Annotated in this window: 60 protein-coding genes and 1 tRNA gene (2 of these 61 cut by a window edge); 29 read left to right on the top strand and 32 right to left on the bottom strand. The window is 68.0% G+C overall.

The features are described 5' to 3' along the window. Window positions 1-741, top strand: the 3' portion of a protein-coding gene (locus QM693_RS23235) for a sulfotransferase family protein (protein ID WP_283353546.1). The gene continues 417 nt to the left of window position 1, outside the view; 741 of the gene's 1,158 nt are visible here — the last part of the coding sequence; the start codon falls outside the window, past its left edge; its stop codon occupies window positions 739-741. Here QM693_RS23235 and QM693_RS23230 read toward each other — a convergent pair. Next, entirely contained in the window at window positions 725-1,420 is a 696-nt protein-coding gene (locus tag QM693_RS23230; RefSeq protein WP_283353545.1) for an arsenate reductase/protein-tyrosine-phosphatase family protein, read from the bottom strand. The two genes, QM693_RS23235 and QM693_RS23230, sit on opposite strands and share 17 nt — an antisense overlap. 305 nt (window positions 1,421-1,725) lie before the next feature. Between QM693_RS23230 and QM693_RS23225 the strand changes: the two genes are divergently transcribed. Together QM693_RS23225 and QM693_RS23220 are read left to right on the top strand one after the other, a co-directional pair. Further along, window positions 1,726-2,334 (top strand): ClpP family protease, encoded by a 609-nt coding sequence (locus QM693_RS23225; RefSeq protein WP_005568279.1) that lies wholly within the window; start codon window positions 1,726-1,728, stop codon window positions 2,332-2,334. Between the two features lie 4 nt (window positions 2,335-2,338). Then, a complete protein-coding gene (locus QM693_RS23220) occupies window positions 2,339-2,923 on the top strand; it encodes an ATP-dependent Clp protease proteolytic subunit (protein ID WP_005264590.1) in 585 nt (194 codons plus the stop codon). Between the two features lie 9 nt (window positions 2,924-2,932). Here the strand turns inward: QM693_RS23220 and QM693_RS23215 are convergent, their stop codons facing one another. From QM693_RS23215 to QM693_RS23205, 3 genes are all read right to left on the bottom strand, one after another. Then, complete coding sequence (locus QM693_RS23215; protein ID WP_280783710.1) at window positions 2,933-3,280, bottom strand: helix-turn-helix domain-containing protein; 348 nt, start codon at window positions 3,278-3,280, stop codon at window positions 2,933-2,935. A 106-nt stretch (window positions 3,281-3,386) separates the two neighbouring features. Further along, a complete protein-coding gene (locus QM693_RS23210) occupies window positions 3,387-4,235 on the bottom strand; it encodes an alpha/beta fold hydrolase (RefSeq protein ID WP_280783641.1) in 849 nt (282 codons plus the stop codon). Beyond that, window positions 4,232-6,019 carry an N-acyl-D-amino-acid deacylase family protein gene (locus tag QM693_RS23205; RefSeq protein WP_283335883.1) on the bottom strand — a complete coding sequence of 596 codons (1,788 nt, stop codon included), beginning with the start codon at window positions 6,017-6,019 and terminating at the stop codon, window positions 4,232-4,234. The genes QM693_RS23210 and QM693_RS23205 overlap by 4 nt, the downstream gene beginning before the upstream one ends. Before the next feature lie 99 nt (window positions 6,020-6,118). Here QM693_RS23205 and QM693_RS23200 point away from each other — a divergent pair, with 99 nt between their 5' ends. Further along, window positions 6,119-6,727, top strand: a complete 609-nt coding sequence (locus QM693_RS23200) for a TetR/AcrR family transcriptional regulator (RefSeq protein WP_283335882.1) — start codon at window positions 6,119-6,121, stop codon at window positions 6,725-6,727. A 188-nt stretch (window positions 6,728-6,915) separates the two neighbouring features. On the opposite strand, the gene QM693_RS23195 is transcribed toward QM693_RS23200, so the two are convergent. Both QM693_RS23195 and QM693_RS23190 read right to left on the bottom strand, forming a co-directional pair. Further along, a complete protein-coding gene (locus QM693_RS23195) occupies window positions 6,916-7,434 on the bottom strand; it encodes an SRPBCC domain-containing protein (protein WP_283335881.1) in 519 nt (172 codons plus the stop codon). Then, entirely contained in the window at window positions 7,431-7,733 is a 303-nt protein-coding gene (locus QM693_RS23190) for an ArsR/SmtB family transcription factor (RefSeq protein WP_280783645.1), read from the bottom strand. Before QM693_RS23190 ends, QM693_RS23195 begins: the two co-directional genes overlap by 4 nt. Before the next feature lie 207 nt (window positions 7,734-7,940). Between QM693_RS23190 and QM693_RS23185 the strand changes: the two genes are divergently transcribed. Continuing rightward, window positions 7,941-9,554 (top strand): class I adenylate-forming enzyme family protein, encoded by a 1,614-nt coding sequence (locus tag QM693_RS23185; protein ID WP_283353544.1) that lies wholly within the window; start codon window positions 7,941-7,943, stop codon window positions 9,552-9,554. A gap of 53 nt (window positions 9,555-9,607) precedes the next feature. Further along, window positions 9,608-10,912, top strand: a complete 1,305-nt coding sequence (locus QM693_RS23180; protein WP_283335879.1) for an MFS transporter — start codon at window positions 9,608-9,610, stop codon at window positions 10,910-10,912. 48 nt (window positions 10,913-10,960) lie between these two features. Here QM693_RS23180 and QM693_RS23175 read toward each other — a convergent pair. Next, window positions 10,961-11,032 (bottom strand) — tRNA-Cys (locus tag QM693_RS23175). Window positions 11,033-11,125: 93 nt separating this feature from the next. Between QM693_RS23175 and QM693_RS23170 the strand changes: the two genes are divergently transcribed. Continuing rightward, window positions 11,126-12,376, top strand: coding sequence for a multidrug effflux MFS transporter (locus QM693_RS23170; protein ID WP_283335878.1), 1,251 nt, complete (start codon window positions 11,126-11,128; stop codon window positions 12,374-12,376). 54 nt (window positions 12,377-12,430) lie between these two features. After that, window positions 12,431-12,964 (top strand): MarR family winged helix-turn-helix transcriptional regulator, encoded by a 534-nt coding sequence (locus tag QM693_RS23165; RefSeq protein ID WP_009474224.1) that lies wholly within the window; start codon window positions 12,431-12,433, stop codon window positions 12,962-12,964. A gap of 57 nt (window positions 12,965-13,021) precedes the next feature. Here QM693_RS23165 and QM693_RS23160 read toward each other — a convergent pair whose 3' ends face one another. Genes QM693_RS23160 through QM693_RS23140 form a run of 5 tightly spaced genes read right to left on the bottom strand, consistent with a single transcriptional unit; the run spans window position 13,022 to window position 18,455 of the window. Beyond that, entirely contained in the window at window positions 13,022-13,798 is a 777-nt protein-coding gene (locus QM693_RS23160) for an enoyl-CoA hydratase (RefSeq protein ID WP_283353543.1), read from the bottom strand. Next, window positions 13,795-14,730 carry a 3-hydroxyisobutyrate dehydrogenase gene (gene mmsB / locus QM693_RS23155; RefSeq protein WP_274542891.1) on the bottom strand — a complete coding sequence of 312 codons (936 nt, stop codon included), beginning with the start codon at window positions 14,728-14,730 and terminating at the stop codon, window positions 13,795-13,797. The genes QM693_RS23160 and mmsB overlap by 4 nt, the downstream gene beginning before the upstream one ends. Next, window positions 14,727-15,785 (bottom strand): enoyl-CoA hydratase/isomerase family protein, encoded by a 1,059-nt coding sequence (locus tag QM693_RS23150; RefSeq protein WP_283353542.1) that lies wholly within the window; start codon window positions 15,783-15,785, stop codon window positions 14,727-14,729. Before QM693_RS23150 ends, mmsB begins: the two co-directional genes overlap by 4 nt. A 5-nt stretch (window positions 15,786-15,790) precedes the next feature. After that, window positions 15,791-16,942: an isobutyryl-CoA dehydrogenase gene (locus QM693_RS23145; RefSeq protein ID WP_283353541.1), complete on the bottom strand. Its 1,152-nt coding sequence runs from the start codon at window positions 16,940-16,942 to the stop codon at window positions 15,791-15,793. Window positions 16,943-16,952: 10 nt separating this feature from the next. Beyond that, the gene (locus QM693_RS23140) at window positions 16,953-18,455 is read right to left on the bottom strand and encodes a CoA-acylating methylmalonate-semialdehyde dehydrogenase (RefSeq protein ID WP_105424046.1); all 1,503 of its coding nucleotides are present in this window, start codon (window positions 18,453-18,455) and stop codon (window positions 16,953-16,955) included. A 99-nt stretch (window positions 18,456-18,554) separates the two neighbouring features. Between QM693_RS23140 and QM693_RS23135 the strand changes: the two genes are divergently transcribed. Then, window positions 18,555-19,142 (top strand): nucleotidyltransferase family protein, encoded by a 588-nt coding sequence (locus tag QM693_RS23135; RefSeq protein WP_283335874.1) that lies wholly within the window; start codon window positions 18,555-18,557, stop codon window positions 19,140-19,142. Between the two features lie 4 nt (window positions 19,143-19,146). On the opposite strand, the gene QM693_RS23130 is transcribed toward QM693_RS23135, so the two are convergent. The 8 genes from QM693_RS23130 to QM693_RS23095 all read right to left on the bottom strand — a co-directional run bounded on the left by QM693_RS23130 (window position 19,147) and on the right by QM693_RS23095 (window position 27,230). Further along, a complete protein-coding gene (locus QM693_RS23130) occupies window positions 19,147-19,638 on the bottom strand; it encodes a pyridoxamine 5'-phosphate oxidase family protein (protein ID WP_005252867.1) in 492 nt (163 codons plus the stop codon). 36 nt (window positions 19,639-19,674) lie between these two features. Further along, window positions 19,675-20,997 (bottom strand): HNH endonuclease, encoded by a 1,323-nt coding sequence (locus QM693_RS23125; protein WP_283353540.1) that lies wholly within the window; start codon window positions 20,995-20,997, stop codon window positions 19,675-19,677. 366 nt (window positions 20,998-21,363) lie between these two features. After that, on the bottom strand, window positions 21,364-22,077 hold the full coding sequence (locus QM693_RS23120; RefSeq protein ID WP_283335872.1) for a copper homeostasis protein CutC: 714 nt from the start codon (window positions 22,075-22,077) through the stop codon (window positions 21,364-21,366). Continuing rightward, a complete protein-coding gene (nagB, locus tag QM693_RS23115) occupies window positions 22,078-22,857 on the bottom strand; it encodes a glucosamine-6-phosphate deaminase (RefSeq protein WP_283335871.1) in 780 nt (259 codons plus the stop codon). It abuts the gene before it with no gap. Beyond that, window positions 22,845-24,029 (bottom strand): N-acetylglucosamine-6-phosphate deacetylase, encoded by a 1,185-nt coding sequence (locus tag QM693_RS23110; RefSeq protein ID WP_283335870.1) that lies wholly within the window; start codon window positions 24,027-24,029, stop codon window positions 22,845-22,847. Before QM693_RS23110 ends, nagB begins: the two co-directional genes overlap by 13 nt. After that, complete coding sequence (ptsP, locus tag QM693_RS23105; RefSeq protein ID WP_283353539.1) at window positions 24,026-25,705, bottom strand: phosphoenolpyruvate--protein phosphotransferase; 1,680 nt, start codon at window positions 25,703-25,705, stop codon at window positions 24,026-24,028. Before ptsP ends, QM693_RS23110 begins: the two co-directional genes overlap by 4 nt. Further along, on the bottom strand, window positions 25,705-25,980 hold the full coding sequence (locus QM693_RS23100) for an HPr family phosphocarrier protein (protein WP_005563035.1): 276 nt from the start codon (window positions 25,978-25,980) through the stop codon (window positions 25,705-25,707). Before QM693_RS23100 ends, ptsP begins: the two co-directional genes overlap by 1 nt. Beyond that, window positions 25,977-27,230, bottom strand: a complete 1,254-nt coding sequence (locus tag QM693_RS23095; protein WP_105422903.1) for a PTS transporter subunit EIIC — start codon at window positions 27,228-27,230, stop codon at window positions 25,977-25,979. Before QM693_RS23095 ends, QM693_RS23100 begins: the two co-directional genes overlap by 4 nt. A 249-nt stretch (window positions 27,231-27,479) precedes the next feature. Between QM693_RS23095 and QM693_RS23090 the strand changes: the two genes are divergently transcribed. The 4 genes from QM693_RS23090 (at window position 27,480) to QM693_RS23075 (ending at window position 29,054) form a co-directional block, all read left to right on the top strand. Next, window positions 27,480-27,710, top strand: a complete 231-nt coding sequence (locus QM693_RS23090; protein WP_005563039.1) for a PTS sugar transporter subunit IIB — start codon at window positions 27,480-27,482, stop codon at window positions 27,708-27,710. After that, window positions 27,707-28,171, top strand: a complete 465-nt coding sequence (locus QM693_RS23085) for a PTS sugar transporter subunit IIA (protein ID WP_105422901.1) — start codon at window positions 27,707-27,709, stop codon at window positions 28,169-28,171. Before QM693_RS23090 ends, QM693_RS23085 begins: the two co-directional genes overlap by 4 nt. Before the next feature lie 177 nt (window positions 28,172-28,348). Then, window positions 28,349-28,498: a hypothetical protein gene (locus tag QM693_RS23080; protein ID WP_167344014.1), complete on the top strand. Its 150-nt coding sequence runs from the start codon at window positions 28,349-28,351 to the stop codon at window positions 28,496-28,498. 31 nt (window positions 28,499-28,529) lie between these two features. Further along, entirely contained in the window at window positions 28,530-29,054 is a 525-nt protein-coding gene (locus QM693_RS23075) for a YceI family protein (RefSeq protein ID WP_283353538.1), read from the top strand. Window positions 29,055-29,090: 36 nt separating this feature from the next. On the opposite strand, the gene QM693_RS23070 is transcribed toward QM693_RS23075, so the two are convergent. The 6 genes from QM693_RS23070 to QM693_RS23045 all read right to left on the bottom strand — a co-directional run bounded on the left by QM693_RS23070 (window position 29,091) and on the right by QM693_RS23045 (window position 34,884). Beyond that, window positions 29,091-29,834 (bottom strand): GntR family transcriptional regulator, encoded by a 744-nt coding sequence (locus QM693_RS23070; RefSeq protein ID WP_005265200.1) that lies wholly within the window; start codon window positions 29,832-29,834, stop codon window positions 29,091-29,093. A gap of 113 nt (window positions 29,835-29,947) precedes the next feature. Further along, window positions 29,948-30,427 carry a DUF1990 domain-containing protein gene (locus QM693_RS23065; RefSeq protein WP_283335864.1) on the bottom strand — a complete coding sequence of 160 codons (480 nt, stop codon included), beginning with the start codon at window positions 30,425-30,427 and terminating at the stop codon, window positions 29,948-29,950. 69 nt (window positions 30,428-30,496) lie between these two features. Continuing rightward, entirely contained in the window at window positions 30,497-30,928 is a 432-nt protein-coding gene (locus QM693_RS23060; RefSeq protein ID WP_283353537.1) for a YkvA family protein, read from the bottom strand. Window positions 30,929-30,938: 10 nt separating this feature from the next. Further along, on the bottom strand, window positions 30,939-31,223 hold the full coding sequence (locus QM693_RS23055; RefSeq protein ID WP_283335861.1) for an AfsR/SARP family transcriptional regulator: 285 nt from the start codon (window positions 31,221-31,223) through the stop codon (window positions 30,939-30,941). 59 nt (window positions 31,224-31,282) lie between these two features. Further along, the gene (locus tag QM693_RS23050) at window positions 31,283-32,056 is read right to left on the bottom strand and encodes an SWIM zinc finger family protein (protein WP_105422892.1); all 774 of its coding nucleotides are present in this window, start codon (window positions 32,054-32,056) and stop codon (window positions 31,283-31,285) included. After that, on the bottom strand, window positions 32,053-34,884 hold the full coding sequence (locus QM693_RS23045) for a DEAD/DEAH box helicase (protein WP_283353536.1): 2,832 nt from the start codon (window positions 34,882-34,884) through the stop codon (window positions 32,053-32,055). The genes QM693_RS23050 and QM693_RS23045 overlap by 4 nt, the downstream gene beginning before the upstream one ends. A 362-nt stretch (window positions 34,885-35,246) precedes the next feature. Here QM693_RS23045 and QM693_RS23040 point away from each other — a divergent pair, with 362 nt between their 5' ends. The 3 genes from QM693_RS23040 to QM693_RS23030 all read left to right on the top strand — a co-directional run bounded on the left by QM693_RS23040 (window position 35,247) and on the right by QM693_RS23030 (window position 37,307). Beyond that, a complete protein-coding gene (locus tag QM693_RS23040) occupies window positions 35,247-36,149 on the top strand; it encodes an NADP-dependent oxidoreductase (protein ID WP_283353559.1) in 903 nt (300 codons plus the stop codon). A 71-nt stretch (window positions 36,150-36,220) separates the two neighbouring features. Then, window positions 36,221-36,538 carry a hypothetical protein gene (locus QM693_RS23035; protein WP_037240073.1) on the top strand — a complete coding sequence of 106 codons (318 nt, stop codon included), beginning with the start codon at window positions 36,221-36,223 and terminating at the stop codon, window positions 36,536-36,538. Between the two features lie 64 nt (window positions 36,539-36,602). Next, entirely contained in the window at window positions 36,603-37,307 is a 705-nt protein-coding gene (locus QM693_RS23030; RefSeq protein WP_283353535.1) for an HNH endonuclease family protein, read from the top strand. 20 nt (window positions 37,308-37,327) lie between these two features. Here QM693_RS23030 and QM693_RS23025 read toward each other — a convergent pair whose 3' ends face one another. Then, window positions 37,328-38,902 (bottom strand): molybdopterin-dependent oxidoreductase, encoded by a 1,575-nt coding sequence (locus tag QM693_RS23025; RefSeq protein ID WP_283353534.1) that lies wholly within the window; start codon window positions 38,900-38,902, stop codon window positions 37,328-37,330. Window positions 38,903-38,987: 85 nt separating this feature from the next. Here QM693_RS23025 and QM693_RS23020 point away from each other — a divergent pair, with 85 nt between their 5' ends. The 6 genes from QM693_RS23020 (at window position 38,988) to QM693_RS23000 (ending at window position 43,363) form a co-directional block, all read left to right on the top strand. Further along, window positions 38,988-39,803, top strand: a complete 816-nt coding sequence (locus QM693_RS23020; RefSeq protein ID WP_280783668.1) for a shikimate 5-dehydrogenase — start codon at window positions 38,988-38,990, stop codon at window positions 39,801-39,803. Beyond that, window positions 39,748-40,041, top strand: coding sequence for a DUF6328 family protein (locus tag QM693_RS37660; protein ID WP_349307517.1), 294 nt, complete (start codon window positions 39,748-39,750; stop codon window positions 40,039-40,041). Before QM693_RS23020 ends, QM693_RS37660 begins: the two co-directional genes overlap by 56 nt. Window positions 40,042-40,172: 131 nt before the next feature. After that, complete coding sequence (uraD, locus tag QM693_RS23015; RefSeq protein ID WP_280783670.1) at window positions 40,173-40,682, top strand: 2-oxo-4-hydroxy-4-carboxy-5-ureidoimidazoline decarboxylase; 510 nt, start codon at window positions 40,173-40,175, stop codon at window positions 40,680-40,682. Next, window positions 40,679-41,023, top strand: a complete 345-nt coding sequence (gene uraH / locus QM693_RS23010) for a hydroxyisourate hydrolase (protein ID WP_280783671.1) — start codon at window positions 40,679-40,681, stop codon at window positions 41,021-41,023. The genes uraD and uraH overlap by 4 nt, the downstream gene beginning before the upstream one ends. Before the next feature lie 2 nt (window positions 41,024-41,025). Continuing rightward, a complete protein-coding gene (gene pucL / locus QM693_RS23005; RefSeq protein ID WP_280783672.1) occupies window positions 41,026-41,919 on the top strand; it encodes a factor-independent urate hydroxylase in 894 nt (297 codons plus the stop codon). Between the two features lie 10 nt (window positions 41,920-41,929). After that, on the top strand, window positions 41,930-43,363 hold the full coding sequence (locus QM693_RS23000; RefSeq protein WP_283353533.1) for a nucleobase:cation symporter-2 family protein: 1,434 nt from the start codon (window positions 41,930-41,932) through the stop codon (window positions 43,361-43,363). Window positions 43,364-43,404: 41 nt separating this feature from the next. On the opposite strand, the gene QM693_RS22995 is transcribed toward QM693_RS23000, so the two are convergent. The 3 genes from QM693_RS22995 to QM693_RS22985 form a co-directional block, all read right to left on the bottom strand. Then, window positions 43,405-44,658 carry a cation:proton antiporter gene (locus QM693_RS22995; RefSeq protein WP_280783674.1) on the bottom strand — a complete coding sequence of 418 codons (1,254 nt, stop codon included), beginning with the start codon at window positions 44,656-44,658 and terminating at the stop codon, window positions 43,405-43,407. A 96-nt stretch (window positions 44,659-44,754) separates the two neighbouring features. Continuing rightward, on the bottom strand, window positions 44,755-45,264 hold the full coding sequence (locus tag QM693_RS22990; protein ID WP_283335846.1) for an O-acetyl-ADP-ribose deacetylase: 510 nt from the start codon (window positions 45,262-45,264) through the stop codon (window positions 44,755-44,757). Between the two features lie 7 nt (window positions 45,265-45,271). Next, on the bottom strand, window positions 45,272-46,462 hold the full coding sequence (locus QM693_RS22985) for a benzoate/H(+) symporter BenE family transporter (RefSeq protein WP_283335845.1): 1,191 nt from the start codon (window positions 46,460-46,462) through the stop codon (window positions 45,272-45,274). A 22-nt stretch (window positions 46,463-46,484) separates the two neighbouring features. Here QM693_RS22985 and QM693_RS22980 point away from each other — a divergent pair, with 22 nt between their 5' ends. Continuing rightward, a complete protein-coding gene (locus QM693_RS22980) occupies window positions 46,485-46,982 on the top strand; it encodes an acyl-CoA thioesterase (protein ID WP_283353532.1) in 498 nt (165 codons plus the stop codon). 22 nt (window positions 46,983-47,004) lie between these two features. On the opposite strand, the gene QM693_RS22975 is transcribed toward QM693_RS22980, so the two are convergent. Beyond that, entirely contained in the window at window positions 47,005-48,033 is a 1,029-nt protein-coding gene (locus QM693_RS22975; protein WP_283335843.1) for a phosphotransferase family protein, read from the bottom strand. A 115-nt stretch (window positions 48,034-48,148) separates the two neighbouring features. Here QM693_RS22975 and QM693_RS22970 point away from each other — a divergent pair, with 115 nt between their 5' ends. The 6 genes from QM693_RS22970 (at window position 48,149) to QM693_RS22945 (ending at window position 54,040) form a co-directional block, all read left to right on the top strand. Next, window positions 48,149-48,517 (top strand): DoxX family protein, encoded by a 369-nt coding sequence (locus tag QM693_RS22970; protein WP_283335842.1) that lies wholly within the window; start codon window positions 48,149-48,151, stop codon window positions 48,515-48,517. Window positions 48,518-48,759: 242 nt separating this feature from the next. After that, window positions 48,760-49,857, top strand: a complete 1,098-nt coding sequence (pdhA, locus tag QM693_RS22965) for a pyruvate dehydrogenase (acetyl-transferring) E1 component subunit alpha (RefSeq protein ID WP_283335841.1) — start codon at window positions 48,760-48,762, stop codon at window positions 49,855-49,857. Next, window positions 49,854-50,837: an alpha-ketoacid dehydrogenase subunit beta gene (locus tag QM693_RS22960; protein ID WP_283335839.1), complete on the top strand. Its 984-nt coding sequence runs from the start codon at window positions 49,854-49,856 to the stop codon at window positions 50,835-50,837. The genes pdhA and QM693_RS22960 overlap by 4 nt, the downstream gene beginning before the upstream one ends. A gap of 29 nt (window positions 50,838-50,866) precedes the next feature. Then, window positions 50,867-52,111 carry a dihydrolipoamide acetyltransferase family protein gene (locus QM693_RS22955; RefSeq protein WP_283353531.1) on the top strand — a complete coding sequence of 415 codons (1,245 nt, stop codon included), beginning with the start codon at window positions 50,867-50,869 and terminating at the stop codon, window positions 52,109-52,111. A 61-nt stretch (window positions 52,112-52,172) separates the two neighbouring features. Next, window positions 52,173-53,321 carry an MFS transporter gene (locus QM693_RS22950; protein ID WP_283353558.1) on the top strand — a complete coding sequence of 383 codons (1,149 nt, stop codon included), beginning with the start codon at window positions 52,173-52,175 and terminating at the stop codon, window positions 53,319-53,321. 86 nt (window positions 53,322-53,407) lie between these two features. After that, window positions 53,408-54,040, top strand: a complete 633-nt coding sequence (locus tag QM693_RS22945; RefSeq protein ID WP_283353530.1) for a hypothetical protein — start codon at window positions 53,408-53,410, stop codon at window positions 54,038-54,040. Between the two features lie 67 nt (window positions 54,041-54,107). Here the strand turns inward: QM693_RS22945 and QM693_RS22940 are convergent, their stop codons facing one another. Next, on the bottom strand, window positions 54,108-55,123 hold the 3' portion of the coding sequence (locus tag QM693_RS22940; protein WP_283353529.1) for an NAD(P)(+) transhydrogenase (Re/Si-specific) subunit beta. 409 nt of this gene lie beyond the right edge of the window; 1,016 of the gene's 1,425 nt are visible here — the last part of the coding sequence; the start codon falls outside the window, past its right edge; its stop codon occupies window positions 54,108-54,110.

Raw genomic sequence — 55,123 nt, 5'->3', positions numbered from 1 at the left:
AAGATCGAGGAGGGCTTCAGCCGTCACCACATCGAACGCCCCGAATTCATGGGCGTGCACTACATGTCGGCGAGCGAGGTCGAGGAGTGCTGGCAGCTGCTGCGGCAGACGTTCAAGTCGATCTCCTACGAGTGCCTGGCGTCTCTCCCGACGTACTCCCGCTGGCTGGAAGGCCAGGACTGGACCAACGCCTATCAGCGACACAAGAAGAACCTGCAGCTGATCGGGCTTCCCGACCGGGACCGCCGCTGGGTGCTGAAGAACCCCAGCCACCTGTTCGCGCTCGACGAGTTGCTCGCCGTCTATCCGGACGCCCTGATCATCCAGACCCACCGGCCGCCGCGCACGATCGTCCCGTCGGTGTGCAGCCTGGCGGAACAGGCGACGGAAGGGTGGTCGGAGAAGTTCCGGGGCAGCGTCATCGGTGAGAGCCAGCTCGAGCTGTGGGCCCGGGGGCTCGAGCAGTTCACCGCGGCGCGCACCCGGCACGACCCCGCTCAGTTCATCGACGTCGACTACCACGATTTCGTGGCCGATCCCCTCGGCACCGTCGAAGGGGTCTACACGCACTTCGGGCTCGATCTCAGCTCCTCGGCCCAGTCGGCGATGGAGGCGATGCACGCCGAAAGTCGCAGCGGCGACCGCCGCCCCTCGCACAAGTACACGCTCGAGGAATTCGGACTGACGGCCGAGCAGGTGGACGAGAGATTCGCCAACTATCAGTTCAGCGCGACCAGCTGACGGGATAGTCGAGGATCGACGACGCCGCCCGCGCCGCGATCAGCGGCCTGGGCGACAGCGGCAGGTGGACGACCGGGGACGGCAGCGGTACGGGCTCGGGTTCGGGCTCTGGTTCGGGCTCGGGTTCGGGCTCTGGTTCGGGTTCCCGCATCTTCGTGCCGCTGCCGAGGTCGAGTGCGTCGAGCAGCGGCATCAGTTCGGCGGCGATCCGATCTCCCACGTGCGTGAACGCCGCCTCGCCGAGGCCGACGGGGTCGCTGATGTTCGCGTCGTCGATGGGGCCGTACTCCCTTCGCGCGATGGCGAGTTCGGCGACGGTGCGGGCACCGGTGTCGGTGGCGATCCGGCGGGCCTCGCGAAGCGTGAACGTGCAGTGGCTCGTCCCGAGGAGCAGTTCCATCGAACGGTCCCGGATCTGCTCGGTCATCGCGAGGACGAGGTCGGCGCGTTTGATCATCTCGGGCCGAAGGCGGCGCGCTCGGAATCCGTCGGCGCTCGCGCCGAGGCCTTCGATGACGCGGGCGGCGACGGGTTCGATCGGAAAGCCCACGAGGGCTCGGACGCCGGCGCTCTCCGCGGTGAGGTGCGGCAGGTCGTGGGCAAGCGCGAACGCGTGCGTCAGCCGCTCTGCGATCGGCGAGCGGCAGACGTTCCCGCTGCAGATGAACAGAACGTGCATGAGGGCACCCTAACCAGCGACTTCGCCTTCGCGCGCGGGCAATTCCACTGTCCGAGCGGTCTGTTTCGAACGTTCACCTGCCCGTGGTGAGTCGTTCACCCCTCGGACTCCTCGCGGTCACGTCGAATCACGAACGCCCAGTTCACCGCGGTCGACACCGGAGTGTCGCCGCGTATGCGATCTGCGTCACTTCCCGGGGTGGGCGCCCCGCCGTCGCCGGGGGTTCGGAACCTCCCCGGCACGGGTCGTCTGCCCACAGCAGACAAGTGCCGGTCCGGCGCCGGCGCGGCGGTAGTAATGGAGGCATGACCACAGCCGCACTACCCGACCTGAACTACCGCGACCTGTTGGCGGACAGACTATTTCGTCAGCGCACGATCCTCCTCACCGGCGAGGTGGACGACGCCATGGCCGAGCGGGCCTGCTCCGAACTGGTGCTGCTCGCGGCCGCCGACCCCAAACGCGACATCGTGCTGTACATCAATTCCCCGGGCGGCTCCGTCTTCGCCGGCCTGGCCATCTACGACACGATGAAGCTCGTTCCCAACGACGTGGTGACCGTCGCCATGGGTTTCGCCGCCAGCATGGGCCAGGTACTGCTGTGCTCGGGCACCCACGGCAAACGGATCAGTCTGGCGCACAGCCGCATCATGATGCACCAGCCCTCGGCCGGCATCGGCGGCACCGCCGTCGACATCGCCATCCAGGCCGAGAGCCTCGAACGGATGAAACGACAGTCGCAGGAGATCCTCGCCGCCGAGACGGGGCATCCGGTCGAGCAGATCGCCGAGGACAGCGACCGGGACCGGTGGTTCACCGCCGACGAAGCCCGCGACTACGGGATCGTCGACCGCGTCGTGTCCTCGTTCGCCGAGATCGCCCCGCACACCACCGCCCCGAGAATTGGATTGTGAAGCCATGTCCCAATACACCATTCCCCACGTCATCGAGCGCACCCCGGCAGGCGAGCGGTCGTTCGACATCTTCAGCCGACTGCTGAACGAGCGGATCGTCTTCCTGGGCACCGAGATCGACGACGGAGTCGCCAATGTCGTGATGGCACAGCTACTCCACCTCCAGGCGGACAGTTCCGATCAGGAGATCGGTCTGTACATCAATTCGCCCGGCGGCTCCACGACCGCGATGCTCGCGATCTACGACACGATGCAGTTCCTCCGACCGACCATCGCCACGTACTGCATGGGTCAGGCCGCGTCCGCCGCCGCCGTGCTCCTGGCGGCCGGAACCAAGGGACACCGCCACGTCCTGGCCCATTCCCGGACGCTGCTGCACCAGCCGTCGACACAGGGCAACGGCACGATCTCCGACCTGGCGCTCCAGGCCGCGGAAATCATGCGGGTCCGTTCGCAGACCGAGGCGATCCTGAGCAAACACACCGGTCAGACCGTCGAACGCCTGCGGCGGGACACCGACCGGGACCGCATCTTCACAGCCGAGGAGGCCATCGAGTACGGCCTGGCCGACACGCTCGTCGCGGCCTGACAGAGGACGCTACGCGGCGAGCAGCGTGGGCACCTGCCGGTTCACGCTCCTGGTCGCCGGGTTCCGGTTCGCCGCGCCGAGCCGGCGCCCGGACCGGAACAGCAGGTGTTCCACCGGCAGACCGAGCGCGCCGCACACCGCGCGCAGCATTTCCGACGACGGCTCCTTCTTCCCGCGTTCGATCTCGGAGAGGTACTGCTTCGACATGCCGACGGCGGCGGCGACGTCCTCGAGGCTCCGATCCTGGTCCCGGCGGGCCTCGCGGAGCACTCGCCCGTACAGCTCACGCACCAGCGGCTCCTCCCGTGATTGCTCGGGAGCGGCTGTCACCAGCGTCAGTCTGCGCTGAGCTTCCATACCGTCGGAGTCTTCCAGACGACGCACCCGGACGGAGCGGCGTTCACCGACAGCGGACAGCCGATCAGTACCGCCCGGCGACGGGGCGCGGACGGACCGATCGGCGTCACGACTCATCGAGCAGGTGGTTGCCGAGTAGTTCGTCGACGCGCTCGGCCGCCTCGTCCGGAATCCAATGGCTCACGCCGCGGAACACCTCGTAGGTGTACGGGCCGTCGACGAAGCGTGCGGTCAGCTCGGGACCTACCGGCCCGATCGCCGTGTCGCCGTCGCTCCACACGAAGAGCGTGGGCACCCGGACCTTCCGGGAGGCCGAACGGGGTGCGGTGAACGGCATGGCCCGATACCAGTTCAGGGCGCCCCGGGCCCGCGTCCGGTCGCGCATGGGCTCCAGGTCGCGCTTCGCCCCGTCCGCAGACTGGCCGCTGGCGAGCAGTGCCCGGTAGCCGTAACCGTCCGGGGTGATCAGCCGCTCCGGAATCCACGGCAGCTGGAACGCGAACATGTACCAGGACTTCAGGATCTGGCGACTGGTGAGCATCGCCCGCACGAACGCCGCCGGATGCGGCACCGACAGCGCCGTGAGCGTGCGAACCCGGTCGGGCCGTTCCGCCGCGATACCCCAGGCCACCGCCGCGCCCCAGTCGTGCCCGACGACATGCGCCGGCCCGAGGCCCGCCTGGTCGATGAGCGCGACGACGTCCGCGACCAGTTCCGCGGTGCGGTACGCCCAGCGGGCGCGGGGCCGGGCCCCGGCCGAATAGCCGCGCTGGTCCGGCGCGAGGGTGCGAAATCCCCGCCGGTGCAGCAGCGGCGCCAGTTCGTCCCACGACCGCGAGTCCTGCGGAAATCCATGTAACAGCACCACCGGCGTGCCGTCGATCGGACCCTCGTCGCGAACGTCGAACACGAGCCCGTCCCGGGTGAACGTGCCGATCCGTTCCGTGCCGCTCATCGGACGGCCGGCTCACGCTCGCTGTGGTCTGCGGCCGACGCTCCGGCGCGGAGGAACCGTCCTGTCTTGGTGGCGCCGAACCCGCCGGTGAACTCCCCGTCGCGGTAGACGAGCCTGCCGTTGATCACCGTCGCGACCGCCGCGCCGTCACTGCGGTTCACCATCCGGCGCAGACCGCCGTACTCGGGGACCTCGGCCTCGAACAATCCGTCCACCGTCGCGTCGAGACCCGCCGGATCGATGACGACGAGGTCGGCGCGGTCCCCTTCGCGCAGGTGGCCGGCATCGATGCCGTACCAGTCGGCCAGCTCGCCCGTCAGCCGGTGGACGGCACGCTCGACGGACAGGAACGGTTTGCGGTCGGATTGCGCGTCCTTGACCTTCTTCAGCAACCGGATCGGATAGTTGTAGAACGCCATGTTGCGCAGGTGCGCACCTGCGTCGCCGAATCCCATCTGTACGCCGGAACTGGCCGCGAGCTTCTTCGCGAACTTGGGACGATGGTTGGCGATGGTGGTCCGCCACCGCAGATCGGTGCCGTACTTCACGACGAGATCGAGATACGCGTCGACCGGGTGGACGCCACGCAGGTCGCCCACCGCGCCGAACGTCTTGCCGATCAGCGCCTCGTCGGGGCACCCGACGATCACCGCGTCGTAGAAATTGCGGTGCCAGATGCGGGGGCTGAACTTGTTGTCGTAGTCCTTGCGGAACCGGCGTCGGTAGGACTCGTCCTGCAGCAGGGCGTTTCGCTCCACCTGGTCCTTGAGATGCAGTGCCGCCGCGCCGGCGCCGAACTCCTCGAACACCACGAGGTCGATGCCGTCCGCGTAGACGGTGAACGGCACCGGAAGGTGCTGCCACTTGAAGTCGGTCTTGGCGATGCGGTTCAGCAGGGGCGCCGCGGCGAGCATGAAGTACACGATCGGCGGGTAGGCCTTCGAGTCCGCGGCCGACAGCAGCGACGTCTTGAGGGGCTTGCGTCGTCCCAGACCCGAACTCTCCGCGAAGAATCCCGCGATGTTGGGGTGCAGGTTGATCGTCGGCGCGCTCTGCAGGATCTTGCCTCGCTCGCGCAGGATGCGGTTGAGGAAGCGGAACTCCTTCCACCGCGCATACGTGGACGGCAATGAGCGCGAACGGTATTCGTCGCCGTCGATCTTGTCGAGCGCATTTGTCATCGAGGACAGGCCGAGGAAGCCGGCGTCCACGGCCTCGGTGAGCATCGCGCCCATCCGCTCGAGTTCGCGGGCGCTCGGCTTGGTCCGCTTGTCGGTGCCCCGGCCGAGGCCGAGCACGTGGGTGCGGATGTCGGAGTGCCCGATGAAACCGGCGATATTGGGGCCGAGCGGCAGCGATTCGAGTGCCTCGACGTACTCCGCCGGGCTCTGCCAGATCTTGTTCTCGTCCAGGATCCTGAGCACGGAGTCGTGTGGCACGGCCTCGACCCGGCTGAACAGGTCGGCGCATTCACGCGGCGTCGAGTACACGGTGGACAGGGAGCAGTTTCCGAGGACGACGGTGGTCACGCCGTGTCGCACCGATTCCGGTAGTCCGGGGCTGACGAGCACCTCCGCGTCGTAGTGGGTGTGCACGTCCACGAACCCGGGGACTACCCATTTGCCTGCCGCATCGATGATCTCGGTGTCGGGCCCGACGGGCAGCGGACGGATCGATGCGCGGACGACGACACCGTCGCGGATGCCGAGATTGCGCCGCCGGGGCGCGGATCCGGTCCCGTCGAACCACAGCCCACCATTGACGACGACATCGAAATCCGACATTGTTGCGCTCCTCACACTCGGTATGTGTAACCCGAGGTTACGTATCCCGTTGAGTAAAAGTCAATGGACGGCTAGAGCGTTCCTCAATAGAGTGCAGGGGTGGCCGCCGCACCCCGCTCTCCCGAAGATCGGCGCGCGCAGATCCTCGACGTGGCCGTCCGGCTTCTCGAGACGGTGCCGTTCGACGACCTGTCGATGGACCAGGTGGCGGCCGAGGCGGGCGTCTCCCCGCCCCTGCTGTTCCACTACTTCAAGAACAAGCAGGGTTTTCGCAACGCCGTCCTCGAGACCTCGGCCTCCGAATTGCAACGCCGGATGACACCCGACGCGACGCTCCCCGTGTCCGGGCAGCTCCGAGCCGGCGTCGAAACGTTCGCGGACGCGGTGATCGAGCACCCCACCATCTACCTGGCGGTCATGCGGATGGCCGGTAGTGGCGACGAGCGGATGCGGCAGATCTACCGCGGCATGCGGCGCACGTTCACCCGCTGGATAGGCGCGTCGCTGGCCGAGTTCGGGGTGCCGACGACACCCGCGCTCGAGGCCGCGATCTCGGGCTGGCAGGCGTTCATGGAGGAGATCGTGCTGTCGTGGCTCGACGAGCCGACCATGGACCGCACGGACATGATCGATCTCTGCGAACGCGCTTTCTATCACCTGCTTCCGGCAGCAGGCGTCGACGTCGACGCACTGGACGTGACACGCTGATCCGGATCACACCCGGACAGCAACCCCGGGCTCGCCTCCCACGCCTTCGCGGCCGGGTTGGTCGACGCGTGCCAGGTGTTCGTCGCTCCCGTCGTCGTGAGAGGCGGCACCCGGTCTCTCCCGGAGCGCGTCCGGTGCAGGCTGGAACTGCTGGACGAGCGCCGTTTCGGCAGAGGGTCTACCGGACGTCATTGGCCGGCGCGCTGCGCCTCCAGGAATTTCCGTCCCGGCGTCGGGTCGACGCCGAAGCGCTCGGCGTAGCGCTCGTGAAGTTCCTCCCACCGGTCCCACGACCCGTGCGCCTCCGCCTCGGAGAGGTACCCGCCTGCGAGATGAGGCTCGAGCCGCGCGAAGTAGGTCTCCCAGCCGGCCGCGGTCTGCGCTGCGATCGCACGGTCGCCGAAGACATGGATGAAGATCAGCCGGCATCCGTCGCCCTCAGCGGTCAGATCGAAGCTGTACCGCTCACCGCCGAAGGTCCACGCCAGCCGATGGGGTTCATCGACCTCGGTCACCTCGCCGGTCGCGCCGTAGGCCTCGAAGGTCTCCCCTGTCGCCGGTGTCCACTCGGCGGCGGCGGGAAACCAGCGCTCGAGCTCTGCCGGCACGCTGACCGCCCGCCACACGCGTTCGATCGAGTGGGCGAGCGTGCGCTCGAAGCGCAGCGCCGGGCGGCCGTCGATCGTCTCCAGGGTTCCGTCGGTCATGGGTTCTCCTCCAGGTGTCGTTCGAGGGCGTCGAGGCGCCTCGACCAGTACGCGCGGTACGGCTCCAGCCACTGGTCGACCTCGGCGAGGGGTTCTGGGCGCAGCGCGTACAGACGTTGCTTGCCGTCCACGCGCACCACGACGAGCCCGGCCTCGCGCAGTACCTTGAGGTGCTTGGACACGCCGGGCTGACTGAGCGCGATGCGCTCCACCAGTTCTCCGGCGGGCCGCTCACCCTCACGCAGCAGGTCGAGAATCTGTCTGCGGTGCGGCTCGGCCAGGGCGGCGTAGGCGCTCATAGCCTCATATTGCCAGACGGAAATATGAGTGGCAACCGTCACCGAGGTCGTCACGGCAACCCCGGCTTCCTCCGGGCGGCGGGCGGGGCCCCGACTTGACACACCTCATGTGACACACAACACTTGCCCACACCGACCGAGCGAGTGATCGGTCGGCCGCTCGAATTCGGACATCCCGTTCGGACCGAGCCGGAGAAAGGACATGCGGTGTCGTCGACGTTCATCAACGACGGAATCCAGGAGCCACCCGTGGCGACCACGCTCGACGCGTGGCAGGCGCGCGTGCAGGCGTATCCCGATCACCCGGCCGTGGCCTATTTCGATGGTGTCCTCACTGCCCGTGAGGTCGACGACCTGTCGGACGCCGTCGCCGTCGCGCTGAGCGAGTGGGGCGTCGGGCGCGGTGACCGGGTGGGCATCTACCTGCAGAATGTGCCGCAGTACGTCCTCGCTCTGCTGGCGCTGTGGAAGGTCTGCGCAGCAGCGCTGGTGCTCAATCCGATGTACCGCGGAAACGAACTCCGCCGCCTCGTCGACGATGCGGAGCCGATCGGCATCCTCTGCGAAGACGTGAGCGCCGCGGCCACGGCGGAGACCCTGCGAGGCAGCAGCGTGCGATTCTCGATCAGCACCAGCGCCCTCGATTTCCAGACCCGCAACGATCCGCGGGTGTTCGAGTCCACCACGCGCGCCACGCCGGCGGCCGACGGCGACCTCGTCGAACTCCTCGCGCGCTTTCGCGGCAGGCGGCCTCCCCTGGTCGAACTCGGCGGGGACGACCTCGCGCTGCTCACCTACACCTCCGGGACCACCGGCCCACCGAAGGGCGCGCTCAACTCCCACGCGAACGTGCTGGCCACCGCACTCGACTTCGGTGAGTGCGCCGGCGTCGTCGACGGGGACGTCGTGTTCGCCGTCGCTCCCCTGTTCCACATCACCGGCGCCGTGCTCAATGCGGGTGTCGCCCTCGTCCGGGACTGCCTGCTCGTCTTCGCGAACAGGTTCAACGCGGCCGTCGCACTGGAGACGCTCGTGGAGCACCGGGTGACCTACACGATCGGCTCGATCACCGTGTTCAACGCGCTGTCCGAGGTTCCGGGCGTGAGCGCGGACCACTTCGCCTCGGTCAAGACCCTCTACTCGGGCGGCGCGCCCATCCCGCCTGCCACCGTGGAGAAGTTCGAAGCCCGATTCGGCAAGTACATCCACAACGCGTACGGGATGACCGAGACGACGGCCGGAGTGATTGCGGTGCCACCCGGCCTGCGGGCGCCGGTCGACCCGTCGAGTGGCTCACTGTCCATCGGTCTCCCGCTGCCCCGGGTGGACATCCGCGCCGTCGACCCGAATGGTGACCCTGTTCCGCCCCACACCGCGGGCGAACTGGAAATCGCCGGACCGCAGGTTGTTTCGGGCTACTGGCGCAACCCGGACGCCTCCCGGGACACACTGCCCGGCGGACGGTTGCGCACCGGGGACGTCGCGATCATCGACGAGGCGGGGTGGGTGTACCTCGTCGACCGGCTCAAGGATCAGATCAACGTGTCCGGGTACAAGGTGTGGCCCCGTGAGGTCGAGGACACCCTCTACGAACACCCGGCCGTGCACGAGGCCGCCGTCGTCGGGCAACCCGACGACTACCAGGGCGAATCGGTGGTGGCCTACGTCTCGCTCCGCAAGGGCGCGACCGCCACCGAGGACGAACTCGTCGCGTTCGCCCGCGACCGGCTCGCCGCGTACAAGCGGCCGCGGCTGGTGCACATCATCACCGACCTCCCGAAAACCCAGACAGGCAAGATCCGTCGCAGCGACCTGCGTTGACGGCTCCTCCCCTCGACATCTCGACTCCGCGACCCCGACGAAAGTGACTGCACGTGAACGTCGACCTCACTCGCCAGGCGCAGCCTGACACCCATTCCGGCACCACCCTCGCCTCCCGCAAGAAATCGCTCCTCGCCAGCTCCGTCGGCAACGTCCTCGAGTGGTACGAGTGGAGCGCGTACGCGGTGTTCGCCCCGTTCATCGCGGCGGCGATGTTCAGCAACTCGGACCCGGTCTCGGCCCTGCTGTCCACGCTCGCCGTGTTCGCGGTCGGGTTCCTGATGCGCCCGCTCGGCGGGATCATCTTCGGCCGGATCGCCGACAAGCGCGGACGCAAGTTCGTCCTCGTCACGACCATGCTGATGATGGCCACCGGCAGCCTGATCATCGGGGTGATGCCCACCTACTCGACGATCGGCGCGTGGGCGTCGCTGATCCTGCTCACCGCGCGCGTCATGCAGGGCTTCGCGCACGGCGGCGAGTCCGCGACCGCGTATTCCTACGTCGGTGAGATCGCACCTCCGCACCGGCGCGGCATGTGGGGCAGCGTCGCGTTCATCGCGATCTTCGGCGGTTCGGTGCTGGCCTACACCGTCGGCGGCGTCGTCACCTCCTCCCTGTCCGACACCGCTGTCGGTCAATGGGGTTGGCGTATCCCCTTCCTCATCGGCGCGCTCCTGGCACTGTTCGCCCTGTACCTGCGCCGCAGCATGGACGAGAGCGACGTCTTCGATGCTGCGCAGAAGGATGACGATCAGCCGAGCATCCCCCGCCGCACCGTCGTCCGGGCGATCCTCCTGATGATCGGGATGACCTCGGGCATCACGGCCGCGCACTACACGTGGACGTCGTACATCTCCACGTACGCGATCACGCAGCAGGGCATGAATCCCGACACCGCGTACTGGATGCTGGTGATCGCTCAGCTGATCGCTCTGGTCTCGCTGCCGTTCCTCGGGTTGCTCTCCGACAAGATCGGCCGACGGCCCATGCTGGGGGCCTTCGCGGTTCTGATGTTCGTCCTGCAGTTGCCGCTGACGATGATGATCACGTCCGACGGGTGGACCCTGCTCGTCGCCACCACCGCCGCCCTGCTGATCGTCGCGGTCCCGGCGTCGATTCTGTCCTCCACGCTGTCGGAGAGCTTCCCGACGCGACTACGCACCCAGGCGATCGGATTCGCGTACTCGTTCTCCGTAGCGGTGTTCGGTGGCACCGCCCCGTACCTGAACCAGCTTCTCCTCGGACTCGACCTCGGCTGGGTGTTCGGCGTCTACATCATGGTGCTGGCCGTCCTCACCGGCGTCGCGTGCCTGTTCATGAAGGAGACCAAGGGCATTCGCCTCGAAGACGTGTGACCACGCGAAAGAGAACCGGCAGGTGCATCACCTGCCGGTTCTCACCCGAGCGAGTGACGGGATTCGAACCCGTGTGAACGGCTTTGCAGGCCGGTACCTCAACCACTCAGTCACACCCGCATCGATGATTACTGTGCCCGGCCGGTGCCCCGGGCGCGAGGGTTGCGCTCACGGTGATTCTGAAACCGACACGCCGGGGCGGGAACAAACCACGTGCCCTCGTTGCTGTGTTGCTTCGTGACCGACACCGAAGAACGCGCCGCCCCGACCGCCGACCGGACAACCACCCGTCCCAGCCTTCGGGTGATCCTGGTACTCGGCGCAATGGTGGCCCTCGGCCCCTTCACCATCGACATGTACCTGCCCGCGCTTCCGGACATCGGAACCGACCTCGGCGCGTCCTCGTCCGCGGTCCAGCTGACCATCACCGGCACCCTGCTCGGCCTCGCGCTGGGGCAGTTGATCGTCGGACCGCTCGCGGACAGCCTCGGGCGCAGGCGTCCCCTGATCGCCGGTATCGGTGTCCACGTCGTCGCGTCCGTGCTCGCGGTCTTCGCGCCGACCGTGGCCGTGCTGGGTGTGCTCCGCGTCTTCCAGGGCATAGGGGCCGCCGCCGCAGCGGTGGTCGCGCTCGCCGTCGTCCGCGACCTTTTCTCGGGGAACACCGTGGCCGTCGTGATGTCGCGACTGATGCTCGTGCTCGGGGTCGCACCCGTTCTCGCCCCGAGTATCGGTGGGGCGCTCCTCATCGCCGTCGACTGGCGCGGGATCTTCGTCGTCCTCGCCGTGATCGGCATGCTGACGGCGTTGATCGGTGTGTGGGGTCTGACGGAGACGCTGCCGCCGGAGCGGCGGCGCAAGAGCAATCTGCGCGCCGTGCTGGGCACCTACAAGAGCCTGCTGGGCGACCGCGCGTTCATGGTGCTCGCCCTCGTGTCGAGTGTGGCGATGGGATCGTTGTTCTCGTACGTCTCCGGTGCGTCGTTCGTGTTCCAGGACCAGTACGGCCTGGACGAGCAGCAGTTCGCGCTGCTGTTCAGCTCCGGCGCGATCGCTCTGATCGGCGCCTCGCAACTCAACGTCCGCGCCCTCGCACGGTGGTCACCGCTGCAGATCACGGTGTCGGCCCTCGCCTTCGCGACGGTGGCCGGGCTGGCGCTGGTCACCACCGCCCACTTCGAGTTCGGCGGGCTCGTCGGGTTCGTCGTTCCGCTGTGGTTCCTCCTCGCCGGTGTCGGCTTCGTCCTGCCGAACGCCCCGGCACTGGCTCTCGGCCGGCACGGGGAGGCGGCCGGTACGGCGGCCGCGCTGCTCGGCGCCCTGCAGTTCGGTGTCGGCGCGCTGATCGCTCCCCTGGTCGGCGTGCTCGGCAACACCGGCGTCGCACTCGCGGTCACGATGACTGCGTGCGCGGGACTCGGACTCGTGGCGTTGGCGGCCGCCGCGAAGGCGGAAGCGCACTGACGACACGTTCGGCAGATTTTCGCGGCCCATCACCCGTCATGGGATGATCGACGCATGCCACCACCGTCACCACTTCATCTCGACCCCATCGAAGAGGCCCACCGGCAGTGGACGAAGCACGGCTGGGGTGATGTCGCCGACGGCATGGCCGCGGTGACCTCGGTGATGCGGGCACAGCAGATCATGATGGCCCGGGTGGAAGAGGTGCTCAAGCCGTCGGGGCTCACGTTCGCCCGGTACGAATTGCTGACGCTGCTGACGTTCACGCGTACGGGTGCGCTCCCGATGGCGAAGGCCAGCGCGCGCCTTCAGGTTCACCCGACCAGCGTGACGAACGCCGTCGACCGGCTCGAGACGGCGAATCTCGTGCGACGTGTCCCGCATCCGAGCGATCGCCGCGCGACCCTGATCGAAATCACCGACGCGGGAAGGAAACTGGCCGTCGAGTCCACCGAGCGACTCAACGCCCAGGTGTTCTCGCGCCCCGGGGTGTCCGGCGACAAGCTGGAACAACTGGTCACGATCCTCGCCGAACTGCGCCGCGAGGCAGGCGATTTCGACACCGGAGACGCCCCCACCAAGTGGTGAGACGACTGTCGCCCCGCACCGGATCCCGGTGCGGGGCGACAGTCGTTTTCAGGGTTTCTAGCGGTGTTTGAACACGGGCGCACGCTTCTCGACGAACGCTGCCATGCCTTCCTTCTGATCCTCGGTGGCGAACGTCGAATGGAACACCCGACGCTCGAACCGGACGCCCTCGGTGAGGGTGGTCTCGAACGAGCGGTTGACGGCTTCCTTCGCCATCATCGCGACCGGAAGCGACATCTCGGCGATGGTGGTCGCCGTCTGCAGCGCCTCGTCGAGCAGCTCCGCGGCAGGGACGATCCGCGACACCAGCCCGGCACGTTCGGCCTCCTCGGCGTCCATGTTCCGGCCGGTCAGGCACAGTTCCATAGCCTTGGCCTTACCCACCGCGCGGGTCAGCCGCTGCGAACCGCCGATGCCCGGGATGACACCGAGCTTGATCTCCGGCTGACCGAACTTCGCGGTGTCGGCGGCGATCAGGATGTCGCAGAGCATCGCCAGTTCGCATCCGCCGCCGAGTGCGTAACCGGCGACGGCAGCGATCGTCGGCTTGCGGGCCGCGGCGAGGCGATCCCACGCGGCGAAGAAGTCGTCCAGGTAGACGTCCATGTACGACTTGGGCTGCATCTCCTTGATGTCGGCGCCCGCCGCGAATGCCCGATCGGAACCGGTGATCAGAATGGCACCGATCTCCGAATCCTTCTCCAACTCCTCCACCGCCGACACGACCTCGCGCATCAGCTCGGAGTTCAGTGCGTTGAGCGCTTTCGGACGGTTGAGGGTGATGATCCCCACCCGGCCCTTGCGTTCGAGCAGGATGGTCTCGAAGTCGGTCACTGGTCTCCCTTGGTAGAACGGTCGCGGATGTCGTTGATGATGGCCGAGAAGTCCTGGCCACCACCACCGGCGGCGTGGAACCGGCTGTACAGCTCGGCGGCCCGCAGCCCGAGGTCGGCCTCGACGCCGTTGGTCTTCAGCGCGTTCGCGGCGAGACCGAGGTCCTTGTCCATCAGCGCGGCCGCGAAGCCCGGCTGGTAGTCGTTGTTGGCCGGGCTCGTCGGAACCGGTCCGGGCACAGGACAGTTGGTGGTGAGCGCCCAGCACTGACCCGACGCGTTGGACGCGACGTCGAACAGGGCCTGGTTGCTCAGACCCAGCTTCTCGCCGAGGACGAACGCCTCACTGATGGCGATCATCGACACGCCCAGAATCATGTTGTTGCAGATCTTCGCGGCCTGACCGTTGCCCGGATCTCCGCAGTGGACGACCTTCTTGCCCATCACGTCCAGCAGCGGCTTCGCGGACTCGAAGTCGTCCGCCGTGCCGCCGACCATGAACGCGAGCGTTCCCGCGGTGGCGCCGACGACGCCGCCGGAGACGGGTGCGTCCACCGAACGGTGGCCCGCCTCGACCGCCTCGTCGTGCGCCGCCCGGGCGTCCGCGACGTCGATGGTGGACGAATCGATGAACAGGGTGCCCGGCTTCGCGGCGGGCAGGATCTCCGCGTAGAGCCCGAGAACGTGCTTGCCGCTCGGCAGCATCGTGATCACGACGTCCACCTCGCGCACGGCCTCGACGGCCGAATCAGCGACGGTGACACCGTCTTTCACTGCCTGTTCGAGTGCGGCGGGCGCGAGGTCGAAGCCGACCACCGTGTGCCCCGCCTTGACGAGGTTGGCCGCCATGGGACCACCCATGTGACCGAGTCCCAGAAATCCGACGGTAGTGCTCATAGCAGTCCCTCCTGGACGCGTGTGGCTGGTGGTCAGTGCTGGCGCTGCGGGGCCGTCAGGCCGAGTTCGAGGTCGCCGAGTGGGGCGAAGAACGCGTCGACCCGCGCCGGGTCGACCTCCTCGATCGTGGCGGGCGACCACTGCGGGTTGCGGTCCTTGTCCACGACCTGCGCCCGGATGCCCTCGACGAGGTCGGGCGAGCTCAGGCAGGCGACGGACACCCGGAACTCGTCATTGAGTACTTCCTCGAGGCTGCCGGCCTGCCGTGCGCGGCGCAGCGATGTCAGGGTGACCGCGCACGCGGTCGGCGACTTCGCCCGCACCTGCTCGGCCGCCTTCGCAGCTTCCGGCACCCCACTGGCCTGCAGCCGGGCGACGATGTCGGCGACACTGTTCGCCGAGTACGCGGCGTCGATCCAGCCCTGCTGGCCCAGCAACTCCGAGACCGGTGCCGGTTCGGTGAACTGTGCGAGCGCCTCCTGAACCGACGCGGTCGACAACGCGTCGAGGAACTGCTCGATCTTCTCCGACGGGATGAAGTGGTCGGCGAACCCGCACGCGATCGCGTCGCCGGCACTGAGCCGGGCGGTCGTCAGGGCGATATGGGTGCCCAACTCGCCCGGGGTGCGGGCGAGCAGGTAGGTGCCCCCGACATCGGGGACGAAACCGATCCCGGTCTCGGGCATCCCGATCATCGACCGCTCGGTGACGATCCGCACGCTGCCGTGCGCCGACACCCCGACCCCGCCGCCCATCACGATGCCGTCCATGATCGCCACATACGGTTTGCCGTAGCCCGCGATGGCCGCGTTGAGGATGTACTCCTCGCGCCAGAACTCCCGCGAACCGGTGCCCCCGTCCTTGGCGTCGTGGTAGATCGACACGATGTCGCCACCGGCGCACAGGCCACGCTCCCCGGCACCGGTGATCACCACCGCCCGCACCTCGTCGTCGCCGGACCACTCGGCCAAGGCCGCCGCGATCTGCCGGACCATGCCGTGATTGAGGGCGTTGATCGCCTTGGGCCGATTGAGCACGATGCGGCCCAGACCGTCCCGCTTCTCGACAATTACCTCAGATTCAGAATTCACGTAGGTCACCCTGCCGTTCCACTATTTCCGACGACGCTGCGGGCGATGACCACCCGCATGATCTCGTTGCTGCCTTCGAGGATCTGGTGGACGCGCAGGTCCCGGACGATCTTCTCGATTCCGTACTCGGCAAGATAGCCGTAACCGCCGTGCAGTTGCAGCGCCTTGTTGGCCACCTCGAAACCGGTGTCGGTGGCGAAGCGTTTGGCCATCGCACACAGTTCGACGACATCGGGAGCACCGTCCTCGAGCGCGGCCGCCGCCCGCCACAGCAGGGTGCGGGCCGCCTCCAGTTCGGTGCGCATGTCGGCGAGCTGAAACTGCAGCGCCTGCGAGTCGATCAGCGGCGAACCGAACGCCTTCCGGTCCGTCAGGTAGGCGACGGCCCGCTCCAACGCGGTCTGCGCGCCGCCCACCGAGCACGCCGCGATGTTGAGCCGGCCACCGTTGAGGCCGGCCATCGCGATCCGGAAGCCACCGCCCTCGGAACCGAGCAGATTCGCCGCCGGCACCCGCACGTCCTCGAAGATCACCTGACGGGTGGGCTGAGCGTTCCAGCCCATCTTCACCTCGTTCGGCCCGAACGACAGACCCGGCGACCCCTTCGGGACGATGAACGCCGAAATCCCCCGCGGCCCGCCCTCCCCGGTGCGGGCCATCACCACGTACACATCCGAGGTGCCCGCACCGGAGATGAACTGCTTGACCCCGTTCAACACGTAGTCGTCGCCGTCACGGACCGCCCGGGTACTCAGCGCCGCCGCATCCGAACCGGCACCCGGCTCGGTCAGGCAGTAACTGCCCAGCTGATCCATCGAACACAACCCCGGCACCCACGCACGGCGCTGCTCGTCGGTGCCGAACCTGTCGATCATCCACGTGACCATGTTGTGGATGGAAATGTAGGCAGCGATCGACGGGCACCCCTTCGCGAGCTGCTCGAAGATGCGAGCGGCATCGACACGAGTGAGCTCGGACCCACCCACGTCCTCGCGGATGTAGATCCCACCCATCCCCAACGACGCCGCCTTACGCAGGACATCCACAGGGAAATGCTTGGCCTGATCCCATTCCACGGCGTGCGGCGCGAGATACTCGGCCGCGAAATCGCGGGCAGTGTCGCTGATCGCCCGCTCGTCATCGGTCAAGGTGAACATGGAGGTCCGTTCAGTTCATGGTGGGGATGACGAAGTGGTTGGTCTCTTCCTTCTTGCCTGAGGGCCAACGCTGCGTCACGGTCTTGGTCTTGGTGTAGAAACGGAACGAGTCGGGACCGTGCTGATTCAGGTCGCCGAAGCCGGAGCGCTTCCAGCCGCCGAACGTGTGGTACGCGATCGGCACGGGGATCGGGACGTTGACGCCGACCATGCCGACGTTCACGCGGTTGGTGAAGTCGCGGGCGGTGTCGCCGTCGCGGGTGAAGATCGCGACGCCGTTGCCGTACTCGTGCTCGGTGGGCAGGCGGAGTGCTTCCTCGTAGTCCGCGGCACGGGCGACGAGCAGGACGGGTCCGAAGATCTCTTCCTTGTAGACCCGCATGTCGGTGGTGACCTTGTCGAACAGGGTCGCGCCGGCGAAGAAGCCGTTCTCGTGGCCCTCGAGGGTGAAACCGCGGCCGTCGATCACGGCCTCCGCCCCCTCGTCGATGCCGATCTGGATGTAGCTGTTCACCCGCTCGAGGGCGTCCTTGCTGACGAGCGGACCGAAGTCGGCGGACTCGTCGTCGCTGCGGCCGATCGTGAGCTTGGCGACCCGTTCGGTCAGCTTGGCGACCAGCGCATCCGCCGTCTCCTCGCCCACCGGGACCGCGACGGAAATGGCCATGCACCGCTCGCCCGCGGAGCCGTAACCAGCGCCGATGAGGGCGTCTGCCACCTCGTCGAGGTCGGCGTCGGGCATGATGATCGCGTGGTTCTTCGCGCCGCCGAAGCACTGGGCACGCTTGCCGTGGGCCGCGGCGGTCTCGTAGATGTACTGCGCGATCGGCGTGGAGCCGACGAAGCCGACAGCCTTGACGCGGTCGTCGGTGAGCAGGACGTCCACCACTTCCTTGTCACCGTTGACCACGTTGAACACGCCTGCGGGCAGACCTGCTTCGAGGAACAGCTCGGCCAGACGCAGCGGCACCGACGGGTCGCGCTCGGACGGCTTGAGGATGAACGCGTTGCCGGCGGCCAGCGCGGGACCGGCCTTCCACAGCGGGATCATGGCCGGGAAGTTGAAGGGCGTGATGCCCGCGACGACACCGAGCGGCTGACGCATCGAGTACACGTCGATGCCGGTTCCGGCGGATTCCGTGTACTCACCCTTGAGAAGGTGCGGGGCGCCGAGTGCGAACTCGATGACCTCGAGGCCGCGCTGGATGTCGCCCTTCGCGTCGGGGATCGTCTTGCCGTGCTCGGACGACAGGAGGCGCGCCAGTGAATCCATCTCCTCCTGCGCGAGCTGGAGGAACTTCATCAGGACGCGGGCCCGCTTCTGCGGGTTGAACAGCGCCCATTCCCGCTGAGCATCCACCGCGTTCGCGATGATCGCCTCGGTCTCGGCCTTGTCGGCGAGAGGCACACGCGCCTGCACCTCACCGGTGTTGGGGTCGTAGACGTCGCCGAACTTGTTGGAGGCACCGGGGACGCGCTTGCCGCCGACGAAGTGGGATAGCTCTTGAACCATTGTGCGAACCCGTTTCTTGCTCGATGATGAGGGAGTTCCGAATATGTAGCCCATCCTATAGTTGGATGTCCATGTATGTCCAGACCATACGATCGGATCATGCAGAGTCACTCTCCCGAGGAGCTGAACTTCGTCCGCATCCTCCGGACCAACCCGTGCATCACCACCATCCTGGACCGCGCACCCCAACTCGGCCTCTCGGAGTGGTACCTCACCGCAGGCGCCGTGTTCCAGACGGTCTGGAACCACCTCGACGGCCGCGACCCGCAGTCGGGAATCAACGACTACGACCTCTTCTACTTCGACGACAGCGACACCAGCTACGAGGCCGAAGACGACGTCATCCGCAAGGCCGGCGCACTGTTCGACGACCTCGACGTGCGTGTCGAGGTCAGAAACGAAGCACGGGTGCATCTTTGGTACGAAGACCACTTCGGCGTGCCCTCGACACCCTTCACCGACTGCAAGGACGCCATCGATCACTTCGCCTCCACCACCTGCTGCTACGGCATCCGGAGAACACCCAGCGGAGACGACGAGATCTACGCTCCCCACGGATTCGCCGACCTCTTCGACATGATCCTGCGCCCGAACCCCGTCCTCGCCCCGCGGGAGGTGTACGAATCCAAAGCCGCCCGGTGGCAGAGGGAATGGCCTCGCCTGACGGTGGTGCCGTGGCCGGAGTGAGCAGTCAGTGCTTCCGCACGACGTGCTCGGGCTCTCCCGGTTTCCAGATGGTGATGTCCATGTGACCGTCGCCGACCTCCACTGCCGAGCCGCCGGTCAGGTCGGCACGGTAGCAGTGATCGAATTCCTGCCCCCGGATGTCGAACCCGGTCTCGTCGAACAGTGCCTGCGCGAAACGCTGATGCAGGGCCTTGTCCTGGACGTCGTCGACGACACCCCACAGTTTCGCGTCGCCCTCCTTCACCTCGGTGTCGACTGTCGCGGTGTGCAGGCAGAAGCGCGGATCGCGAGCCAGATCCCGGAACTTCGTGGTGTTCGGCATTCCGGCGATCCACAACTGATTCTCGAAGAATCTCGGCTCGACCGGGCTGATCCGCGGGAATCCGTCGGAGCGAAGCGTGCCGAGCATGCAGAGGTTTCCGGTCGCCGCGTGTCTGCGGGAGAAAATAGCGGCAATCCGCGGAGCAGCTTCGGCGAACTCATTCCAGCTGGCCATGCACACGACCCTACGACGAATCCCGTGGCCGCCGGGTCAGGACGCCCGCAATTGCGCGATGAGCACCGCCTCGACCTCCGACTGTCGTGCCGCGGCCGGGAGCGGCGGGGCCGCCGACCGGTAGTGGTGCCCGGTCGGGGTGCCGAGGTCGATGAGGTGAGTGTGGCCGGGCCGCTGTATCGGGCGGGCGGTCCACCCCGGTGCTTCCTTCGCGTAATTGCACGCCTCACAGAGTCCGGACCCGTTTCGCGCGGTGGTCTTACCCAATTTCCTGCGTGAGCGGATGTGATCGTGATGCCGGATCGGCGCATCACACCACGCAGTCCTGCACGTCCGATCCCGCAGGTCGATCAGCTGTCTCAGGCTCTTCGGGAACGTGCGGGCTTGCGATTCCATCGCCGTCAGCGCCCCCAACTGCGGGCACGAATACACCCGCCGTAGCGACGTCTCGGTGTCATTGTCGACGGCGTCCGCCACCAGCTGCCGCGCGATCCCCGCCGGCACCGGCCCGAACCCCTGCAGCTGCGCCGCCTCGTGCCCGCCGGCCAGCAACGTCTCGTCCGAGAGCACCAGGTTCACCGCCACCGGAACACCACCAGCAGCGGCCCGCCCGGTGCCGCGCTCGAACAACAGGTCCACCATCAGCTGATTGTGGGTGCGGCCACCACTGTTGCCGGTGGCGATCAGACTGTCCGCATCCCGCCCCAGTGTGGCCTGCAGACACACCGCCTGCTCGACCGTCATCAGCACACTCAGATACGCCATCGAATCCGGCGCCGGCCGTGTCGTCACCCGCCGCTCGGACACCGCCTTACGATGCCGGGCCACGACCGCCGCGGCGTCGAGTTCGACCGCCAACGCCTTCGCCCGTGCGATCAGACCGCGGTCGCCGACCCCGTCGAGAGTGGCCGGGTCCGAACACAACCGACGGTCCACGATGCCCCGATCCGTCGCCGACAGGCACGCCGTCTCCCGCACAAGCAGGGTGGCTCGCCATTCGTTCAACCTGCCCGACCGCAACAGGGCCAGGGTGTGCGGCATCTCGTGCACCAACGCCTGCGCGAACCCGAGATGCCGACCGCCGCGGTTCGGGGATTCCCTGCGCGCCAACGCAATCTGCGAGGCAATGCCGCGGTCCCAATCCGCCCGCGGCAACCCGGCAGCCTTGCGGTCCGCGCGGATAGACGTGGCGACGCCGTCGGTGATCACCGCCTGCACCGCACACCCGACCGACTTCAACGCCTCGATCGCATCGAGCCACTCGATCCCCAACCCCGCATCACCGCCAGCAGAAACCACTCGCAGTCGCGCCGTGAACACACTCAACTCGGCCAGATCCGGCGCAATCAATTCCCCCACAGCCAACCTCCCCCAAGGCCGTTAGAATGTATGTTCGATTCTAGCAACAGCCCTTGCCCCGTGGCAATAGTCCGCGTTGACTCATCAGAAATGCCCGCGTAGTCCATCCGTCGCCTCACCTGAAAATGCCGGCGTAGCGGTCACCTCTGCAGAGTTGTTGCTACTCAGTCAGATTTGGGTGCTGCAGACCAGCACGAGGCCGTCACCGGAGAGGACAGCAATCCTCGCCGACAGATACTCCCGACCATCGCCACCGCCACGAACACACCAACGAGAGAAGCCGCTGCCATTGGGGGCATTTCTGGATGAGTCAACGAATCAGACTTCGCGGGCATCGTGACCTGAGGCAACAGGGAGCCACCGAAGTCAGAGCCCCAGCGCCGCGGCCGCTGCCCGCGCGAGGGTTTCGTCGACGGCGTCGTAACTGCCGGAGCCACCGCCCGGTCCGCCGCTGTCGGCGACGGTGCGGCGGGCGGAGAGGTGCACGGCGTCGACCCCGGTGCCTGCGACCGCGGCGATGTCCTCGACGCGGATTCCGCCACCTGCCATTACTTGAATTCGCCCGTGCGCGTGAGCGACCATGCCGGACAGAGCTTCGAGACCGTCGATGCACCGCGGTGCTCCGCCCGAGGTGAGGACCCGGATGATGCCCGACCGCGCGAGCGTGTCGACGGCGGTCGCCCTCTCGGCGACGACGTCCATCGCACGATGGAACGTCACCTCGACCGTGTACGGGTCGATGCCGTCGAGCAGTCGGCGCAGAGCGTCGCGGTCGACGGACATGTCGGGAGTGAGTGCGCCGAGCACGACCCCGGAGGCGCCGACGTTCACCGCGGCCAGGACGTCGCGAGCCATGACGGCGATCTCGTCGGCGTCGTAGACGAATCCGCCGGGCCGGCACCGGATCAGCGGGTGCACCGCGATCCCCTGGGCCGCGACGGCTTCGATCATGCCGATGCTCGGTGTCAACCCGCCGGTCGCGCCGAGTGCGGTGCACAACTCGACGCGCACCGCGCCGGCACGTCGTGCGATCCGGGCGCCCGCGACATCCTGGACCGCTAATTCGAGTACGGGTGTCATCTAGAACGACTGCCAGGAAGGCTTGTGTTCCAGCGCATACCGGTAGTAGTCGGCGAGTTGCAGCTTGCTCGCTGCGGCTTCGTCGATCACGACGGTCACGTGCCGGTGCAGCTGCATCACCGATGCCGGGCAGAACGCGGAGAGCGGACCTTCCGCGGCTGCGGCGATCGCCTCGGCCTTGCCCTTGCCGAACGCGATCATCACCAGGTGCCGGGCCTCGCTGATGGTGCCCAGACCCTGGGTGAGGACGTGGTGCGGGACGTCGTCGACGCTGTCGAAGAACCGCGCGTTGTCGAGGCGGGTCTGCTCGGTGAGTGTCTTGACGCGGGTGCGTGAGGTCAGCGCGGAGCCCGGCTCGTTGAAGCCGATGTGGCCGTCGGTCCCGATGCCGAGAAGCTGCACGTCGACGCCGCCTGCCTCGGCGATGGCTGCGTCGTACCGCGCACCTTCCTCGGCGATGTCGGGCGATTCGCCGTTCGGGCTGAGCACACGGGCGGTGTCGAGGTTGACGTGGTCGACGAACTCCGAGCGGATCACCGAGAAGTACGACTGGTCATGGCTTTTCGGAAGACCGACGTACTCGTCCAGCAGGAAGGCTCGTGCTCGCGAGAAGTCCAGTCCGGCCTCACGGTGCCTGCGTGCGAGTTCCCGGTAGCTCCCGAGGGGGGACGAGCCGGTCGCGAGGCCCAGCGTCGTCGGACCGCGTCGCACGTACCCCTCGACGATGTCGGCGACGGTCGAGCTGATCTCCGACGGCGTCTGCCGGATTACGATTTCCATGCGAGTCCTTCCGTTTCGGCGGGCATTCCGCCGACGAACACGCCGCGGGGGCGCAGTTGGTGATCGGTCACGACGATATCGGCGCGGCGGCCCGGGGCCAGGGTGCCGCGGTCGGACTCCAGGCCGAGCAGCCGGGCCGGAGTCCTGGTGGCGGAAGCGACGGCGTCGACGAGTCCGATGCCGCTGTCCACGACGGCGGTGCGCACCACGTCCAGCAGCCGTGCGGTGCCGCCCGCGATGGCCCCCTCGGACCCGTCGGCGGTCGCGAGCCGGGCCACACCGTGTGCGACGCGCACGTTCAGCGGCCCGAGCTGGTAGTCGCCGTCCGCGACACCGGCGGCGGCCATGGCGTCACTGACGAGGACGATTTGGTCGGGCCCGACGGTATCGAACACCATCGACACGGTCTCGGGCGCGAGATGCACTCCGTCCGCGATCAATTCGACGACGATGTCGCCGCGACCGGCCGCGGCCAGGAACGCGGCCACCGGTCCCGGCGCGCGGTGGTGCAGCGGCGGCATCGCGTTGAACAGGTGGGTGGCGGTCAGGGGGCCGCCGGCGGCGTCGGCGATCCTCGCGGACGTGGTCGCCGCGTCGGTGTCGGTGTGGCCGAGGCTGGGTAGCACGTCACGCCGTCGCATCGCGGCGAGAAGTTCGCCGAAGTGCGCGGTCTCCGGCGCGAGCGTCATCGACCGGACGGTGCCACGCGCGGCGTCGCAGATCCTTTCGAACAGATCGGGATCGCCGGGGATCACGGACGCGGGATCCTGCGCGCCGCACCGGGCACCGGAGATGAACGGGCCCTCCAGGTGGATCCCGAGGAGCTCACCGCGTTCCACCAGATCGGCGAGAATCCCGGCCTGCCGGAGCAGGTCCTGCTCCCCTGCCGAGACGAGGCTGCCGAGCAGTCCGGTGGTGCCGTGCTCGCGGTGATGGTCCGCGGCCTGCCTTGCCCCGTCGGCGTCGGTGTTAGGAAATCCCGCGCCTGCGCCGCCGTGGCAATGCAGGTCGATCAGACCCGGCAGCAGTATCGACGAACTCGGTTCCGGCAGCGGCACCTGTCCGCGGTACTGCGCCGCGGACCCGACCCAGGAGATTCGGTCGCCGTCGGTGGTCACCACACCGTCGGCGATGACGCCGTCCTCCACGACGACCTCGCCCCGCAGGATCATCGAGACGCTCCGGACGCGAGCGCGGCGACCGCCGATCGTGCGGACTGCGAGGACCGTGCGCCGCGTGCGGCGGCGGCCATGTCCCGGCACAGGCCGAGGTCGGTGGCGGCCAGACTGGCACGCACGGCACCCAGCGACGGGGCCACCATCGACAGGCTGGTGACGCCCAACCCGACCAGCACCGGCGCCAGCGCGGGATCGGACGCGGCCTCCCCGCAGACGCCGACGGGTGCGCCTGCCTCCGCTCCTGCCGCGCCGACCAGGCCGATCAGGTCCAGGACGGCGGGCTGCCACGGGTCGAGCAGTGGCGCGAGACTGCCCGCCATCCGGTCCGCGGCACACGTGTACTGGCTCAGGTCGTTGGTCCCGATACTGACGAAATCGAGGTGCTCGAGCAGGTCGCGTGCACGCAGCGCTGCCGAGGGGATTTCGATCATCGCCCCGACCGTGGCGATACCGGCTGAGCGGGCGAGCGCGGCGAAGCCCTCCGCTTCCTCCGCCGTCGCCACCATCGGCGCCATCACCCACAGGTCCGCGCCGGTGGTGGCCGCCGCGGCGCCGAGAGCCTCCAACTGGGTGGCCAGGACTTCCGGGTAGACGGTGCCGACCCGCAGCCCCCGCACGCCGAGTGCCGGGTTCTCCTCCGCGCCGAGGTCGAGGAACGGCAGTGGTTTGTCGGAGCCGCTGTCGAGGGTCCGGACCACCACCTTGCGTCCCGCGAACTGCTCCAGCACCGACGTGTAGGTGGCGATCTGTTCGTCGAGGGTGGGCGCGATCTGCCTGCCGAGGTACAGGAATTCGGTGCGGAACAGCCCGACGCCCTCGGAATCCGCGGTGGCGGCGCGGGTGGCGTCGTCGACGGTGCCGATGTTGACGAGCAGTCCGACGGGTGCCCCGTCCCGGGTGCGGCCGGGTCCACTCGTGGCCGCAACCCGCGCTCGCGCCTCCGCGACCTGCTCGGCCACCTCTGCCTGCCGAAGGTCGCCGGGGTCGACGACGATCTCGCCGGTCGTCCCGTCGAGCACCACCGGTCTTCCCTCGACCAACCGGTCGAGGTCGGCGCAGTTCACGATCGCCGGCAGACCGAGGGATTTCGCCAGGATCGCAGTGTGACTCGTCGGCCCGCCCTCGGCGGTGAGCAGACCGACCACGTCGCTGCCGCCGAGCATCGCGGTGTCCGCGGGCGACAGGTCCCTGGCGACGAGAACGAACGGGTACCCGGGATCGGGGATGCCGGGCATCGGCACTCCCAGCAGCACCGCGACCGCGCGATGCCCGAGGTCACGCAGGTCCGCAACGCGTTCGGCCAGGTACCCACCGAGGGCCTCGAGTTTGGCGCAGTAACCGTCGAACGCGACGCTCACGGCGTGTGCCGTCGGCATGCCGGCGCGAAGGTTCTCCTCGGCGGCGGACACGATTCCCGGGTCGCGGGCCATGGCCGCCGACACGAGCAGGATCTCGGACGCGACGCCGTCCACCTGGGCGGCGCGGGCTTCGAGGTCGCCGGACACGGTCGCGAGGGCGTCCCGCGCACGGGCGGACTCGGCCGTGATCGATTCGCCGACAGGGTCTTCGGCCGACGTCGCGACCGGTGTCCCGAACGCGAGCCAGGGTGCGCAGACCAGCCCCGGACTCACCCCGAGGCCGTGTACGAGAAGTTCCGTAGCCGTCGACATCAGGCGGCGTCGAGGTCGGAGGCGAGCAGGTCTGCGAGGCGGTCGAGGGCCTCCTCGCTGCCCTCCCCTTCCGCGGTGATCGTCACCTCGGTACCGAATTCGGCGCCGAGGGTCATCACCGCGAGCATGCTGCCTGCGTCCACCGGCGCGGACTCGCCGACCGCGATCTGCACTGCGACCGGTACCGCCGCGGCGGCCTGAGTGAACTTCGCAGCGGGGCGGGCGTGCAGTCCGACCTTGGAACCGATGAGGACCGTTCGTGTAGCCATGCTCACTGACCTGCCTTTTCCGTGTCGGCGTTGGTGTCGGCGTTCGTTTCCGCGTCGTCCTCCCGGCCGGGAGTGCGCAGGTTCCACTTCTTGATGACGAAGCTGAACAGGACGTAATAGATGACCGCGTACCCGAGCCCGATGGGGATCAGCATCCACGCGTTGGTGGCCTTGCCGAAGTTGAGCACGTAGTCGAAGAAGCCTGCGGAGAACGTGAATCCGTCGTGGATGCCGAGCGCGTTGACGAGCGCCATCGACGTGCCGGTGAGGAACGCGTGGATCAGGTACAGCGGCCAGGCCACGAACATGAACGCGAATTCGAGGGGCTCGGTGATGCCGGTGAGGAACGCCGTCAGTGCGGTGGAAAGCATGATCCCACCCACGACCTTCTTCTGCGACGGCCGGGCGTTGCGCCAGATCGCCAGTGCGGCAGCGGGAAGGGCGAACATCATGATCGGGAAGAAGCCGGTCATGAAGATGCCTGCGCTCGGGTCGCCGGCGAAGAACCGGTTGAGGTCGCCGCGGACCAGCTCGCCGCTCGCGTCCTGGTAGTCGCCGACGAGGAACCACACGGTGGAGTTCAGGATGTGGTGCAGTCCGGTCGGGATGAGCAGGCGGTTGGCCATGCCGTAGACGCCGCCACCGACGACGGAGTTCTCGGCGACGGTCTCGCCCACCCACGTCAGTGCGGAGTTGAAGGCCGGGTACAGAAACGCCATTAGGACGCCGACGACGAGACCGGTGACGGCGGTAAGGATGGGAACGAGCCTGCGCCCGTTGAAGAATCCGAGGTAGTCGGGCAGTTTGGTGCGGTAGAACCGCTGCCACAGAATCGCGGACAGCAGACCCATCACGATGCCGGCGAGCACACCGTAGTTGATCAGCGCCTGGTCGCCGTTCGGATCGGTCTTGCCTTCGAGGACGACCGGCGACATGGCCTCGAACACGCCGTTGATGACCATGTATCCGACCACGGCGGCCAGGGCGGTGGAACCGTCGGCCTTCTTGGCCCATCCGATGGCGATGCCCACCGCGAAGATGAGGGGCAGCCAGGTGAACACGGCCTGGCCGGCTGCGGAGATGACGGACGCGGCGGTGTGCATCGAGTCGAATCGGCCGAGGAGGTCGTCCTGGCCGAGCCGCAGCAAGATGCCGGCCGCGGGAAGTACCGCGATCGGCAGCATCAGGCTGCGCCCGAGGCGCTGCAACCCGGCAAACACCGCTGATTCCTTTTTCGGGCTGTCTACGACAGTCATATCGGCCTTCTCTGTGTGCGCTTCGGTCGCCGAATCGGCGTCTGGTGAGTCCCGAAACCGGTGGCGGCGAGCGCGTCGTACGGCTTCGGGAAAACTATTGTGGACCAGCACCCCCAACGGGTACTGTCCGGTCATGACCAGTTGCTAGTTTGACCAGGTGAGCACAGGATGTCAACAGGCAAATGTGATCCAGCTAACCCATCCGACACCATCACCTGCGGCTCGAACACGAACTACGAGGGAGAACCGATGTCCAAAGCGGACGCAATCATCAGCGGCCTCGGCGGTGCCGACAACATCGTCGAGATCGAGGCCTGCATCACCCGGCTGCGCACCGAGGTCAAGGACGGCGCCAAGGTCGACGAGGCCGCGCTCAAGGCCGCAGGCGCCCACGGCGTGTTGAAGGCGGGCAGCGTCGTCCAGGTCATCGTCGGCCCCGAGGCGGACACCCTGGCCGAGGACATCGAGGACATCCTGTGAGCCAGTCCGTGCAGGCTCCACTGCCCGGCCGCGTGCTCGCCCTGGCCGACGTGCCCGACCCCGTGTTCGCCGGACAGATGGTGGGTTCCGGAGTCGCGATCGAGCCGGCGCGTGACCGCGGCGCCCTCGACGTGCTCGCGCCGATCTCGGGCAAGATCCTCAAATTGCACCCGCACGCGTTCGTCATCCTCGGCTCGGCGGGCGGCGGTGTGCTGGTGCACCTGGGAATCGACACCGTGAAGCTGAAGGGCGAAGGGTTCACCCTGCTGGCAGCGGAAGGCGACGACGTCGACGCGGGCGACCCCGTGGTGCGGTTCGATCCGACCGAGATCGACGGCACCGGATACTCCGCCATCTGCCCGGTCGTCGTCATGGATTCCAAGCCGGATTCGGTGTCCACCGACACCATCGGGTCCGACGTGGCCACCGGCGACGCCCTGTTCGACTGGACGGCGCCGTAGAAACATCGACGTGGTGCGGGTCGGCAAGGAAGCGCCGGCCCGCACCCTTTTGTCCAGTGCCGGCTTGTCCAGTGCCGGCTTGTCCAGTGCCGGCGACCTGCTCGACTCTGTAACAGACCGGTCGGTCCGAACGATCAAGGTGCCGAGACGATATGCCGACAACAAGGAGCGAGAACTATGGGTTCGTCTGAGATTTTCACCGATCTGGTCGCCTGGGGTGCCGAGGGTTTTCTGAACGGAAACCCGGTGCAGTCGGCAGTGGGTGCTGTGCTGTTCCTGGGGCTGGGACTCTGGGACCTCGTCACGGGTGCACCCATCGTCATCTGACCGGCCAGACGCTCGACAACGGAGGTACACGATGACATCGCCCATGGAGTCCGTCCCCCAGCTGTCCACGCTCGTGGGGGCCTGGACATTGGACCCCGCTCGCACCTCGATCACTTTCCACACCAAGGCGTTATGGCTACTCCCGGTCACCGGGACCTTCCACGCCGTCGAGGGCGCCGGAACTGTCGGCGACGACGGACGTATCACCGGAACTCTGGTCGTCGACGCCACCTCCGTGAACACCGAGAACGCCACACGCGACAAGCATCTGCACTCCGCCGACTTTTTCGACGTCCAGAAGTACCCCACCGTCATCTTCACCGTGACAGACGCACGCCCCGCCGAACCGGGACACCTCCATCTCGACGGCGATCTGACCGTTCACGGCCAGACTCGACCACTCACCGTCCCGGCCCATGTCGTCGCCACGGAGGACACCGCGACGATCACCACCGAAGTGCACCTCGACCGCAGCAGCTGGGGCCTGACCTACACGAAAAAGGGCTCCCTGCTCGCCACCCGCGTCGTGATCAAGGCGCACTTCAGCAAATCCTGACGACGCGGACGGAACACCGCGGTCGAATTCGGTGGCTCAGACGCTGCGCTGAGCCCGCTCCCCCTGGACTTCCATCTGCAGTTGATAGCGATCGGACCGGTACCAGCTGCGGGTGTGCTCGACCGGTGTGGGACCGCTGAAGGACACCCGGTCGAAGTACATCACCGGGGCGCCCTTCTTGATGCCGAGCAACGTCGCGATCTCCTGGCTCGCCCCGTCGGCGCTCACGGTCTGCTCCGCCCGGTCGATCGGCATGCCGTACTTGTCGGCGGTCGCCCGGTAGATCGAGCCGGTGAGGTCGAGGTCCAGCAGGCCCGGAAGCAGTGCGGCGTTGAACCAGCCGTCGTCGACGCTGACCGGTTCGCCGTCCGCCAGCCGCAACCGTTTGACGTGATAGGCGCTGGTGTCCGGGGCGATGCGCAGCGCCTTCGCGGTGGCCTCCGGCGCCGCGTCCTCCTCGCTCTGGAGCACCACTGTCGTCGGCTTGTGCCCCTGCGCCCGCATCTCCTCCGTGAACGAGGCCAGGTGGAGTTTCGACTGCACCGGACGATGCGCCACGAACGTGCCCTTGCCACGCACCCGCACCAGGTGACCCTCGTTGACGAGCTGCCCGATCGCCTCACGAACCGTGATCCGACTGACGCCGTAGTCCTGCATCAGTTTTCGTTCACTCGTCATCAGGTCGCCGGGCTGAAGTTCCTTGGTGCACTTGTGCAGCAGGATGGCACGGAGTTGCTCGTGCTTCGGAATCACGCTGTCGCGTAGATGTACGGGCATCATTCCGGCGGCTCCAGCTCTGTCAGTGGTGGGACACATCGGATCAGGCAGTCGGACTGCAAAGGTCCCGTCCGGTCCGGTCCAACCACGAGAATACGTGATCCGGGCGCTCCGGCCTACCGTGCGGCCTCGGCCAACGCCTCCAGATACTTGCGCGTCATCACCCGCTGCACGACCCGGCCGGCGGGTCCACCGAGCCGGGTGAACCACCGATCCGGTGTGGAGAATGCCGAGATGGTGGCGAGCACGGTGCCGTCCGGCCGCTGTTCGACGACGAAGCTCTCCTCGCCGCGCTCGGGGTGGCCCGGCAGCGTCCCGTAGGCGAATCCCTTCCGGTTCGGTTCGTCGAGCACGTAGACGACGCGGCAGGAGAACGTCAGCCGGAACGGACCGATGCCCCATCGCAGTTCGACCGACGTGCCGGGCGCGGCCGTCGGAGCGTCGGCCCGTACGTCGAGCCCGGCGCCGCGGTGCATCCCCCAGGTACACAGGTGGGTGGCGGCTGCGTCGAATGCGTCTGCCCCGTAACCGATCACCTTCTGCTCCGTCAGGTGGTGATATCCCGCCGGGAAGGGAACATCGCGGCTCGCACCCACCTCGGGGTACGTGAACGCGGGCAGGTCGTCTCGGGAGGTACTGATGGCGGGATCCTCTCGGTCCGGACGTCACGAGCAGGTGGGAAGGCACGTTACCCGGCGCACGGTCTCGAGCCCGTCAGGGGTCCCCGGCCAGTGCCGCGCCACGACTTGCGGACCTGCGCGGCGAACCACCGAACGGAGCGTGAGGCCGATGATGATTACGTCGTCGGCGTATCCGATGACGGGGACGAAATCGGGTATCAGGTCGATCGGAACCGCGAGATAGGCAAGCAGCAGGACGAGCCGGACGCGCACACCCCGGGGCAGGTCCGGATCGGCGGCGAGCCGGCGCAGGAGACGGAGCAGGTCCGGCAGCACCCGGATCGCCTCCCCGATCCCGGTGCCGTCGGGTCTCGATCGCCACAGCACGAGCGCCAGTACCACCCAGACGGCCAGCAGGCCCGCTGCCGCGCCGATCAGGACGGGCCATGCCGCCGCCCACACCTGCCCCGCATCCATACGGCCGCGCCTATTGCTCCGACCGGACCGCGGGACGGATGTTCTGGTCCGCGAGCGCACCGTCCGATCCCAGGAGGCCACGGAGGTTGTGTAGTTCCCGCCGGAGGTTGGTGCGGGCCTGCTGCTCGCTCGATTCGGGCCAGAACAGCCCCGCGAGACGGGTCCTGGACTGAGCGAGACCGGCATGCAGCACGAGGTAGGCCAGCAACGCGATCGCCCGTGACGAGATGGGGCCGACCCTGACATCTTCCGGGTTCGATACGCGCTGTTCGCCGAGCAGGTAGACCGTCAACATGACTGACCAGCTCCCGGTCGCGGAACGAGGCGAGCTTCCGCGTCCTCATCATCGCACGGTCAGCGGAAGTGCTGGTACAGCGCTTTCAGCTCCCGGATCGCGGCGTCCACCGCACGCTCGTCCTCGCTGACCGATCGGATCGCCTTCCGCAACAGCAGCGGGTCGAGGTCGTCGATCGCCGCCCGGAAGTCGGCGTCGGGCAGGGCGGGCAGCGGGGACTCGTCACCGAACCAGTCGTCGACGTCCGCGTCGGAGGAGTCGCCGCCGACGCCGTCGATCAGCATGTCCAGGTCGACGCCCCGCAACGTCAGGATTTCGAGCGGGTTCTCGTCGATGCGTTCGGTGGTGAGGTACGCGACCGCCGCCGCATGCTTGCAGGGCCAGCCGTCGTCCGGGCAGGTGCAGTCGTAATTCAGCGCGGACGCCCCGGCGGGCAGCAGCAGGGGTCCGAGAACCTCCGGAACTCCGCCGCCCGCCAGCATCGCGAGACTGCCGGGTTGCCGACGCACCAGCGCGACGAGTTCCGCGACCTCCGCGTCGTCGAGGCGATCGATCGAGACGGTCGCGACGAACGGCTGGAGCTGACTGCCCTGGACCTCCCCCGTCACCATCCCAGCGGCGATCTCGAGCGAGATCACCTGACCGCTGCGCGCGTAGCTCCGCCCACGGCTCATCCGGCCCTTGTCGGCGACGAACTCGATGATGTCCACGAACTCGCGGCCCCACCAGGTGCGCCCGAACGATCCGCGCTGGGACCGTGCCTCCAGCCCGCCCGTCACCGGTCGACGCTTGCCGTACTGACCGAAGTGGGGCCCCGGTCGCCGATTCGTCATTCGCCCACCGCCTCGTCGCCGAGCCGGAGCAGTTCGCCCAGTTGTTCGGTGCTCATCTCCGTCACCCAGTTCTCGCCCGTCCCGACGGCGAGATCTGCCAGCTCCTGCTTGGTGGCGATCATCGCGTCGATCCGCTCCTCCAGGGTGCCGACGCACACGAGCTTGCGCACCTGCACGTCCCGCCGCTGACCGATCCGGAACGCCCGGTCCGTGGCCTGGTTCTCGACCGCCGGATTCCACCACCGGTCGAGGTGGACGACGTGATTGGCCGCGGTGAGGTTCAAACCCGTCCCGCCCGCCTTCAGCGAGAGCAACATGATCGGCGGCCCGTCGTCGCCCTGGAACGAGGCCACCATGTCGTCGCGTTTCTGCTTGGAGACGCCCCCGTGCAGAAACGGCACGGGAGTACCGAACCGCTCCGCGAGGTACGGGGTCACGAGGTCGCCGAATTCCCGGAACTGGGTGAACAGCAACGCCTTCTCGCCGTCCGCGACCACGGAATCCAGGATGTCCTCGACGAGCCCCAGCTTGCCGGAGCGGTGCTGTCCGCGCCGCATCACCGCCGACCCGTCGCGCAGGAAGTGCGCCGGGTGGTTGCACACCTGCTTCAGTTTCGTCAGGGCGGCGAGGACGGCGCCCTTGCGCTTCATCCCCTTCTTGTCCTTGATCTGCGCCATCATGTCGTCGACCACCGCCCGGTACAGCGCGGCCTGCTCCGCGGTGAGGTTGGCGCGGACCGTCATCTCGAACTTGTCCGGGAGGTCGGCGATGACCGCGGGATCGGTCTTGACCCGGCGCAGCACGAACGGCGACGTGACGGCGCGGAGCCGGGCGACGGCCGTCTGGTCCTGCTCCCGCTCGATCGGCACCACGAAACGCTTGCGGAACATCGCCTCCGAGCCCAGGATGCCCGAGTTCGCGAAGTCGAGGATCGAGCGCAGTTCGTCGAGGCGGTTCTCGACCGGAGTGCCCGTCAAAGCGACGCGGTGCGCCGCCGGAATGCTCCGCGCCGCCCGCGCCTGCGACGTCTTCGCGTTCTTGATGTGCTGCGCCTCGTCCAGAACGACACGCCGCCAGTCCTGCTCCTTCAGGTGCGCGACGTCGCGGGCCAGCAGCGCATACGTGGTGATCACCAGATCGCTCTGCGTCACGGCGGCGCTGAACTCCGCACCGCTCAGCCGCTGCGGGCCGTGGTGGACGAGCACCCGCAGCGAGGGCACGAAGCGTGCCGCCTCGCGCTGCCAGTTGCCGACCACCGACATCGGGCACACCAGCAAGGTGGGTGTCGCGGCATTCTCGTGTGCCAGCAGTGCCAGCAACTGCAGTGTCTTGCCGAGACCCATGTCGTCGGCGAGAACGGCCCCGAGGCCGAGGCGGCTCATGAAGACCAGCCAGTCGAGCCCCCGCTTCTGATACGGGCGCAGCGTCGCGTCCAAGCCGTCCGGGGTCGGCACGTCCTGCGGCTTCGTGTCGCCGTCCAGCAACGCGGCCGCCCAGCCGGTGGCCGTGACCTCCTCCACGGGGAGATCGGACAGATCGTCCGCGATCAGGTCCTTCAGCAGGTCCACGATGGCCCGGTCGCCGCTGGCGTGCCGCTCCGCCACGTAGCGCGCGGCGCGGGAGAGCACCTCCTGATCCGCCCGGACCCACTCACCGCGCAGCCGCACGAGATCGCTCTTGGAGTTGACCAGCCGATTCATCTCCGCGGCGGTGAGCACCGTGTCGCCGAGTGCCAGCTCCCAGTTGTACTGCACCAGCTGGTCTTTGCCGACGGCCCGGTTCTCCGCGCTCGCCGGAGTGCTCGGCGAGCTCACCCGCAGACGCATCGACGGCGACGCCACACTCCACGCCCGCGGCAGCAGCAGGCTGATGCCCTTCTCCTTCAACGCCACCGCACCGTGCCCCACGAGGTCGATGACCACGGCGGTGGGCAACATCAGGTCCAGGCTGTCGGGATCACTGGGAACATCCTGCAGTCGCGGGTAGGCGGCCACGGCCTCCGTCAGCTTGCGCACCCCGATCTGCAGGCGACTCGCCTCCGTGCGGTGCAGCGGAATCGGCACCGGCGCTTCGCCTTCCGGACGAAGACAGACCTCCAGTCGCCACAGCACCGTGTCCGGGTCCCAATCCCCCTCCACGTCCACGTCTTCCGGCTCGAGGAGCCGCAGCACCAGTTCGGGCTCGTCCACCTTGAGGCTGTCACGCCACCCGTCCAGCGAGCCCGACAGCTGGGCGGTGCCCTCGGCGAACTGGTCACCCCGCACGAGCGCGTCGATCAGCGGATGATCCACGTCGCTGCCGGAATCGTCCGGGTGCCTGCGTTCGAGGACACGGCGGGCGACGGGGTCGGTCAGCTCGGTGACCATGTCGTCGAGCACGGCCCGGGGGGTCGTGCCGTGACGCTGGACCGGCGGCATCGCGACGGCCAGCTCCGTGAGCCACGCACGCTGCCGTTCACCGCCGAGCAGCCGCCAGCGCGGCCACCAGCCGCCCTCCGCCCGGTGCACCTCGGGCACCACCCGCCCGGCCCGCGCCCACCGCTCGACACCGCGGGCGACGTGGGCGAGGTAGCGCAGATCCCCGGCGACCCGGGGGTCGCGGGCCGACACCGACAGCAGGAACTCCGTCGCGTCCGGCGGTGCGAGCGCGACCGCGGCCCACTCGAGCATCTCCGGCCCCGACGGCGTCGGCATCGGCACCTTCACGTGATGCCGGAACTTCCGTGCCAGCACCCGACCGACCGCATCCGTCGGCTCCTCGGTGGCCGGATTCCGGTCCTCCACCCACAGCATGAGACCCGAACCCGGTGTCCAGAGGCCGTGCAGCATGCACCCATCCAAGCAGGTGCGACCGACAGCGCGTGAAATCCCTGCTCGTGACATGTAACCCTCGACCATATTCCACCGATGAACGAGTTGGCGGCTGTCCACGCCGGTAACTCACCGGGATCGCTGCCGTACGTGATCGCAGTGATCGGAGGAAGACAAAATGGACATGGAACAGATCTTGGAAGTTCTCGTTCAACTCATCCAGGTTCTCGGACCGTTGATGGGTGGCGGCGGAGGCACAGGCTCCCTGGGTTCCCTGGGCGGCTGAGTTCTCACGAGAAGGGCCCGCCGACTCCACGTCGGCGGGCCTTCGTCGTGCCCGAATCCCGGCCCCGGTTCGTGATAGGACTGTGGGCGTGAGCATGGCATACGGCTTCAGCGAGTACGGCGGCCCCGAGACGCAGCAGTTCTTCGACGTCCCCGTTCCCTCCCCCGGCCCCGGACAGTTGCTGGTCGCCGTCCACGCGGCCGGCGTGAATCCCGCCGATTGGAAGGTGCGGGCGGGCACGCGCAAGGACACCGTCCCCGTCACCCTTCCCGCCGTTCTGGGCCGGGAGGTCGCCGGTGTGGTCGCGGATGTCGGCCCCCGGGTGACCGGCTTCGCGGTCGGCGACGCCGTGTTCGGCGCGACCTCCACCGGATTCGGCGGATACACCGAGTACACCCTGCTCAACACGGCCTCGGCGGCGCACAAGCCCGACCCGGTCTCGTTCGCGGACGCGGCCACGCTCCCCGTCGCGGCGGGAACCGCGTACGACGCGCTGACCACCCTGGACCTGGCGCCCGGCAGTCGGTTGCTCGTCGTCGGTGCGGGCGGCGGCGTGGGGGTGGCGGCGCTGCAGTTGGCCGCGGCGCGGGACGTCACGGTGATCGGCGTCGCGAGCGAGAGCAAGCGGGAGGTCGTCGAATCGCTCGGTGCCACCTGGGTGGCGTCCGGAGACGGACTGGCCGCACGCATACCCGGCCCGGTCGACGCCGTCTTCGACCTCGTCGGCGGTGACGCGCTCGCCGAGGCCGCGCGGGTGGTCGCGGATCCGGTGGCGATCATCAGCGTCGGCGACTCGCTCGCCGCGCGCGATCTCGGCGGCTCGGGAGTGGAACGGCGTCGAACGTCCGCGGTGTTCGCGGAGGTGGCCGCACTGGTGGCGGACGGGACCCTGGACCCGCGGGTCGCCCACCGATTCCCGTTCGCACACGCCGGTGACGCTCTCGCCATGGTCGAGTCCGGTCACACGAGCGGCAAGGTCGTGATCGAGTTCGGTTAGCAGGTCTGGCTTTCACCCGTTCCGAGGTAGATGCTGGAGAGACGTAACTGCCGGACACTCGGGAGTCGGTCATGAGCATCCTGATCCAGGTTCTCGAACAGGGGTACGCGCTCACCACTCCGTGGGAGCAACGGAAGTACGCCTTCGTCGATGCCACGCACATCGTGACGATTCGACTGGACGGACAGTCGGGCGTGTGGCTCGACGGGATGAAACACGGTGAGGCACACAGGCTTGCGGTCACCCCCACCCCCAGCGAGGCGATCTTCTTCCTCCTCCGCACCCTCGACCTGCTCGCCGAGTGCAGGCAGAGCGGAGGTTCCTGGGTGATCGGCCACGACGGCATGCACCTGTCATCGATCGCCGCTGTGCGCCTGCCCTTCACTTGACCTGTCGGGGGCCCGGTGCATACTCCCGGTGGTAGGGGGAGATGGGTCGAGCGCCGGGGGACGCATGAGACTTCTGTACGTGGCCGTGTGGCTGGCGGCGATCCTGGCGGTCTGCGGTTGCGGGGTGTCGCTTCTCGACCTCAGCGGTCCCGGCCCTGCGCCGGGCAGTCCGCCCCGCGCACACATCGAGGAGTTGCTCGGCCGGGTCACGACGGTCGAGTCCCGCCCGCACCCCGGCGGATACCAGCGCGGCTGCTCCGGCAAGGAGTTGTGTGTGTTCGGCCCGGCCTGGACCGACGACCAGGACGCCGCGGCGGGTCACGACGGGTGCGACACCCGCAACAACGTTCTCGCGCTCGATCTCCGCTCGGTGGCGTTCCGCGACGGCACCCGCGGTTGCGTGGTGCTGAGCGGCGTCCTCGCCGATCCGTATTCCGGCGAGGTGCTTCCATTCGACCGAGCCGACGCCAAAGCCGTTCAGATCGACCACGTCTACCCCTTGGCGGCGGCGTGGGACATGGGCGCGTCGACGTGGTCGCCCGAGCGTCGGCTCCGGTTCGCCAACGACGTCACGTTCAATCTGCTGGCCGTCAACGGTGCGGACAACCAGGACAAGGGCGACCAGACCCCGCAGGACTGGCTGCCACCGAATCCGGCGTACCACTGCTTCTACGCGGGCAAATACCTGTCGGTGGCGGTGGAGTACGGGCTTCCGGTGACGGTGGCGGACCGCGACGCGCTCGCCGAGGTGGCGGAGAAGTGTCCGTGAGCGCCTCAGGCGACGGTGCCTCAGGCCACGGTGAAGGACCGCGTGTGCCAGCCGGTGGCGCCACCCGGAATCGGCGGCGTCCGCTCCTCCACCTGAACGTTGCCGCCCAGATCCGTGGCCCGCACCTGGAGGGTGTGCAGGCCGGACGTGGCCTGCCACTCCCAGGTCCACTGCCGCCAGGTGTCGATGGTGTACTGCGGGGCGAGGGTCGCGGTCTGCCATTCGCCGTTGTCGACCCGCACCTCCACCTTCTCGATGCCGCGGTGCTGCGCCCACGCGGTTCCGGCGACGAGGACGGGTCCGGATGCGGTGGGCGCGAACGAGGCGGGCACGTCGATCCGCGACGCGGTCTTGATCGGACCCTTCGCGGACCATCCGCGTTGGGTCCAGTAGGCCTCCGCCTCGTCGAATCGCGTGAGTTCCCAATCCACCACCCATTTGGTGGCCGACACGTAGCCGTAGAGACCGGGAACGACCTGCCGCACCGGATAACCGTGCTCGAACGGCAACGGCTGACCGTTCATCGCCACCGCGAGAATCGCGTCGCGCCCGTCCCACAGGGCCTCGACCGGGGTGCCCGCCGTGAAGTCGTCGCTACTCGTGGACAGCAGCATGTCGGCACCGGGCTGCACGCCGGCCTCGTCGAGGATGTCCTTGATCGGGTAGCCGATCCACGTCGCGTTGCCGGCAAGGTTTCCGCCGACCTCGTTGGACACGCACGTCAGCGTGATCACCCGTTCGACGGGCGTCCTCGCGACCAGGTCGTCCCACGTCAGCGTGAGCTCGCGGTCGACCATGCCGTGGATGCGCAGTTGCCAGTCGTCCGTCGTCAACCGCGGGACCCGCAGTGCGGTGTCGATCCGGTAGAACTCCTCGTTCGACGTGACGAACGGGGTGGCTCCCGGCACGTCGACGTCGGTGCCGGGAGCGATCGGGGCCGCCCGGTCCGACACGTCGGGAAGGGCGAAGGCGCGGCGGTTGTCCAGAGCTCCCGCGGCCTGCTGCCCGAGGTACCGGCCGGCGGCTCCCGCGGCCGCGGCCGTCGCGGCGGCGGCCGCGGCCAACAGTAGAAAAGTCCGGCGCGGCAACCACGAATCCTCGGCATCGGAGTCCTCGGGCGCCCGCGCGGCGGTCGTCAGCACCCGCAGAACCGCGATGCCGGCGACGACTCCCACCACGGTCGGCAGCGCAAACATCCACGTGGCGCTGGGACGCTGGGTCGAGGCAAAGATTCCCACCAGCCCGAGAACCGCCAGGATCGCGCTGCCGAACGGGGCGCGGGGACGCTCGACGATGCCCGCTGTCGCAGCGAGGAGCACGATGAGGATCGTCATCCCGACGAACAGTGCGGGTTTGTCGTTGGTGCCGAACGTGTCGATCGCGAACTCGCGAGCCCAGGCAGGACTGCGGTCCACCGTCGTCGATCCGACCGCGTAGAACGGCGACGAGTTCGGGTCGATCAGCACCGACAGCAGTTCGCCCACCCCGAGCACGACTCCGGCGGCGATCACTCCGGCGAGCGCGCGGGAGAACAGGTGCCGCCGTCTCCGGGGCGTCCGCGCCGCCTCGTGCCGGTCACCGATCGTCGTAGTCATCGCAGCCCTGCTCCTTTGCCGTCGTCACCGTGTATTCGGAGCTGAGAACGCGCACGGATGGGAGCCCACTACTAGTATTTACCGGATGAACCAGCTCGACAAAGACACTCTTCTCTGCATCTCGCTCTCCGGCCGCCCGAGCAACATCGGCACCCGGTTTCACAATTATCTGTACGGCGAGCTGGGCCTCAATTTCGTCTACAAAGCGTTCACCACCAACGACCTCCAGGCTGCGGTCGGCGGCATCCGCGCGCTGGGCATTCGCGGCGCCGGTGTCTCCATGCCGTTCAAGGAGCAGATCATCGAGTACGTCGACGTGATGCACGAATCGGCGTCGGTCATCGAGTCCGTCAACACGGTGGTCAACGAGGACGGAGTGTTGCACGCCTACAACACCGACTACCAGGCCATCGCGAACCTGTTGCGCGACAACGCGTTGCCCCACTCGCTGTCCGTCGCGGTGGCCGGGAGCGGCGGAATGGCCAAAGCGGTGGTCGCCGCCGTGCGCGACTACGGCTTCACCGACGTCACGGTGGTCGCCCGCAACGAGACGACGGGCGGTGCCGTCGCGAAGCAGTACGGATTCGACTGGCAACCCGAACTCGGCGCGGCACGGCCGGGGCTCCTGATCAATGCCACCCCCGTCGGCATGGCGGGCGGTCCCGAAGCGGACGATCTGGCGTTCGAACTCGATGCGATCGATGCGGCGGAGGCCGTGTTCGATGTGGTTGCCATGCCCGCCGCGACGCCGCTGATCCGGGCCGCGGCCGAACGCCACAAGACCGTCATCACCGGCGCCGAGGTGATTGCACTGCAAGCGGCGGAGCAGTTCGTGCTCTACACCGGTGTCCGCCCGTCCCCCGAAGAGATCCGCAGGGCCTCCGAGTACTCACGGTCGTGAGGTGAGCACCGAGGAGTTCTTGCAACGGCTCACACGCAACTCGAGCGAGCTGCTGCAGGAACTCCGTGTCGCGCAGGCAGGCGTGCAGATCCCGTCCGCCTCCTCGCGGTCGCCTTCACCGGGACGGCATCCTGCGCAAGGCCGACCTGTTCGCGCCGGCTGTGAGGACCCGAACCCCGCATTTCGGCGCGACCGCGCCCGCGCACTGTTGTCCTACAACAGCTTTCGCGGGTCGTGATTCCAGCACGCCGCGGACCGCACTCGCATCCGAATCTGGATTAATTCAATTTTGGGTCTTGACATGAATTGTGACCCCTGTCACGCTTCTCTATACGGAATCATTATTTCGCATTGTGGAAGAAGGGTCGCATGGATCTCGATGCAGGACTCCAACGATTCAACGAGGCTTCACACTCCGAGGCAACGGAACTGGCGCGAATCTGCCTGGATATTCCCCGGTGGGCAGACGAACTCGTGTCCGCCCGGCCGTACACCGATCGCGCCTCACTTCTCACCGCCGCCAGGTCGGGCTCGGGACCGCTCTCCGCGGACGAGATCGAGCAAGCCCTCGCGCACCATCCCCGAATCGGTGAACCCCCGGGAGGCGACGACGCCCAGGCGCACCTGGCACGCTCGGAGCAGTCGAACGTCGATTCGTCCGATGCGGCGGCGCAGAAGCGGCTCACCGACGGCAACCGCGCCTACGAGGACAAGTTCGGCCGGGTCTTCCTCGTCCGCGCCGCCGGCCGCAGCACGTCCGACATCCTCACCGCACTCGACCGCCGGCTCCTCAACGACGAGGACAGCGAATTAGCCGTTGTCGCAGAGGAACTGCGCGACATCGCCGCACGTCGGCTCGCCGGGATGCTGGACGCATGAGCGAGATCAGCCAGGTCACCACCCACGTGCTGGATGCGGCCGAAGGCATGCCCGCGCGGGAGGTGCCGGTCACGCTGACGGTCCAGCGGCAGTCCGACTGGATCACCGTGGCCGAGGCCGTCACCGACGACGACGGACGCGTCACGACCCTGGGTCCCGCCCGACTCGAGCCGGGCACCTACCGGATCGTCTTCGACACCGGACGCTATTTCGCCTCGAAGGGACGTCCGGCGTTCTACCCCGACATCACCATCACGTTCGCGCTGACCGACAGCGAACAGCACTACCACGTACCAGTCCTTCTCAGCCCGTTCGCATACTCGACCTACCGAGGGAGCTAATCATGAGCAAGATCGTGCTCGGCCAGAACCAGTACGGCAAGGCAGAAGTCCGGTTGGTCAAGATCACCCGGGACACGAAGCGACACGAGATCGAAGACGTCACCGTGACGTCGCAACTGCGCGGCGACCTCGACGCGGTGCACACCGACGGCGACAACGCGCACGTCGTGGCCACGGACACCCAGAAGAACACGGTGTACGCGTTCGCCCGCGACGGCGTCGGCTCGATCGAGACGTTCGCCATGCGGCTCGGACAGCACTTCACGGGGGAATTCGAGTGGATCACCGGCGGCCGGTGGGAGATCGAGCAGTACTCGTGGGCGCGGATCCCGGTCGACGGCGAGGGCCACGACCATTCCTTCGTCCGATCGAGCGACGAACGGCGAAACACCGTGGTCACCATCGACGGCGATCGGACGTGGATCGTGTCCGGTCTCAGCAACATGGTGGTGTTGAAGTCGACGGGCTCGGAGTTCCGAGGCTACCCGAAGGACAAGTACACCACGCTGCAGGAGACGTCCGACCGGATCCTCGCGACGTCGGTGAGCGCCCGGTGGCGGTACCTCACCACCGACGTCGACTTCGACAAGACCTTCGAGAACGTGCGGGCAATCATGCTGGAGGCCTTCGCCACGACGCATTCGCTCGCGCTGCAGCAGTCCCTGTTCCAGATGGGTTCGGCGGTACTCGAGGCGCACCCCGAGATCGCCGAGGTGAAGTTCTCGATGCCGAACAAACACCACTTCCTCGTCGACCTGGAACCGTTCGGACTCGACAACCCCGGCGAGGTGTTCTTCGCGGCCGACCGCCCCTACGGGTTGATCGAGGCGACCGTCGAGCGCGAGGACGCTCCCGACGCCGGCCGCGCCTGGGATTCCGTTCCCGGATTCTGCTAGGAGCGCGGCGATGAAGCGGATCGGACACCGGGTTGCCGGAACTCCCGGACCCGAGGACGAGCGTTTGCCGCTCGGAAAGTCGTATGTCTACGGTTTGCAGCACATCCTGACGATGTACGGCGGCGTGATCGCGCCTCCCCTGATCGTCGGCGGCGCCGCCGGACTGACCGGCGTCGAGATCGGACTGCTCGTGTCGGCGGCTTTGTTCGTCAGCGGTGCGGCCACACTGCTGCAGACCCTCGGCGTTCCGTATTTCGGGGCAAAACTTCCCCTCGTTCAGGGCATTTCCTTTGCCTCGGTGTCCACGATGGTGGCGGTGGCCAGCGGTCCGGGCGGACTGCGCTCGGTGTTCGGAGCCATCATGGTCGCCGGTGCGATCGGGCTGTTGATCAGCCCGTTCTTCTGCAGGATCGTGCGCTACTTCCCGCCGGTCGTCACCGGATCGATCATCACGGTCATCGGCATCTCCCTCCTTCCGGTCGCGGTGCGCTGGGCGATGGGCGGCAACGCCAAGGCTCCGGACTGGGGGTCGATGTCCAATATCGGATTCGCCGGGTTCAGCCTGTTCATCGTGTTGCTGGTGAGCCGGCTGGTGCAGGGAACCCTGTCGCGGTTGTCGATCCTGATCGGCATCGTCGTGGGAACCCTGTTCGCCGCGCTGATCGGCAAGGCCGACTTCGGTGCCGTCGGAAAGGGCGCGATCTTCGAACTGCCGCAGGTGTTCTCGTTCGGCACTCCCCTGTTCCAGATCGGCGCGATCATCTCGATGACGGTGGTGATCCTCGTGATCATGACCGAGACGACGGCGGACATCCTGGCCGTCGGCGAGATCGTGGAAACGAAAGTCGACGCCCGCCGGGTGGGCGACGGTCTTCGCGCCGACATGCTCGCCACCACCGTGGCACCGGTGTTCGGCACGTTCCCGGCCAGCGCGTTCGCTCAGAACGTCGGGCTGGTCGCGATCACCGGAATCAAGAGCAGATACGTTGTCGCGGCCGGAGGTTCAGTTCTGTTCGCTCTCGGACTGTTCCCCGTCCTGGGGCGACTGGTGGCGTCCGTGCCGCTGCCCGTCCTCGGCGGTGCGGGGATCGTCCTCTTCGGTTCGGTGGCCGCGAGTGGAATCCGGACACTGTCCAAGGTGTCGTACGACGGCAACCTCAACCTGGTGATCGTTGCGGTGGCCCTCGGATTCGGGGTCATTCCGATCGCGGTGCCCGAGTTCTACGCGGCCTTCCCGGAATGGGTGCACATCGTCTTCGACTCGGGAATCAGCGCGGCCAGCATCGTCGCGGTGCTGCTCAACATCCTGTTCAACGAGATCAAGGCCGGCAACCGGCCCACTCCCTCGGTGGTCTCGGCGGCGCCGCCCGTCCTCGTCCACCCAGCCGAGGACTCGGAGCACCCGGCAGACACGGCGCGCACCTCCGCCGTGCGCAATGAGTAAACAGGCAGGCCACCCCCTGGTCGGGCGGTGCGGTCGCGACGCTACCGGTCCGCGACTGCACCGCCCTCCCTGCGAAGATCGAGCAGGCGCATCACCCGTGTCGCACTCACCCCGTGAACGAGGACGGAGAGGACGACGGTGAAGGCCACCGTCGACCACAACCATTTCTCGTCGTCCACGCCGGCTTCCGCAGCGGCGTAGGCGAGATAGTAGATCGATCCGATTCCGCGAACCCCGAAGAACGCGGTGACCCGGCGCTCGGGCCCGGACATTTCCTCGCAGCCCAGAAGCGAAAGCCATCCCACCATCGGCCGGATGACGAACACGAGGGCTGCCGCGACGAGAACCCCGCCCCACGTCAGTCCGGTCAGCAGACCGGAGGTGAGCGCCACCCCCAGCAGGAGCAGGACGGCGAGGGTGAGCACGTGTTCGAGTTGCTCGATCAGGCTGTGCATCTCGGCGTGGTAGTCGTGGGCCCGCTCCGTCCGACGGATCGCGACGGCGCAGGCGAAGACGGCGAGAAAGCCGTATCCCCCGGCCAGTTCGGTGAGTCCGTACACGGCGAACGTGGCGGCGAGCGCGAAGATCGGTTCGCTGCGTTCGGCGAGGCGCATGTGTGTGATCGGGAAGCGGAAGACCGCGCGGCCGAACAGATCACCGGCAATCCACCCCAGGGCCGCGCCGATGACGACCTTGCCGATCAGCTCCCAGGCCACCCACTGCACGATCCACTGCTCGATCGGTCCCTTGCCGATCATGAACAGCGCCAGATACACGAACGGGAAAGCGAGAGCGTCGTTGAGCCCGGCCTCCGAGGTGAGCGCGAACCGGACCTCGTCGTCCTCCCGATGGGACTCGCCGCCCGAGGTGGGACCCTCCACCTGCACGTCGGACGCCAGAACCGGGTCGGTGGGCGCGAGGACGGCCCCGAGCAGGATCGCGACGGCGGGGGTCAGTGCCGCCACCCACCAGCCGAGCAGCGCGACAGCGGCGATTCCGAGAGGCATCGCGATGAGCAGCAGGCGCCACGTCGAATTCCACGTCCGCCAGCCCAGAGGCCTGTCGATCGCCAGTCCCACACCCATCAGGGCGACGATGACGCAGGTTTCACTCAGGTGCTCCGTCACAGCCGGATGCAGTGCCGGCGACAGGGTGTCCGTGCCCGACTCGCCGAGCAGCAGGCCGCCGCCGGCTCCGACCGCCAGGACGATCAGCGGCGCCGAGACGGCACGGTCCTGGAACAGGCGCGGAACGGTGGCCGCCAGCAGAAGAGCCAGTCCTGCCGTGAGATACACGAAATCGGTGTTCAGCGCGGTCCACCGCCTCCGCGTGGGGAAGATCCAGTCCGGTCGCCTCCGGTTACCCCCGTGCGCGAATCCGAACCAGCGCTGTCACCCCACCTCACCCCGCAGCAGGGACGCCATTCGTGCGTCGAACGCCACGAACAGCACCCGGGGGATTTCGGCGTCCGACTCACGGACGGCACCGACCGCCTGCCGGACGGCGTCGTCCGCGGGCCAGCCGTACACCCCGGACGAGATCAGCGGGAACGCGACGGACTGCGCGCCGAGATCGGAGGCCACCGCCAGGCTGCTGGTGTAGGCGCTGCGCAGGGTGGCCGACCGATCGTCCGACGCGGAGTACACGGGGCCGACCGTGTGGATCACCCATCGGGCCGGCAACCGGCCCGCCGTCGTCGCGACCGCCTGCCCCGCCGGGAGCCCGTCCTGCAGTGTGGTGGCCCGCAACTGCCTGCATTCGGCGAGGATCTCGGGGCCACCGGCCCGGTGGATGGCGCCGTCCACGCCACCACCGCCGAGCAGACCGGAGTTGGCGGCGTTGACGATGGCGTCGACCTCGACCGTCGTGATGTCACCCTGCACTACCTCGATGGTGGTCATCACCCCATTATCGCCGCGAGCTCACCGCGACCCGCACGATCAGTCCGGCGACCAGCGCCCAGAACGCGGACCCGATGCCGAGGATGCTCACCCCCGACGCGGCGATCAGGAAGGTGACGACGGCGCCTTCCCGTTCGCGGACGTCGTCGAGGGCGGAGGCCAGTGCCCCGCCGAGGGTGCCGAGGAGCGCGAGACCGGCGACCGCCTCCACGACGCCCTCAGGTGCCGCGGCGATGAGCGTGGCCACCGCGGCGGAACAGGCGGCGAGCACCAGGTAGGCCCAGCCTGCCGTGAAGGCCGCGACCCAGCGCTTTCTGGGATCGGGGTGTGCGGACGGTGCGGCGGCGAGGGCGGCGCTGATGGCGGCGAGGTTGATGGCGTGTCCACCGGCGGGCGCGCCCACCAGGGTCCCGACTCCGGTCGCCAGCATGGCCGGCCGCCACGGCACCCGGTAGCCGAACGAATTCATGACGGCGGTCCCGGGGATGTTCTGGGACGCCATCGTCACGATGTACAGCGGGATCGCGATCCCGATCATCGCCTGCCACGTCCAGGCCGGTGCAGTGACGTCGAGTCTCGGCAGGAGCGCGCTGGTGTCCAGCCCGTCGCTGCCGGAGGCGAGACCGATCGCGATCACCACTGCGGCAGCCGCGAACGCGGCCGGCACCGCCCACCGCGGCGAGTACCGCTGCAGAACCAGCCACACGAGAATCACGGGTGCGACGGCCAGCGGAGCGTCACGCAGCGCCAGCACCGGCGCCAGGCACAGCGGCAGCAGCACCCCCGCGAGCATCGCCTGCGCCAACGCCGACGGGATGGCCGCGATGAGCCGTCCCAGCCGCGGCCACAGTCCCGTGAGGATCACCGCCGCCCCCACGACGACGAACGCCCCGACCGCGGCCGGCCAGCCGCCGCTCACCGTCCCCGCACCGGCGAGGAGAGCGGCGCCCGGCGTCGACCACGCCAGCGTGATCGGCATGCGGTAGTGCCGCGACATCCACAGCATGCCCAGCGCCTGCGTCACACACAACGCCAGCAGTCCCGACGCGGCCTGGGCGGAGTTCGCTCCCACCGCCGTCAGTCCGGTGAGTACGACCGCGAACGAACTGGTGAAGCCCACCAGGGCGGTGACGATTCCGGCGCTGATCGGCTGGGCGGCGGAATCGGGTGAGCGCACATCGCTGTCGGGCACAGACATAGGACGCGATTCTGCCCGACGCATGGTCCGGGGGATCCGTGGCATTAGGGTCGGCACGGTGAAACACGACGACGCCCCCGCACTGCCGACGGCCGCCGACTTCCCCGCCCTGTGGCCGGTGCCGACCCGTTGGGCCGACAACGACCACTACGGGCACGTCAACAACGTCACGTACTACTCGTACTTCGACACGGCCGTCAACGGCTGGCTGATCGCGACGACGGGCACCGACATCCGCGATCTGCCCGCCATCGGCGTGGTCGCCGAGACATCCTGCAAGTACGTCAGCGAGCTGACGTTCCCGGACCGTCTGCAGGTGGGGTTGTCCGTCGAGAAGCTGGGCACCCGGAGCATCGTGTATGCGCTCGCGATCTTCCGCGAGAACGACGACGCGCTCGAACTCGCGGCTCTCGGCCGTTTCGTGCACGTGTACGTGGACGCGAAGACCCGGCGACCGGTGCCGATTCCTGCCGAAATCCGGAGCGCTGCAACCCTTCTGGTGGCGCCGGACGCCGTCTGAACGTCCGGCACGACCAGGCGGTTCAGCGCAGTCCCTCGGCCTCCGCCGTGGCCACCGCCCGGGCGATGATGCCGTCGATCAGCGCGACCGTGGGCGCACCGGTCTCGGCCTTGTTCCGGGGGTCGTCGATCACCCGGCGCAGGACGCCTTCGGCGATGATCGCCAACTTCCACAACGCCAGCACGTGCCAGTACCCGACATGCGTGACATCGCGTTTCGTGTGGTGGACGTAGGCCTCCACGAGGTCGGCCCGGGTGGGAAATCCCTCCAGAGTGGAGGCAGGGAACGGTCCGGCGTCCTCGTCGCCCGCCTCGGGCCAGTAGGCCAGCAATGCGCCGACGTCGGCGAGGGGGTCGCCCAGCGTGCACAGTTCCCAGTCGACCACTGCGACCACCTCACCTTCCTCGGGCGAGGTGATGACGTTGCTCAGGTGAAAATCACCGTGCACCAACGACAGTTCGGTCTGCTCCGGCATGTTGCGCTCGAGGATGCCCGCCAGGTCCTCGATCGCCGGGACGTCGCGGGTGCGGGACTTCTCCCACTGATCCGTCCAGCGCTTCAACTGCCTTGCCGCGTACGGCTTGTGACTGGCCAGATCCTCCAGCCCGGCATCTCCGAGATCGACCGCATGGATCTTCGCGAGAGCCTTCGGCATCGCCAGTCCGACGGCATTCCGCTGTTCGGGTGTCAGCTTCTTCGCCACGCCGATACTGTCGATCACCACCCCCGCGACGTAACTCATCAGCACGAGCGGCGCGTCCGTGACCTCCGGATCGTCGGTGAGCCCGAGGATCTTCGGCACCGGAACGTCGGATCCCTGCAGAGAGGACAGAATCCGATGTTCGCGGACCACGTCGTGCGCCGACGCGAGCAGATGTCCGAGCGGTGGCCGCCGCAGCACCCACCGACCACCACCCGCGTCGCTGACCGCGTACGTGAGATTCGACTGACCGTTCCCGATCCTCTCGAAGCTCAGCGGCGCGATCGCTCCCACGCCGAGTCCGGCAATCCACGCAGAAACGGCATCTTCGTTCAGCCCCACAGCATTCACGCGCTCGATGCTAACCGCTCGGAAGCCCGATGCGGAGGGAACCGGTCCGCACCGCAGGTCGCGGCCCTAGGGTGGCAACAGTGAGGCCGATTCGGCCGGAACTGGAGGGACCGACGTGGAAGTTTTCCTCATCGTGTGCGGCGTGCTCCTCGCCGTGAGTGCCGTCGCCGTGAGCATTCCCAAGCTGAGACTGAAGGGAACCGCGTGGACGGGGTTGCAATCCCGGGGCCTGAGCGGGCAACAGGTCCGGCTGATCGGCGTGGCGGAACTCGCCGGGGGTGTCGGCGTTCTCGTCGGCCTCTACTGGACCCCACTGGGAGTGATCGCGGCGGTGGCGCTGCTGATTCTCCTCTTGTGCGCAATCGGCTTTCACGTCCGGCACGGCGACTACGGCAACCCCGACACCCGGGCCGTCGCGATGCCCGCGGTGTACCTCGCGGTGCTGGCCGTCCTCGCCTCGATCGGGTTCGTGTTCGCGGGGTGATCCGGGTCCTCGGACCCTTGCAGCAACAACCTGGCGTCGGCTGTGTCCGAATTGATCATTAGACGCAGCATGACACCTCTGGACCCCCCGAAACTGGGCATTCTGCCCGAAGCCGGCGGTGCCACTTGCGCACTTCGCGTTCCCGTGGATGCTGTGAAGTAGGACACACACTTGTCCTACCGCAGTACCCGTCTCCTACGAACCCACAAGGTTCACGGACTCGACAACGCGAGGTGACCCCGATGGTCGACAAGATTGCCTATCCGGTCCAGCTCATCCAGCCGGACGGCCGACGGGTCTTCAGACCCGACTACACGAGCCTGGTCCGCGACATCGGACCCGACCAACTGCGCGGCCTCTACGAGGACCTCGTGGTCGCGCGTCGGATGGATGTCGAAGCGGTCGCCCTGCAACGCCAGGGCGAACTGGGACTCTGGGCCCCCATGCTCGGGCAGGAAGCCGCACAGGTCGGCTCCGCCCGCGCCCTCCGCCCCGACGACTACGCGTTCATCAGCTACCGCGAACACGCCGTCGCCTACTGCCGGGGCGTGGACCCGGGGGTGATGACCCGCATGTGGCGGGGATGCGCCCATTCCGCATGGGATCCGAGTGCCGTGAACGTGACGAATCCCGCGATCGTCGTCGGCTCCCAGGGGCTGCACGCCACCGGCTACGCCATGGGCGCCCACCTGGACGGCGCGGAGATCGCGACGATCGCCTATTTCGGCGACGGCGCCACCAGTCAGGGCGACCTCGCCGAGGCCCTCGGCTTCTCGATGAGCTTCAACGCGCCGGTCGTATTCTTCTGCCAGAACAACCAGTTCGCGATCAGCGAACCGGTCCACCTGCAGAGTCCCGTCCCCATCGCGCAGCGCGCCGCCGGGTACGGCATGCCCGCCCTCCGAGTGGACGGCAACGACGTTCTCGCGGTCCTCGCGGTCACCCGCCAGGCCACTCAGCGGGCGCGCGAAGGCAGTGGGCCGACCTTCATCGAGGCCGTCACGTACCGGATGGGCCCCCACACCACGTCGGACGATCCCACCCGGTATCGGGCGGCAGCCGAGACCGAGGTCTGGAAGGCCCGCGACCCGATCGACCGGATGAGGCGCCTCCTCGACCGGGAGGGCCTGCTCGACGACACGTTCCTCGCCGGGGTGCAGGCCACCGCCGACGACGTCGCGGCGCGACTGCGGTCCGGGACCATCGGCGCTCCCGATCCGGAGCCGCTCGACCTGTTCGAGCACGTGTATTCCACCGACCACCCACTCATCGACGAGGAGCGCGAGCAGTACGCCGCGTACCTCGCGGGCTTCGCAGGCATCGAGGAGGCACTGTCATGACCACCACCACACTGTCGCTCGGCGCCGCACTCAACGCAGGCCTCCGGCGCGCCCTCGAACACGACCGCAAGGTCGTGATCATGGGTGAGGACGTCGGACGCCTCGGCGGGGTCTTCCGCGTCACCGACACCCTGCAGAAGGATTTCGGCGACAACCGGGTCATCGACACCCCCCTCGCCGAGTCCGGCATCATCGGCGCCGCGTTCGGCATGGCCCTGCGCGGCTACCGGCCCGTCTGCGAGATCCAGTTCGACGGCTTCGTCTACCCCGCGTTCGACCAGATCGTGTCCCAGGTGGCCAAGATTCACTACCGCACGCAGGGCCGGGTCACCGCGCCCCTCACGATCCGGATCCCGTACGGCGGCGGCATCGGCGCGGTCGAGCACCATTCGGAGTCGCCGGAGGCCTACTTCGCTCACACCGCCGGACTGCGCGTCGTGACTCCCAGCAACCCGGCGGACGCGTTCCACATGATCCAGCAGTCCGTCGCGGCGGACGACCCGGTGGTGTTCTTCGAACCGAAGCGGCGGTACTGGGACAAGGCCGAGTTCGACGTGGACGCCGAACCGGACCTGCCACTGCACCGGGCCCGGGTGACCAGGGAGGGCACGGACGCCACCGTCGTCGCGTACGGTTCCGTCGTGCCGACGGCCCTGTCGGCCGCGTCCATCGCCGCCGACGAGGGGCACTCCCTCGAGGTGATCGACCTGCGCTCCCTCGCGCCGATCGACTTCGACACCATCGAGGAGTCGGTTCGCAAGACCGGAAGACTCGTCGTCGCGCACGAGGCGTCGACGTTCCTCGGCCTGGGCGCGGAGATCGCCGCCCGCATTTCCGAGCGGTGCTTCTACCAGCTGGACGCGCCGGTCCTGAGGGTCGGCGGATTCGACGTTCCGTATCCCCCGGCGAAACTGGAACTGCACCATCTGCCGGACGCCGACCGCCTGCTCGACGCGGTCGATCGCAGCCTCGCGGCCTGATCGCACCCATCGGAGGAAGGAGCCGTCCGTTGGCGCAGGAATTCCGCCTACCCGATCTCGGTGAGGGGCTGACGGAGGCCGAGCTGGTCTCCTGGGCCGTCGAGGTGGGCCAGACGATCGAACTCAATCAGGTGATCGGAGAGGTCGAGACAGCGAAGGCGCTCGTCGAGTTGCCTTCGCCGTACGCGGGTGTCGTGGAGGAACTGCTGGTTCCGGCTGGCGCGACAGTGCCGGTCGGGACGCCGATCATCCGGATCGCGACGGATGCGGCCACCGAGGAACCTCCCGCGCGCACGCCCGTTCTGGTGGGGTACGGGCCCGAGGCCGCCGCCGAGAGCAAACGGGCCCGGCGGAAGCTGGTGGCCACTCCGGAGACCGGCACGTCCGGCCCGGACCGTCGGCGCCCCGACGCCTCGCCGGCAGCCCGGGCGGCCGCACGTGAACTCGGGGTCGAGCTCGCCGCTGTCGCGGGGACGGGGCCGTCCGGCGCCGTCACCCGGAACGACGTCGAATCCCACGCGGGTTCGGCCGGGCAGTCCGTGCCGTCGACGCCGGGCTCGCCGGAGCCGCCGGAGCGCGAGACCCGCACCCCGATCCGCAGCGTCCGGAAGCAGACCGCGGCGGCGATGGTCCGCAGCGCGTTCACCGCCCCGCACGTCACCGAATTCGTGACCGTCGACGTGACCCGGTCGGTGGAACTGCTCGACCGCCTGCGTGACCTCCCCGCTTTCGAGGGACTGTCGGTGACACCACTGAGCCTGGTCGCGAAGGCGATGATCGTCGCGCTGCGCGAGAACCCGAGCCTCAACGCCTCGTGGGACGAGGAGAACCAGGAGATCGTCACCAAGCACTACGTCAATCTCGGCATCGCCGCGGCCACGCCCCGCGGTCTGGTCGTCCCCAACATCAAGGAGGCGCAGTCGCTGAGCCTGCTCGAACTGTGCCGCGCGATCACCGAACTGACCGCGACCGCGCGCAGCGGCAGAGCCGAACCCGCGCAGCTGACCGGCGGCACCGTGTCGATCACCAACGTCGGAGTGTTCGGTGTCGACGCGGGCACACCCATCCTCAACCCCGGCGAATCGGCCATCCTCTGCCTGGGCAGCGTCACCAGGCGACCGTGGGTGCACGAGGACGAACTCGCGGTGCGGTGGGTCACCACCCTGAGCGTGTCGTTCGATCACCGGGTGGTCGACGGCGAGCAGGGGTCGAGGTTCCTGTCGTCCGTCGCGGCGATGCTGCACGATCCCGCCTCACTGCTCGCGCACCTCTGATCCTCGGTACGTTTGGTCGGTGAGCACTTCCCGAGCGTCCGCGGTCGACACGCGTCCACCAGTGACCGAGCCGCTCCGCCGGGCTCGTGCGGGAACGTTCGGGATCTTCGGGATCAACGGGTTCCTGCTCGGCATGTGGGTCGTGCACATTCCGGCGATCGAGGACCGGACCGGCATCAGCCACTCCACGCTGGGTTCGCTGCTGCTCCTGCTCGCGGTCGGCGCGATCGGCGGCATGCAGGTCAGCGGTCCACTGGCCGACCGGTTCGGCAGCAGGCGCATGGTGATCATCGCCGGACTCTTCCTGTCGGCCGCCACCGTGGGCCCGGGGCTGGCGTCCGCGGCCTGGCAACTCGGTCTCGCCCTGCTCGTGTTCGGCTTCGCCAACGGCGCACTGGACGTGTCGATGAACTCGCAGGCCGTCGAAGTCGAGCAGCGGTACGGACGGCCGATCATGTCGGCGTTCCACGCCCTGTTCTCCGTGGGCGGGGTGGCAGGATCGCTGCTCGGAGCGGCGACGCTCGCCGCCGGGTGGGCACCCGTGACGGCGTTGCTGGTCGCCGGGGCTGTCGGGGTCGTCACCGTCGCCGCGGGCTCGCGGTGGCTGATGGCGGACCGTCCCCGCTCTCGGCACGACACCGCTCCCGCCGAGAAGGCACAGGGCCGGCTGTCCACCCGGGTCCTCGCGCTCGGTGGCATCGCCTTCGTCCTCATGCTGTCGGAGGGGGTCGCGAACGACTGGAGCACCCTGCAGGTCAAGGAACACCTCGGAACGTCCGATTCCGTCGCCGCCCTCGCGTTCGGAGCCTTCTCCGTGATGATGACGGTGGGCCGGTTCACCGCGGACCGTGTGAGCGGCGCGCTCGGTCCCGTCGCCGTCGTCCGCTACGGCACCCTGATCGCCGCCCTGGGAATGCTGCTCGTCGTCGTCTCGGGGCTGCTCCCGCTCACCGTCCTGGGCTGGGCGCTGTTCGGCCTCGGGTTGTCGGGTTGCGTCCCCCAGATCTTCACCGCCGCGGGGAACCTCGGCGCGGGTTCCGCGGGCACCAACATGTCCCGGGTGGTCGGGCTGGGGTACGTCGGATTCCTCGCCGGCCCGGCCACCATCGGCTGGATCACCCAGGTGGTTCCGCTCACCGTCGCGATGGTGGTGCCCCTGGTCTGCGTGCTCGTGGCCGCCACGTTCGCGGGGACGGTCCGGCGCACCTGACACGCTCGCCGCACGAACAGGACCGTTCACCGACCTCACAGCGGCCTCTCATCGATCGTTCAGCGTCGGTTGGCACACTGTGTGTCGTGACCGAATCGACTAGCAGGCTGCGTCTCAGTCTTCGTCGCCTCGCCTTCGCCGCGGCGGGTGTGGCGGCACTGTGCGCGCTGTACCTCATCCGCCCCGAATCGTCGGGTCTCGTCCTCCCTGAGGCACTCCGACCCGTCGCCGATCCTGTGATCCAGGCGATCGACGTCACCACGGTGCTCGCAGCGACCGTCGTCCTCGCCATCGTCGCGGCGATGCGAAAACTTTCGTACGGCATGGGTGCGGTACTGCTGCTGTGTATCGGCGCGAATCTCACCAGCGCCGCAGTCCGGGCATGGGAATCGGATGCACCGTCGGTGCTCCTGCCGAGCGGACACGTCGTCGCCGTCACCGCGCTGTACGGTTCGGCGCTGCTGGTGTCGGCGCCGCGGTTTCGGCCCGTCATCGCGGGCCTGGGTTTCGCCGTCGTCCTCGGTGCCGCGGGGGCCGCCGCGCTGATCGAACCGATCGGCATCTTCGGCCTCGCGGCCGGCCTGATGATCTTGGCGATCTGGTGGGCGCTGGCGTCCACCCTGATGCTGTACTCCCCCGTCGCCGCCGAGCGTGAAGAGCGACGGCCCGACACCGCGGCCATCGCCTTCTCCCGGCACCGCGGCAGTCTGCGCCTCTGAGGCGCTTCGCGCCCGTGCGCCTTTCTGGTAGCTGGTGCTACGAAAAAGGCGCACGGGCCCGGAGGGCCTACAGGGCCTTGAGTTCCTCGGTGACCTCGGAGACCGACTTCTTCGCGTCCCCGAAGAGCATGGAGGTGGTGTCGGCGAAGAACAGCGGGTTGTCGATGCCGGCGAAGCCGGAGTTCATCGACCGCTTCAGCACGATCACCGACTTCGACTGATCCACATTCAAGATGGGCATCCCGTGGATCGGCGACGACGGGTCGTTGCGGGCGGCGGGGTTGGTGACATCGTTCGCACCGATCACCAGGGTGACGTCGGTGCGGGCGAACTCGTCGTTGATGTCGTCCATTTCCTTCATCGCGTCGTACTCGACGTCGGCCTCGGCGAGCAGCACGTTCATGTGCCCGGGCATCCGGCCCGCCACCGGGTGAATGGCGTACTTGACCTCGACACCCTTCGACTCGAGCAGCTTGGCCATGTCCTTGACCGCGTGCTGGGCCTGCGCGACGGCCAACCCGTAGCCGGGGACCACGATCACCTGGTTGGCGTACGCCATCTGGATCGCCGCATCCGCCGCCGAGGTGGACTTCGCCGTCTTCACGGTCCCGTCCCCGACCGCCGCCGCGACGCCGCCGCCACCGAACCCGCCGGCCACGATCGCCGGGATGGACCGGTTCATCGCCTTCGCCATCAGGTTGGTCAGGATCGAACCCGACGCACCGACGATCATGCCGGCCACGATCATCGCCTGATTATTGAGCGCCAGACCGGCGGCCGCCGCGGACAGACCCGTCAACGCGTTCAGCAGCGAAATCACCACGGGCATGTCGGCGCCGCCGATCGGCAGCACCACCATCAACCCGAGCACCGCCGCCAGCACCAGCACCCCCACGATCCACCACTGCGACGTGGGTCCGGTCGGCTCGATGGCCTTGATTCCGATGGCCACCGCCAATGCGACGGCCCCGATCAGCAGCACCGCATTGAGCGGTTGCTGCAGCTTGCCGATGCCGATCGGCCGGCCCGGCAGGGTTTCCTGCAGCTTGAGGAACGCGATCACCGAACCCCAGAAGGAGATCG

The organism is Rhodococcus sp. IEGM 1305, from assembly GCF_030058635.1.
GTDB lineage: Bacteria > Actinomycetota > Actinomycetes > Mycobacteriales > Mycobacteriaceae > Rhodococcus_F > Rhodococcus_F opacus_D.
The sequence above is the reverse complement of the archived record's forward strand: the minus strand, read 5'-3'. Positions and strand labels throughout refer to the sequence as shown.

What these genes read in the sequence shown, in the direction of transcription:
- QM693_RS23000 (WP_283353533.1), top strand. Translation starts at nt 41,930, where the DNA reads ATGAAGCGGATCGGACACCGGGTTGCCGGAACTCCCGGACCCGAGGAC.
- QM693_RS23020 (WP_280783668.1), top strand. Translation starts at nt 38,988, where the DNA reads ATGAACCAGCTCGACAAAGACACTCTTCTCTGCATCTCGCTCTCCGGC.
- QM693_RS23165 (WP_009474224.1), top strand. Translation starts at nt 12,431, where the DNA reads ATGCCACCACCGTCACCACTTCATCTCGACCCCATCGAAGAGGCCCAC.
- QM693_RS23110 (WP_283335870.1), bottom strand. Translation starts at nt 24,029, where the DNA reads ATGATCCTGCGGGGCGAGGTCGTCGTGGAGGACGGCGTCATCGCCGAC.
- QM693_RS22985 (WP_283335845.1), bottom strand. Translation starts at nt 46,462, where the DNA reads ATGTCTGTGCCCGACAGCGATGTGCGCTCACCCGATTCCGCCGCCCAG.
- pdhA (WP_283335841.1), top strand. Translation starts at nt 48,760, where the DNA reads ATGGTCGACAAGATTGCCTATCCGGTCCAGCTCATCCAGCCGGACGGC.
- QM693_RS23035 (WP_037240073.1), top strand. Translation starts at nt 36,221, where the DNA reads ATGAGCATCCTGATCCAGGTTCTCGAACAGGGGTACGCGCTCACCACT.
- QM693_RS23130 (WP_005252867.1), bottom strand. Translation starts at nt 19,638, where the DNA reads ATGGCCAGCTGGAATGAGTTCGCCGAAGCTGCTCCGCGGATTGCCGCT.
- nagB (WP_283335871.1), bottom strand. Translation starts at nt 22,857, where the DNA reads ATGGAAATCGTAATCCGGCAGACGCCGTCGGAGATCAGCTCGACCGTC.
- QM693_RS23055 (WP_283335861.1), bottom strand. Translation starts at nt 31,223, where the DNA reads ATGTTGACGGTCTACCTGCTCGGCGAACAGCGCGTATCGAACCCGGAA.
- QM693_RS23040 (WP_283353559.1), top strand. Translation starts at nt 35,247, where the DNA reads ATGGCATACGGCTTCAGCGAGTACGGCGGCCCCGAGACGCAGCAGTTC.
- uraD (WP_280783670.1), top strand. Translation starts at nt 40,173, where the DNA reads ATGGATCTCGATGCAGGACTCCAACGATTCAACGAGGCTTCACACTCC.
- QM693_RS23045 (WP_283353536.1), bottom strand. Translation starts at nt 34,884, where the DNA reads ATGCTGCACGGCCTCTGGACACCGGGTTCGGGTCTCATGCTGTGGGTG.
- QM693_RS23220 (WP_005264590.1), top strand. Translation starts at nt 2,339, where the DNA reads ATGTCCCAATACACCATTCCCCACGTCATCGAGCGCACCCCGGCAGGC.
- QM693_RS23135 (WP_283335874.1), top strand. Translation starts at nt 18,555, where the DNA reads ATGCAGAGTCACTCTCCCGAGGAGCTGAACTTCGTCCGCATCCTCCGG.
- QM693_RS23025 (WP_283353534.1), bottom strand. Translation starts at nt 38,902, where the DNA reads ATGACTACGACGATCGGTGACCGGCACGAGGCGGCGCGGACGCCCCGG.
- QM693_RS23215 (WP_280783710.1), bottom strand. Translation starts at nt 3,280, where the DNA reads ATGGAAGCTCAGCGCAGACTGACGCTGGTGACAGCCGCTCCCGAGCAA.
- QM693_RS23080 (WP_167344014.1), top strand. Translation starts at nt 28,349, where the DNA reads ATGGGTTCGTCTGAGATTTTCACCGATCTGGTCGCCTGGGGTGCCGAG.
- QM693_RS23075 (WP_283353538.1), top strand. Translation starts at nt 28,530, where the DNA reads ATGACATCGCCCATGGAGTCCGTCCCCCAGCTGTCCACGCTCGTGGGG.
- QM693_RS23120 (WP_283335872.1), bottom strand. Translation starts at nt 22,077, where the DNA reads ATGACACCCGTACTCGAATTAGCGGTCCAGGATGTCGCGGGCGCCCGG.
- QM693_RS23070 (WP_005265200.1), bottom strand. Translation starts at nt 29,834, where the DNA reads ATGATGCCCGTACATCTACGCGACAGCGTGATTCCGAAGCACGAGCAA.
- QM693_RS22980 (WP_283353532.1), top strand. Translation starts at nt 46,485, where the DNA reads ATGGTCCGGGGGATCCGTGGCATTAGGGTCGGCACGGTGAAACACGAC.
- QM693_RS23225 (WP_005568279.1), top strand. Translation starts at nt 1,726, where the DNA reads ATGACCACAGCCGCACTACCCGACCTGAACTACCGCGACCTGTTGGCG.
- QM693_RS22960 (WP_283335839.1), top strand. Translation starts at nt 49,854, where the DNA reads ATGACCACCACCACACTGTCGCTCGGCGCCGCACTCAACGCAGGCCTC.
- QM693_RS23095 (WP_105422903.1), bottom strand. Translation starts at nt 27,230, where the DNA reads ATGACTGTCGTAGACAGCCCGAAAAAGGAATCAGCGGTGTTTGCCGGG.
- QM693_RS23195 (WP_283335881.1), bottom strand. Translation starts at nt 7,434, where the DNA reads ATGACCGACGGAACCCTGGAGACGATCGACGGCCGCCCGGCGCTGCGC.
- QM693_RS22990 (WP_283335846.1), bottom strand. Translation starts at nt 45,264, where the DNA reads ATGACCACCATCGAGGTAGTGCAGGGTGACATCACGACGGTCGAGGTC.
- QM693_RS23090 (WP_005563039.1), top strand. Translation starts at nt 27,480, where the DNA reads ATGTCCAAAGCGGACGCAATCATCAGCGGCCTCGGCGGTGCCGACAAC.
- QM693_RS23140 (WP_105424046.1), bottom strand. Translation starts at nt 18,455, where the DNA reads ATGGTTCAAGAGCTATCCCACTTCGTCGGCGGCAAGCGCGTCCCCGGT.
- QM693_RS23030 (WP_283353535.1), top strand. Translation starts at nt 36,603, where the DNA reads ATGAGACTTCTGTACGTGGCCGTGTGGCTGGCGGCGATCCTGGCGGTC.
- QM693_RS23190 (WP_280783645.1), bottom strand. Translation starts at nt 7,733, where the DNA reads ATGAGCGCCTACGCCGCCCTGGCCGAGCCGCACCGCAGACAGATTCTC.
- ptsP (WP_283353539.1), bottom strand. Translation starts at nt 25,705, where the DNA reads ATGTCGACGGCTACGGAACTTCTCGTACACGGCCTCGGGGTGAGTCCG.
- uraH (WP_280783671.1), top strand. Translation starts at nt 40,679, where the DNA reads ATGAGCGAGATCAGCCAGGTCACCACCCACGTGCTGGATGCGGCCGAA.
- QM693_RS23050 (WP_105422892.1), bottom strand. Translation starts at nt 32,056, where the DNA reads ATGACGAATCGGCGACCGGGGCCCCACTTCGGTCAGTACGGCAAGCGT.
- QM693_RS23060 (WP_283353537.1), bottom strand. Translation starts at nt 30,928, where the DNA reads ATGGATGCGGGGCAGGTGTGGGCGGCGGCATGGCCCGTCCTGATCGGC.
- QM693_RS23205 (WP_283335883.1), bottom strand. Translation starts at nt 6,019, where the DNA reads ATGTCGGATTTCGATGTCGTCGTCAATGGTGGGCTGTGGTTCGACGGG.
- QM693_RS23230 (WP_283353545.1), bottom strand. Translation starts at nt 1,420, where the DNA reads ATGCACGTTCTGTTCATCTGCAGCGGGAACGTCTGCCGCTCGCCGATC.
- pucL (WP_280783672.1), top strand. Translation starts at nt 41,026, where the DNA reads ATGAGCAAGATCGTGCTCGGCCAGAACCAGTACGGCAAGGCAGAAGTC.
- QM693_RS23210 (WP_280783641.1), bottom strand. Translation starts at nt 4,235, where the DNA reads ATGAGCGGCACGGAACGGATCGGCACGTTCACCCGGGACGGGCTCGTG.
- QM693_RS23145 (WP_283353541.1), bottom strand. Translation starts at nt 16,942, where the DNA reads ATGTTCACCTTGACCGATGACGAGCGGGCGATCAGCGACACTGCCCGC.